Source organism: Streptomyces sp. NPDC002138 (genome assembly GCF_040296485.1).
GTDB lineage: Bacteria > Actinomycetota > Actinomycetes > Streptomycetales > Streptomycetaceae > Streptomyces.
In genome coordinates this window covers 1-57,671 of record NZ_JBEOXE010000022.1, presented here as the reverse complement: position 1 = coordinate 57,671, position 57,671 = coordinate 1, and the positions used below count along the sequence as shown (strand labels likewise).

The 57,671-nt window shown below is 73.6% G+C and carries 45 protein-coding genes and 1 pseudogene (1 of these 46 running past the window's edge); 25 read left to right on the top strand and 21 right to left on the bottom strand.

Annotated elements, in window-relative coordinates; genetic code table 11:
- The 3 genes in view from hmgA to ABT084_RS16695 are tightly spaced (at most 44 nt apart) and all read left to right on the top strand, a layout consistent with a single transcriptional unit that may run on beyond the window.
- Nucleotides 1-1,135: the 3' portion of a homogentisate 1,2-dioxygenase gene (hmgA, locus tag ABT084_RS16705; protein WP_351043804.1), read on the top strand. The gene continues 179 nt to the left of window position 1, outside the view; only the last 1,135 of its 1,314 coding nucleotides appear in the window; its start codon lies beyond the left edge, outside the window; its stop codon occupies nt 1,133-1,135.
- Nucleotides 1,136-1,179: 44 nt separating this feature from the next.
- Nucleotides 1,180-1,929 (top strand): GntR family transcriptional regulator, encoded by a 750-nt coding sequence (locus ABT084_RS16700; RefSeq protein ID WP_351043801.1) that lies wholly within the window; start codon nt 1,180-1,182, stop codon nt 1,927-1,929.
- Between the two features lie 5 nt (nt 1,930-1,934).
- Nucleotides 1,935-3,155 (top strand): type ISP restriction/modification enzyme, encoded by a 1,221-nt coding sequence (locus ABT084_RS16695; protein ID WP_502968953.1) that lies wholly within the window; start codon nt 1,935-1,937, stop codon nt 3,153-3,155.
- Between the two features lie 28 nt (nt 3,156-3,183).
- On the opposite strand, the gene ABT084_RS16690 is transcribed toward ABT084_RS16695, so the two are convergent.
- Complete coding sequence (locus ABT084_RS16690; RefSeq protein WP_351043799.1) at nt 3,184-4,209, bottom strand: SDR family NAD(P)-dependent oxidoreductase; 1,026 nt, start codon at nt 4,207-4,209, stop codon at nt 3,184-3,186.
- Nucleotides 4,210-4,498: 289 nt separating this feature from the next.
- Here ABT084_RS16690 and ABT084_RS16685 point away from each other — a divergent pair, with 289 nt between their 5' ends.
- Nucleotides 4,499-5,782 (top strand): CaiB/BaiF CoA transferase family protein, encoded by a 1,284-nt coding sequence (locus ABT084_RS16685; RefSeq protein ID WP_351043796.1) that lies wholly within the window; start codon nt 4,499-4,501, stop codon nt 5,780-5,782.
- Nucleotides 5,783-5,856: 74 nt separating this feature from the next.
- On the opposite strand, the gene ABT084_RS16680 is transcribed toward ABT084_RS16685, so the two are convergent.
- The gene (locus tag ABT084_RS16680) at nt 5,857-6,126 is read right to left on the bottom strand and encodes a hypothetical protein (RefSeq protein WP_351043793.1); all 270 of its coding nucleotides are present in this window, start codon (nt 6,124-6,126) and stop codon (nt 5,857-5,859) included.
- A gap of 303 nt (nt 6,127-6,429) precedes the next feature.
- On the opposite strand from ABT084_RS16680, the gene ABT084_RS16675 reads away from it, so the two are divergent.
- A complete protein-coding gene (locus ABT084_RS16675; protein ID WP_351043790.1) occupies nt 6,430-8,115 on the top strand; it encodes a serine/threonine-protein kinase in 1,686 nt (561 codons plus the stop codon).
- 10 nt (nt 8,116-8,125) lie between these two features.
- Here the strand turns inward: ABT084_RS16675 and ABT084_RS16670 are convergent, their stop codons facing one another.
- On the bottom strand, nt 8,126-8,929 hold the full coding sequence (locus tag ABT084_RS16670; protein ID WP_351043787.1) for an SGNH/GDSL hydrolase family protein: 804 nt from the start codon (nt 8,927-8,929) through the stop codon (nt 8,126-8,128).
- Between the two features lie 199 nt (nt 8,930-9,128).
- Here ABT084_RS16670 and ABT084_RS16665 point away from each other — a divergent pair, with 199 nt between their 5' ends.
- A complete protein-coding gene (locus ABT084_RS16665) occupies nt 9,129-10,226 on the top strand; it encodes a DUF5925 domain-containing protein (protein WP_351043784.1) in 1,098 nt (365 codons plus the stop codon).
- Nucleotides 10,227-10,302: 76 nt separating this feature from the next.
- On the opposite strand, the gene ABT084_RS16660 is transcribed toward ABT084_RS16665, so the two are convergent.
- Nucleotides 10,303-10,689: a GntR family transcriptional regulator gene (locus ABT084_RS16660; protein ID WP_351043782.1), complete on the bottom strand. Its 387-nt coding sequence runs from the start codon at nt 10,687-10,689 to the stop codon at nt 10,303-10,305.
- Nucleotides 10,690-10,770: 81 nt separating this feature from the next.
- On the opposite strand from ABT084_RS16660, the pseudogene ABT084_RS16655 reads away from it, so the two are divergent.
- The 3 genes and pseudogenes from ABT084_RS16655 to ABT084_RS16645 all read left to right on the top strand — a co-directional run.
- A pseudogene (locus ABT084_RS16655) lies at nt 10,771-11,700 on the top strand (GNAT family N-acetyltransferase); the annotation flags it as partial.
- Between the two features lie 63 nt (nt 11,701-11,763).
- Nucleotides 11,764-12,228: a ribonuclease FAU-1 family protein gene (locus ABT084_RS16650; protein ID WP_351043943.1), complete on the top strand. Its 465-nt coding sequence runs from the start codon at nt 11,764-11,766 to the stop codon at nt 12,226-12,228.
- Between the two features lie 316 nt (nt 12,229-12,544).
- On the top strand, nt 12,545-13,657 hold the full coding sequence (locus tag ABT084_RS16645) for a lytic polysaccharide monooxygenase (RefSeq protein WP_351043779.1): 1,113 nt from the start codon (nt 12,545-12,547) through the stop codon (nt 13,655-13,657).
- A gap of 36 nt (nt 13,658-13,693) precedes the next feature.
- On the opposite strand, the gene ABT084_RS16640 is transcribed toward ABT084_RS16645, so the two are convergent.
- From ABT084_RS16640 to ABT084_RS16630, 3 genes are all read right to left on the bottom strand, one after another.
- Complete coding sequence (locus tag ABT084_RS16640) at nt 13,694-14,554, bottom strand: esterase/lipase family protein (RefSeq protein ID WP_351043776.1); 861 nt, start codon at nt 14,552-14,554, stop codon at nt 13,694-13,696.
- Between the two features lie 167 nt (nt 14,555-14,721).
- Nucleotides 14,722-15,741 (bottom strand): DNA polymerase Y family protein, encoded by a 1,020-nt coding sequence (locus ABT084_RS16635; RefSeq protein ID WP_351043773.1) that lies wholly within the window; start codon nt 15,739-15,741, stop codon nt 14,722-14,724.
- Complete coding sequence (locus ABT084_RS16630; RefSeq protein WP_351043770.1) at nt 15,738-19,343, bottom strand: DNA polymerase III subunit alpha; 3,606 nt, start codon at nt 19,341-19,343, stop codon at nt 15,738-15,740. Before ABT084_RS16630 ends, ABT084_RS16635 begins: the two co-directional genes overlap by 4 nt.
- A gap of 211 nt (nt 19,344-19,554) precedes the next feature.
- Between ABT084_RS16630 and ABT084_RS16625 the strand changes: the two genes are divergently transcribed.
- The 3 genes from ABT084_RS16625 to ABT084_RS16615 are packed head-to-tail and all read left to right on the top strand — an operon-like array spanning nt 19,555 to nt 21,964.
- Nucleotides 19,555-20,658 carry a DUF3533 domain-containing protein gene (locus ABT084_RS16625; RefSeq protein ID WP_351043767.1) on the top strand — a complete coding sequence of 368 codons (1,104 nt, stop codon included), beginning with the start codon at nt 19,555-19,557 and terminating at the stop codon, nt 20,656-20,658.
- Nucleotides 20,655-21,338, top strand: coding sequence for an acetate uptake transporter (locus tag ABT084_RS16620; protein ID WP_351043764.1), 684 nt, complete (start codon nt 20,655-20,657; stop codon nt 21,336-21,338). Before ABT084_RS16625 ends, ABT084_RS16620 begins: the two co-directional genes overlap by 4 nt.
- 47 nt (nt 21,339-21,385) lie before the next feature.
- On the top strand, nt 21,386-21,964 hold the full coding sequence (locus ABT084_RS16615) for a hypothetical protein (protein ID WP_351043761.1): 579 nt from the start codon (nt 21,386-21,388) through the stop codon (nt 21,962-21,964).
- A 21-nt stretch (nt 21,965-21,985) separates the two neighbouring features.
- Here the strand turns inward: ABT084_RS16615 and ABT084_RS16610 are convergent, their stop codons facing one another.
- Nucleotides 21,986-23,638, bottom strand: coding sequence for an amidohydrolase (locus ABT084_RS16610; protein WP_351043758.1), 1,653 nt, complete (start codon nt 23,636-23,638; stop codon nt 21,986-21,988).
- A gap of 50 nt (nt 23,639-23,688) precedes the next feature.
- On the bottom strand, nt 23,689-25,104 hold the full coding sequence (locus ABT084_RS16605; RefSeq protein ID WP_351043756.1) for a purine-cytosine permease family protein: 1,416 nt from the start codon (nt 25,102-25,104) through the stop codon (nt 23,689-23,691).
- A 158-nt stretch (nt 25,105-25,262) separates the two neighbouring features.
- On the opposite strand from ABT084_RS16605, the gene ABT084_RS16600 reads away from it, so the two are divergent.
- Complete coding sequence (locus ABT084_RS16600) at nt 25,263-25,868, top strand: TetR/AcrR family transcriptional regulator (protein ID WP_351043754.1); 606 nt, start codon at nt 25,263-25,265, stop codon at nt 25,866-25,868.
- Between the two features lie 90 nt (nt 25,869-25,958).
- On the opposite strand, the gene adhE is transcribed toward ABT084_RS16600, so the two are convergent.
- Nucleotides 25,959-28,586, bottom strand: coding sequence for a bifunctional acetaldehyde-CoA/alcohol dehydrogenase (gene adhE / locus ABT084_RS16595; RefSeq protein ID WP_351043752.1), 2,628 nt, complete (start codon nt 28,584-28,586; stop codon nt 25,959-25,961).
- Between the two features lie 291 nt (nt 28,587-28,877).
- Between adhE and ABT084_RS16590 the strand changes: the two genes are divergently transcribed.
- From ABT084_RS16590 to ABT084_RS16560, 7 genes are all read left to right on the top strand, one after another.
- Entirely contained in the window at nt 28,878-29,780 is a 903-nt protein-coding gene (locus tag ABT084_RS16590) for an alpha/beta fold hydrolase (protein ID WP_351043749.1), read from the top strand.
- Between the two features lie 188 nt (nt 29,781-29,968).
- Entirely contained in the window at nt 29,969-30,133 is a 165-nt protein-coding gene (locus ABT084_RS16585; protein WP_351043746.1) for an FxSxx-COOH-like cyclophane-containing RiPP peptide, read from the top strand.
- 29 nt (nt 30,134-30,162) lie between these two features.
- A complete protein-coding gene (gene fxsBH, locus ABT084_RS16580; protein ID WP_351043743.1) occupies nt 30,163-32,436 on the top strand; it encodes a radical SAM/SPASM protein FxsBH, inactivated beta-hydroxylase extension form in 2,274 nt (757 codons plus the stop codon).
- Nucleotides 32,433-33,248, top strand: a complete 816-nt coding sequence (locus ABT084_RS16575) for an AAC(3) family N-acetyltransferase (protein WP_351043740.1) — start codon at nt 32,433-32,435, stop codon at nt 33,246-33,248. Before fxsBH ends, ABT084_RS16575 begins: the two co-directional genes overlap by 4 nt.
- Nucleotides 33,249-33,328: 80 nt before the next feature.
- Complete coding sequence (locus ABT084_RS16570) at nt 33,329-34,714, top strand: TIR-like protein FxsC (RefSeq protein WP_351043737.1); 1,386 nt, start codon at nt 33,329-33,331, stop codon at nt 34,712-34,714.
- Nucleotides 34,698-38,666 carry an FxSxx-COOH system tetratricopeptide repeat protein gene (gene fxsT, locus ABT084_RS16565; protein ID WP_351043735.1) on the top strand — a complete coding sequence of 1,323 codons (3,969 nt, stop codon included), beginning with the start codon at nt 34,698-34,700 and terminating at the stop codon, nt 38,664-38,666. Before ABT084_RS16570 ends, fxsT begins: the two co-directional genes overlap by 17 nt.
- Nucleotides 38,667-38,766: 100 nt before the next feature.
- The gene (locus ABT084_RS16560) at nt 38,767-39,663 is read left to right on the top strand and encodes a DUF4231 domain-containing protein (RefSeq protein WP_351043732.1); all 897 of its coding nucleotides are present in this window, start codon (nt 38,767-38,769) and stop codon (nt 39,661-39,663) included.
- A gap of 42 nt (nt 39,664-39,705) precedes the next feature.
- Here the strand turns inward: ABT084_RS16560 and ABT084_RS16555 are convergent, their stop codons facing one another.
- The 4 genes from ABT084_RS16555 to ABT084_RS16540 all read right to left on the bottom strand — a co-directional run bounded on the left by ABT084_RS16555 (nt 39,706) and on the right by ABT084_RS16540 (nt 43,147).
- A complete protein-coding gene (locus ABT084_RS16555; protein ID WP_351043729.1) occupies nt 39,706-40,185 on the bottom strand; it encodes a hypothetical protein in 480 nt (159 codons plus the stop codon).
- 100 nt (nt 40,186-40,285) lie between these two features.
- Nucleotides 40,286-41,212 (bottom strand): S1 family peptidase, encoded by a 927-nt coding sequence (locus tag ABT084_RS16550; protein ID WP_351043727.1) that lies wholly within the window; start codon nt 41,210-41,212, stop codon nt 40,286-40,288.
- Between the two features lie 88 nt (nt 41,213-41,300).
- Nucleotides 41,301-41,654 (bottom strand): hypothetical protein, encoded by a 354-nt coding sequence (locus ABT084_RS16545; RefSeq protein WP_351043973.1) that lies wholly within the window; start codon nt 41,652-41,654, stop codon nt 41,301-41,303.
- Between the two features lie 83 nt (nt 41,655-41,737).
- The gene (locus tag ABT084_RS16540) at nt 41,738-43,147 is read right to left on the bottom strand and encodes a DUF5685 family protein (RefSeq protein ID WP_351043724.1); all 1,410 of its coding nucleotides are present in this window, start codon (nt 43,145-43,147) and stop codon (nt 41,738-41,740) included.
- 282 nt (nt 43,148-43,429) lie between these two features.
- Here ABT084_RS16540 and ABT084_RS16535 point away from each other — a divergent pair, with 282 nt between their 5' ends.
- Nucleotides 43,430-43,888, top strand: a complete 459-nt coding sequence (locus ABT084_RS16535; RefSeq protein WP_351043721.1) for a cell division protein SepF — start codon at nt 43,430-43,432, stop codon at nt 43,886-43,888.
- Between the two features lie 9 nt (nt 43,889-43,897).
- Here the strand turns inward: ABT084_RS16535 and ABT084_RS16530 are convergent, their stop codons facing one another.
- Entirely contained in the window at nt 43,898-45,082 is a 1,185-nt protein-coding gene (locus tag ABT084_RS16530; protein ID WP_351043719.1) for an acyl-CoA dehydrogenase family protein, read from the bottom strand.
- A gap of 739 nt (nt 45,083-45,821) precedes the next feature.
- Entirely contained in the window at nt 45,822-47,447 is a 1,626-nt protein-coding gene (locus ABT084_RS16525) for an MFS transporter (protein WP_351043716.1), read from the bottom strand.
- A gap of 351 nt (nt 47,448-47,798) precedes the next feature.
- Between ABT084_RS16525 and ABT084_RS16520 the strand changes: the two genes are divergently transcribed.
- Together ABT084_RS16520 and ABT084_RS16515 are read left to right on the top strand one after the other, a co-directional pair.
- Nucleotides 47,799-48,926 (top strand): putative hexosyltransferase, encoded by a 1,128-nt coding sequence (locus ABT084_RS16520; RefSeq protein ID WP_351043940.1) that lies wholly within the window; start codon nt 47,799-47,801, stop codon nt 48,924-48,926.
- 270 nt (nt 48,927-49,196) lie between these two features.
- The gene (locus tag ABT084_RS16515; RefSeq protein WP_351043713.1) at nt 49,197-50,279 is read left to right on the top strand and encodes a phosphatase PAP2 family protein; all 1,083 of its coding nucleotides are present in this window, start codon (nt 49,197-49,199) and stop codon (nt 50,277-50,279) included.
- A 531-nt stretch (nt 50,280-50,810) separates the two neighbouring features.
- Here the strand turns inward: ABT084_RS16515 and ABT084_RS16510 are convergent.
- The gene (locus tag ABT084_RS16510; protein WP_351043710.1) at nt 50,811-51,533 is read right to left on the bottom strand and encodes a LysM peptidoglycan-binding domain-containing protein; all 723 of its coding nucleotides are present in this window, start codon (nt 51,531-51,533) and stop codon (nt 50,811-50,813) included.
- Nucleotides 51,534-51,856: 323 nt separating this feature from the next.
- Here ABT084_RS16510 and ABT084_RS16505 point away from each other — a divergent pair, with 323 nt between their 5' ends.
- Nucleotides 51,857-52,672, top strand: a complete 816-nt coding sequence (locus tag ABT084_RS16505; protein WP_502968950.1) for a DUF8842 C-terminal domain-containing protein — start codon at nt 51,857-51,859, stop codon at nt 52,670-52,672.
- A 225-nt stretch (nt 52,673-52,897) separates the two neighbouring features.
- Nucleotides 52,898-53,350 (top strand): hypothetical protein, encoded by a 453-nt coding sequence (locus ABT084_RS16500; RefSeq protein ID WP_351043707.1) that lies wholly within the window; start codon nt 52,898-52,900, stop codon nt 53,348-53,350.
- 19 nt (nt 53,351-53,369) lie between these two features.
- Here ABT084_RS16500 and der read toward each other — a convergent pair whose 3' ends face one another.
- The 4 genes from der to ABT084_RS16480 form a co-directional block, all read right to left on the bottom strand.
- Complete coding sequence (gene der / locus ABT084_RS16495; protein WP_351043704.1) at nt 53,370-54,836, bottom strand: ribosome biogenesis GTPase Der; 1,467 nt, start codon at nt 54,834-54,836, stop codon at nt 53,370-53,372.
- Nucleotides 54,837-54,912: 76 nt separating this feature from the next.
- Entirely contained in the window at nt 54,913-55,602 is a 690-nt protein-coding gene (locus ABT084_RS16490; protein WP_351043701.1) for a lysophospholipid acyltransferase family protein, read from the bottom strand.
- On the bottom strand, nt 55,557-56,264 hold the full coding sequence (gene cmk / locus ABT084_RS16485; RefSeq protein ID WP_351043698.1) for a (d)CMP kinase: 708 nt from the start codon (nt 56,262-56,264) through the stop codon (nt 55,557-55,559). The genes ABT084_RS16490 and cmk overlap by 46 nt, the downstream gene beginning before the upstream one ends.
- 152 nt (nt 56,265-56,416) lie before the next feature.
- Entirely contained in the window at nt 56,417-57,502 is a 1,086-nt protein-coding gene (locus ABT084_RS16480) for a prephenate dehydrogenase (RefSeq protein ID WP_351043695.1), read from the bottom strand.
- Nucleotides 57,503-57,671 lie beyond the last annotated feature (169 nt).

Genomic DNA, 57,671 nt, shown 5'->3' with positions numbered 1-57,671 from the left:
GCACAACCACCGCTCCTGGCTCTACCGCATCCGCCCCTCGGCCGCGCACCCGCCCTTCACCCGCATCGGCAACGGCGCCCTGCGCACCGCCCCCTTCACCGAGTCGGTCCCCGACCCCAACCGGCTGCGGTGGAACCCACTGCCCGCCCCGGCGCCCGGTACCGACTTCGTGGCCGGTCTGTGGACCCTCGGCGGCAACGGCGACGCCACGCAGCGCACCGGCATGGCCATCCACCTCTACGCCGCCGACACCTCCATGACCGACCGGGTCTTCAGCGACTCCGACGGCGAGCTGCTGATCGTCCCGGAGCAGGGCGGTCTGCTGCTGCGCACCGAACTCGGCCTGCTCAGCGCCCGCCCGGGCGAGATCGCCCTGATCCCGCGCGGGATCCGCTTCCGCGTGGAGCTGCTCGACGACACCGCCCGCGGCTATGTCTGCGAGAACTACGGCCGCCCCTTCGAGCTGCCCCACCTCGGCCCGATCGGGGCCAACGGCCTCGCCGCCGCGCGGGACTTCCAGGCCCCGGTGGCGGCGTACGAGGACGACGACCGGCCGGTCGAGGTCGTCAACAAGTTCTGCGGCAACCTCTGGTCCGCCACCTACGACCACTCCCCGCTCGACGTGGTCGCGTGGCACGGTTCGCACGTCCCGTACGTCTACGACCTGCGGCGCTTCAACGTCCTGGGCAGCATCAGCTACGACCACCCCGACCCCTCGATCTTCACCGTCCTGACCGCGCCCTCCGACACCCCGGGCCTGGCGGGCGTCGACTTCGTGGTCTTCGCCCCGCGCTGGCTCGTCGGCGAGGACACGTTCCGGCCGCCCTACTTCCACCGCAACGTCATGAGCGAGTACATGGGCCTGATCGAGGGGGCCTACGACGCCAAGGCGGAGGGGTTCGTCCCCGGCGGCGGCTCCCTGCACAACATGATGTCCGCGCACGGCCCGGACCGGGAGACCTTCGACCGGGCGAGCGCCGCCGAGCTGAAGCCGCAGAAGATCGAGGACGGTCTGGCCTTCATGTTCGAGACCCGCTGGCCGGTCACCGCGACCGCGCAGGCGACGGAAGCCGATCACCTCCAGCGCGGCTACGACGACGTCTGGCAGGGGCTGGAACGGCACTTCCGCGCCTAACATCGCAGCACACCGCCCCTGCCCAGCCGTACGGAGACCCGACCGTGACCGCCTTCGCCCCCGACTCCCTGGTCCTGAACCGGAAACTCCCGCTCTGGTACCAGGTGTCGCAGTCACTGCGCGCCTCGATACTCGGCCGTACCCCGGACGCGACCCTGCGCCTGCCCACCGAGGAGCAGCTCGCCGAGCACTACGGGGTGAGCGTGCTCACCATGCGCCAGGCCCTCAAGGAGCTGGAGCAGGAGGGCCTGATCAGCCGGCACCGGCGGCGCGGCACGTTCATCGAGCCGGGGACGCGGCGCTCGGCGCCGGTGCGGCTGCTGGGCTCGGTCGACGCGATCGTGGCCCAGCAGTCGGGCGAACGTACGACGATCCTCGGCCACGCGCGGACGCCGGTGCCCGGGGAGCTGCTGGAGTACTTCCCCGGGCTCCCGGAGGTGGTGACGTACCGGCGGCTGCGCCACGACGGGGAGAGCGGCGAGCCGACGAACTGGGCCGAGAACGCGGTGCGTCCGGAGCTGGCCGAGGCGGTGGATCTGGCCGATCTGGAGCGGTGGCCGATGACCAAGGTGCTGCGCGACATGGTGGGCGTACGCATCAGCCGGATCACGGACACCGTCGAGGCGCGGCTCGCGGACCCGGCCACCGCGGAGCTGCTCCAGGTGCCGCTGCTCAGCCCGATCCTGCACTACACCGGGGTGACTTACGACGAGGACGGCCGCGTGGTGGACGTGGCGCGGATCCGCTATCGCGGTGACCGTTTCTCCTTCACCGTGACGATGGACGCCCACTGAGCACCCTGGCCGCCCTAGCATCAGGTGCTGTGAGCGAAGAAGTACGTCAACCAGTCGCGCCTCAACCCGTCGCGCCGCTGCTGGACGAGCTGATGCCCTGGTCCGTGGGCGGGCTGCGGCTCGGGCGGGACTGGGTGAGCGCGCCCGATCCCGCCTCGCTGCGGGCCCGCTGGGCGGCGCTCGCAGGGGCCGAGGACCCCGAGCGGGAGCGGCTGTTCCGGCCGAGCCGCTCGCGCGGCCCCGCCGCCGGGGCGGCCGCGCTGCCCGGCCAGCGGTCGGCCACGGGCCGGTTCGGGCGGCAGCCCGGCGCCTGCCCCGACCCCGTACGGGTGTTGTCCGAGCCCTTCGACGAGCAGTGGCTGCTGCCGGACCAGCGGCTGATCGACCTGGCCCGCCCCGAGCTGTGGCGGGTCCTGGACGAGCACCAGCTCTTCCTCCTGGAACCCCCCGGCCTGCCGTCCCCGCTGGTCACGGCGCACCTCCCGGCGGGGCGGCTCGGCCGGATCCGCCCGCTGCACCGCCGCCCCGGGGGCGCCGAGCCGAATCTGGCGCCGGGGCTGCTGCAGCTGCTGGGCGAGCAGTACCGCGGGTGGGTGACCCCCGAGGACGTCCTGTGCTGGATCCTCGCCGCGGGCCGCCCCGGCCCGCGGGGGTACGAGGTCCCGCTCCCGGCCGATCCGGAGCGCTGGCGGGCCGGGCTGGAGCTGGGGCAGCGGCTGCTGACCGTCCAACTGCGCGGGGCGCGCGGCGGTGAGCCGCCCCGGCTGCCGGGCGGGCGCCGCCCGTACGTCCGCTCGGCGGTCGCGGGGTGGCCTACCGCGCTGTCCTACGACGCGGAGGGCGAGAGCCTCCTGCTGGGCGCCGGGAGCATCGCGCCGGTCCCGGCCGGGGCGTGGACGTACGAGGTGAACGGCGTGCGCGTGCTGGAGCGGTGGTTCGCCGCCCGCTGCGCGCACCGGGCGCCGGACGCGGAAGGGCTGGCCGCGCTGGGCCCCGCCGAGTGGCCGCAGGCCTGGACCTCGGAGCTGCTGGCCCTGGTCACCACGCTGGGCCTGCTGGCGGACCTGGCCCCGGACCGGGCCGCCTTCGAGCCGGGACCCGCGCTCCCGGCGCAGCGGCTGCGTGCGGCCGGGGTCCTCCCGCCGCCGCGCTGGGCCCGCCGCCCGGCCTCGGTCCTGAGCCACCAGGAGGAGGGCCCGGAGGGCCAGTTCGCGCTCCCCTTCTGAGGCCGGCGCCGCCCGGAGCCTGCCGGGGCTACCCGATGAGCGCCCCGGGGTCGGCCCCCGTCAGGTCCCGGCTCGCGTCCCACAGCCATGCCGCGACGAGGGGGTCGGCGAGGTGCTCCCACACCGCCTCGCGCCGGGGCTCCCCGCGCAGGCCGAGGACGCGCGGGCCCCACAGCTCGCCGCCGCGCACGGCCGGGTCGAGCACCGCCCGGACCGCGGGCCAGGCGCCGGCGTGCTTGCCCTGGACGAGGAGGGCCGCGGGCGCCGCGCCCAGCCGTGCGCCCGGGGTCCGCACATGGACCGGTGGCCTTGACGGGGTGAGGGAGTCCAGCGCACCGCCGGGATGGGCCACCACGCTCGTCACCGGGCTGCCGGCGGCGCGCAGGCGGCGGTCGAGTTCGAGGCCGAAGTACATCTGCGCCAGCTTGGACCGTCCGTAGGCGCGCTTGGGCCGGTAGTCCTTCCGGGACTGCAGGTCACCCAGCTCGCCCGGACCGCCCAGGCCGTCCGGACCGCCCAGCTCGCCCGGGCCGCCCACGTCCTGCAGGTCGCCCAGGGCGAGCCGCTCGGACTTCGCCGCGAAGCTGCCCATGGTCACCACGCGGGCGGCCGGCGCGGCCGACAGCAGCGGCATCAGCCACCGGGTGAGGGCGAAGTGCCCGAGGTGGTTGGTGCCGAACATCAGCTCGTGGCCGTCGGCGGTCTCCTCGCGCGGCGGGTGGTCGAGCGCGACGCCCGCGTTGTGGACCACCGCGTCGAGGCGGTCGACGTCCAGCGATTCCACCGCCTTCTCGAGCGACGAGAGGTCGGCGAGGTCCAGCCGTACGGCCCGCACCCGCGCCCCGGGGACACGCGCGCGGATCGAGGCCGTGGCGACCTCGGCCTTGGCGGGGTTCCGGCTGCCGAGTACGACGGTGGCTCCGGTCGCCGACAGCTGCTCGGCGACGAAGTACCCGATGCCGGCGTTGCCGCCGGTGACCAGGAAGACGCGGCCATCGGCCCGGGGCAGCCGTCGGACGCTCCAGGGCGGGGTGGTGGTGGACGTGGGTGACATGGCGAGGGGTCCCTTGCTGGTGGAGGCGGCTGCGGCTGTTCCCTCGGACGACTCGGCTCCCAGGACGACCAAGGGGCCCGAGGCGCCCGAATGTCCGCAGCGCCCGAATGTCCGAGGTGCCCACGATCCCCGCGGCCGCCGACACCCCGCCTGTGGGTCACCGACAGCCCCGCCGCACGGCCGACATCCCGCCGACACCGCCATGGCCCGCCGCCGTCCCCGGCCGTGGGCCGGGGGGAAGTACGAGAGGGGGGTGACAGCCCGGGCACCGGGACTGTAGGACCGGACCATGAACTCCGCCCCGCAGCCGCAGCCGCAACCACACGCGCAACCACAACCGCACCCGCACCCGCACCCGCCCTCCGCCGCCCCGCACCCAGCACCCCTCCCCCTCCCCCTGGACGGCGTCACCGTCGTCGCCGTCGAGCAGGCCGTCTCCGCCCCCTTCGCCACCCGGCAGCTCGCCGACCTCGGAGCCCGGGTGATCAAGGTCGAGCGGCCCGACGGCGGGGACTTCGCGCGCGGTTACGACACCGCCGCGCACGGGCTGGCCTCGCATTTCGTGTGGGCCAACCGCGGCAAGGAGTCGATCGCGCTCGACCTCAAGGATCCGCGCGGCCTTGCGGCCCTGCACGGGCTCCTCGCCGACGCGGACGTCTTCGTACAGAACCTCGCCCAGGGCGCCGCGGCCCGCCTCGGGCTGGACGCCGCCGCGCTGTGCGCGCGCTACCCGCGGCTGGTCGCCGTGGACATCTCGGGTTACGGCGCTCAGGGACCGTACGCGCACAAGCGGGCCTACGACATGCTCGTGCAGTGCGAGGCGGCTCTGGTCTCGGTCACCGGCACCCCGGACCAGCCGGTCAAGGCGGGCATCCCGGCCGCCGACATCGCGGCGGCGATGTACGCCTTCTCCGGGGTCCTCGCGGCCCTGCTGCGGCGCGGCGCGACCGGACGCGGGGGCCCGGTCGAGGTCTCGATGCTGGACGCGCTCGCCGAGTGGATGGGCCACCCGCTGCACCTGACGATGCACGGTGGCGAGGAGCCCGCGCGGACCGGTCTGGCGCATGCCGTGATCGCGCCGTACGACGCCTACCCGACGGCGGACGGCGACCGGGTCCTGCTGTCCGTGCAGAACGACCGCGAGTGGCGGCGGCTCGCCGAACAGGTGCTGGAACGGCCGGAGTTGGCCGAGGATCCGGCGTACGCGACGAACTCGGCGCGCACCGCGAACCGCGAGAAGACGGACGCGGTGGTCGCCGAGGTACTGGCCCGCTTCGAGGCGGCCGAGGCACTCGCGCGCCTGGAGGCGGCCGGGATCGCCTGCGCGCGGTTGAACTCGGTGGCCCAGCTGGCCGGACACCCCCAGCTGGCGGCACGGGACCGCTGGCGGGAGATCGGTTCACCAGCGGGTCCGCTGCGGGCGCTGCTGCCGCCGATCGGACTGCCGGGTGGCGCGGAACCGCGGATGGGTGCGGTTCCCGCGCTCGGCGAGCACACCGACGCCTTGCTGCGCGCCCTGGGGATGACGGGCGCGCAGATCACGGCACTGCGCCGGGACGGTGTGATCGCCTGAGGCCGGGGACGGAAGCGATCGGGGACAGGGCGCGGATCCGGCGGCCGCCGCAACGGCCCGGAATCCGGGGGCAGTTACGAGCGGCGGCTGCCGAAGAGCGTGCGACGCAGGCGGCGCAGCGGCGCGAAGAGCGAGACGCGCGCGCTCCGGCTCCGCAGCACGTGCGTGTGGTCGCGCGACGTCAGCTCACGCATCAGCAGCGTCGCCTCGGCGGCATCTCCGTGCGGGACGGCGGGGCCGCCCAGCACCGCGAGGTGACGGTCGAGGCGCGAACTGGTCGCGCTGCTTCCGCAGGTGATGGCAGGCACGCGGGGCGGCCTGCTGCGCATTGCTATCTGTTCCATGTCTCTCCCCACCCGTACGAGGGCACCCGGCCCGGGCAGGGTAACCCTATCGCCCTCGCGTGGCAGTCGGGTATCCCGGTGGTGTGAATTACCCCTGTAGGGAGGGGTAGTTGATGATTACTCAGTGCGATTGACCGTCACTCTCCGAAGTGACCCCGCGTCACGGGGGTGCGGGCGGAGGCGGGAAGGGGCGGCGGGAGGCGGGAGGAAGCGTCACGTCCAGTTATGACGCGACGGGCGTCACACCGCGAACGATCGGCTAACTTGGAGTGATCACCCCGTGACCCGGATGAGGGGGCTCGCGTGAGCGGAGAGCCGAGCGGCGACGAACGCGTGGTCGCGGGACGGTACCGGCTGCTGGGCCCCCTGGGCCGGGGCGGCATGGGCATCGTCTGGCGGGCCCGGGACGAGGTCCTGGGCCGCGAGGTCGCCGTGAAGGAGGTCCGGGCCCCGGCCGGCCTGGACGAGGCCGAGGTCCAGCGGATGTACGCGCGCCTGGAACGCGAGGCCTGGGCCTCCGCCCGGGTCACCCACCGGGGCGTGGTCACCGTGTACGACGTGGTCACCGAGGGCGGGCGGCCCTGGATCGTGATGGAACTGATCCGCGGGCTCTCGCTCGCGGAGGTGCTGGAGGCCGACGGCCCGCTGCCGCCCCAGCGGGCCGCACACATCGGCGAGCAGGTGCTGGCGGCGCTGCGCTCCGCGCACGAGGCGGGCGTGCTGCACCGTGACGTGAAACCCGGCAACGTGCTGATCGCCAACGACGGCCGGGTGCTGCTCAGCGACTTCGGGATCGCCCGGCTGGAGGGCTCCTCGGCCATCACGATGACCGGCGAGGTGATCGGCTCCCCCGAGTACCTGGCGCCGGAGGCCGCCCTGGGCACCGCGCCCGGACCCGGGTCGGACCTGTGGTCGCTGGGGGTGATGCTGTACGCGGCCGTCGAGGGGCGCACCCCCTTCCGGCAGGACTCCCCGGTCGCCACCCTGCAGGCCGTGGTGGAGGAGGAGTTGCCTCCGCCGCGCCGCGCCGGGGCGCTGGAGCCCGTACTGGAGGGGCTGCTGCGCAAGGACCCGGCGCGGCGGCTGAGCGCACCGGAGGCGGCCCGGATGCTGCGGGTGGTGGGCGCGGGCGGGACCGTACGGGCGGAGGGCGGGCCGGTGTCGGGCCCGGACGCGCCGACGGTGGTCGCGCACCACGAGCAGGGGCGGGCGGGCGGCGGAGGCCGGACCGCGGGGCCGTACGGATCGCCCACGCCCCCGCTGTCCGCTCCCCCGGTCCGGGCCCCCTACGGGCCCGCGCCCCGGCCGGGGTACGGGCCGGCCGCGGAATCGCCCCGCACCGGCCGGGCGGGCCTGGTCCTGGCCCTCGGGATCGTGTTCCTGGTGCTGGCCCTGGCCGCTCTGGGCTGGCTGCTGCTCAAGGACCGCACGGGCGGTGCGGCGGACGGCGGTCCGGCGGGCGGACCGGACAGCTCCGCGAGCAGCCCCGCCACCTCCCCCTCGGCCTCCGCTCCGACGCCTTCGGCCAGTGCGTCGGCCAGTCCCTCGCCGAGCGGTTCGGCGACGGCCGCGCAGAACGTCACCGCGTCCGTGCGCGTGGTGCGCGACCACTACTCCGGCTCCTGTCCGCCGCCCGCGGCGGCCGCGCCCGCCTTCACGGCATCCCTGGAGGTGGTCCGTACGCCGGTGGTCGTGGAGTACCGCTGGGTCACACGCAGCGGGGTGAGTTCGGCGCCCGACTGGCAGGCGCTCACCTTCGAGGCGGCCGGGCCCACCGCGCGGGAGCTGTCGTTCACCGAGCTGAGCCACCGCCCGGGCACGACGCTCGACGACGCGATCCGGCTGGAGGTGCGGCGGCCCGTCGCGACCGGTTCGAACTGGGTGGACTTCTCTGTCACCTGCGAGAAGGAGACCCCGTCGGGCGGGGCCTCCTCCCCCGGTCCGTCCGGCGCGCCGAGCCCGTCGTCCAGCCCGGGCCCGACGCCGTGATCCGGGACGGTCAGGCCGCGCTCGCGAAGACCGGCAGGTAGCCGCCGGACTGTCCGGCCGCGGTCGGGTGGTACGACTCGCCGATGTTGGTCCAGTTGAGACTGTGCAGCCACTCGCTGCCGGAGCAGATCTCGTGCCCGGTGAAGGCGCTGGTGACCGAGGCGAAGGTGAAGCCGTGGTTGGCGGCGCGCTTGGCGAGCGCGGCGTTCAGGTAGTCGGCCGCGCCGTCGATCGCGGAGCGCTTGCCCTCGGACAGCCCGGCGATGCAGCTACCGCCGAGCTTGTAGAAGCGGGGGTAACCGAGGATCACCACGTGCGCGTTCGGCGCGCGCGATGCCACGGCGTTGTACACGGAGTCGAGTTGGCCGGGGAGGGCGGAGTCGACGTACGCCTTGGCCTGGTTGACGCGGTTGATGCAGGTGGTCTCGGACTGCAGCACACAGGTCGTCATGACGTCCGAGAAGCCGGCGTCGTTGCCCCCGACGGTGAGGCTGACGAGGTCGGTCCCGGCGTTGAGCGGGGCGAGCTGGTTGGCGGTGACGTCGCCCGTGCGGGCGCCGGAGCAGGCAGTGAAGGAGAAGCTCTGGGGCGCGTGCGCGGCGGCCCAGAGGGCTGGGTAGGCCCGGCTGGTGCGCTTGCAATCGCCGCTGGAACTGTCGTAGTTCCCGGATCCGACGCCGGAGGAGTACGAGTCCCCGAGCGCGACGTAGCCGAAGTCCGCCTGGGCCGCGGAGGCCTGTCCGGCACCGAACAGCGCGGCGCCCGCGGCGAGGAGGAGTGACGAGGTTAATGCGGCAAACCGTGACAATCTCATGTACGGCTCCTTGTGGGGGTTTCCTGTCCGTTCCGTGGTACAAGGAGCAGGGGTCCACTGGAAGTGTTCATGCCAAGAATGTTCGGGGTGGAGTTCCGGCCGGAATCTTCACCACGGGTGCGTTTGAAGAGGGAATTCACGCACCCGTTCCGGCGAAACACGGGTGCACAAGGGCACTTCGTGCCGGATCATGGGCGCCATGCCAGCCAACCCTCAAGACGCGCTGCCGATCCGGCTCAACGTCGACGACAGCGACTCTCCGTCGGACGTCGTCGACGCACTGTTCCTCGGCCGGTTCGCGTCCGGCGAGCAGCCGTACTCGCACAGCGTGTCCATCGAGCGGGTGAAGGCGGGGGCCAGCCTGGTCCCGCCCGCGGCCACCGTGCTGCGCTCGGCCCGCGACTCCGACCGGAGCGCCACGCTCGCCGAGGGCGAGGGGTGGACCATGCTCGTCTCGCGCTGGAGCCGGGGCGCGGACGTCACCGTGACGGCGGTCAGCGACGAGCTGGCCTCCACGGTGCTCGGCGAGGCGACCGAGGGCGTCCAGGACGAGCCCGAACCGCAGCCGGAGAACGTCACGATGGGGTTCTGGTACGTCTCCCCGCGCCGCGGCCCGTACCGGACGACCCGGCAGATCGCGGCCGGCACCTGGCCCGAGGTGCGGCCCAACTACACCGCGCCCGTGGCCGGTGCGCTGGACCGGCTGATGAAGGTGACCCCGGACGATATCGCGGGGCGGCTGCTGCTGCTCCACGGACCGCCCGGGACGGGCAAGACCTCCGCGCTGCGCACGCTCGCCCGCTCCTGGCGCGACTGGTGCCAGGTGGACTGCGTCCTCGACCCCGAACGGCTGTTCAACGACGTCGGCTATCTGATGGACATCGCGATCGGCGAGGACGAGGGCACGGCCAAGGGCCGCTGGCGGCTGCTGCTGCTGGAGGACTGCGACGAGCTGATCCGCGGCGAGGCCCGGCACACCGCCGGGCAGGCGCTGTCCCGGCTGCTGAACCTCACGGACGGCCTGTTGGGCCAGGGCCGCAACGTCCTGGTCGGGGTCACCACCAACGAGGACCTGGAGCGGCTGCATCCCGCCGTGGTCCGGCCCGGGCGCTGCCTGGCCCGGATCGAGGTGGACCGGCTGACGCACCGGGAGGCGGTGGAGTGGCTCGGCACGGACGAAGGGGTGCCGCGCGAAGGTGCCTCCCTGGCCGAGCTGTTCGCGCTCCGGCGGGGCTCGGGGTCGGCGTCCCTGCTGCCGCCCCAGGGGCACGGGGCGGACGCGGGGCTGTACCTCTGAGCCGGGGCGCCGTCAGGTCCGGTCCGGGGTGCCGCCCGTCCGGTCCGGGGCGCCGTCAGTCCGGTCCGGGGCCCCGTCAGCCGCCGTACCGCGCCCGCAGGGCCGCCACGGCCGCGGCTTCGGCCGCCTCGCGCGTCAGGCCCAGCCGGTGGGCGCGCTCCGCGTACGTCTGGGCGGCGGTGGCGGCCTCACGGGCCGCCGTGTCCCCCTCGGCGGCGATGAACGTGCCGTTGCGGCCGCGCGTCTCGATCACCCCGTCCGCCTCCAGCGCCCGGTAGGCCTTGGCGACCGTGTTCGCGGCCAGGCCCAGCTCCTCCGCCAGCCCGCGCACCGTCGGCAGTTTGAAACCGGCCGGGAGCCGCCCCGAGCGCGCCTGCCCGGAGATCTGGGCGCGCAGTTGTTCGTAGGGGGCGGCCGCACCGGCCGAGCCGTCAAGGGCGAGCTTCAGGTTCGTCGAGGTCACGGGCCCGATTGTCGCCCATCCGGCGGGCGTCGGCGGGAAATTCGGGAGCGGCCCGGGCGGCGCCGCCCGTAGCGTCGCCGTATGACCGTTCTAATTCGTGACCTCCGCCCCGGTGACGTGGCGGATGCCGAGGCCGTCGTCCGTGTCCGCCGTGCCGCGCTTCCCTACATGATCACCACCGCCGAGGGCGTCGCCTTCGAGCTCTCCTCCGCCCACCCCGCCCGGCGCTACCGCCTGCTGGTCGCCGAGACCCCCGACGGCACGGTGGTGGGCAGCGCCCAGGTGGGCATCGCCCACGACAGCACCGAGCCGGGCCAGGCCTTCCTGAACGCGTACGTCGACCCCGCGCACCAGGGCCTCGGCGCGGGCGGCCCCCTCGTGCGCGCGGCGGAGCGGCACCTCGCGGACCAGGGCGCCGTCGAGGTGTTCGCGTGGGTCCTGGACGGGCCCGCCCACCGGGCCTTCGCGGAGCGGCGCGGCTACCGCCCCAGCCGCTCGGCCCACTTCCTGCGCCTGGACCTGACCACCGCCGCCCTGCCGGAGCTGCCCGCCGCCCTGCCCGCCGGGGTCGAGCTGCGGCCGGTCAGTGCCTTCGCGGCCGATCCGCGGCCGCTGTTCGAGGCGGACGCGGAGGCCTCGTCCGACGAACCGGGCGACGTACGGACGGACATGGACGACTACGACGACTGGCTGGCGCACGTGTGGGGCAACCCGGCCCTGGACCGGGAGCTGAGCACGGTCGTCCTCGTCGACGGCGAGGTGGCGGCCTTCACCGCCGCCCAGACCGACGGCGCCACCCGCTACGCCTCGGCGATGACCGGGACCCGGCGCGCCTTCCGCGGCCGTGGCCTGGCCCGCCTCGCCAAGACCGCCTCCCTGCGCCGGGCGCGGGCGGCGGGCTATACGGAGGCGTTCACGGGCAACGACAGCGGGAACACCGCGATGCTCGCCATCAACAAGGGCTTCGGGTACGAGATCTGCGCCTCCGAGGTCCGGTACGCGAAGCGACTGCCCGCACCCCCGGAAGGACAGCCGGGGGCGGAGAAGGAGGCGGCCGCACCGGGGACGCTCACCGTGACCCTGGTCAAGGGCGGTGCGACCAAGATCCGCTACCCGGCCGGCCTGCTCGCCGACACCGGCACGCGGATCTCCGTACGCGCCCCCTGGGCGGCCCCGGGCGTCCGGGACTTCGGCTTCGTGCGCTTCGAGCCGGGCGACGTGTTCACCGAGCACTTCTGGCGGGACCGCTGGTACGCGGTCAAGGAGGTCCGCGGCGCCGCGGGCGTCCTCAAGGGCTGGTACTGCGACATCACCCGGCCCGCGGTGGTCCGGGACGGGGAGGTCGTGGTGGAGGACCTCGACCTCGACCTGTGGGTCTCGGCGGACGGGTCGGACGTCATCCGCCTGGACGAGGACGAGTTCGCGGACAGCGGCCTCGCGGAACGCGATCCGGCGGCCGCGACCCAGGCGCTCCGCGCCCTCGACGCCCTGGAACACCAGGCCCGCTCGACCACGGGCCTGGCCGCCCTGCTGGCCTGACCCGCACGGCCCGTCCACCGGCCCGCCGCCCCGTCGCTTCCGCCTCGGGGGAGCACCATCGACGGTCTCGGCCCCATCGAGGACGAGGGCGAAGAAGAGACCGGAGTTCCTGAGGGGGTTCTTACCGGTGCCTTAAGCGGGCCCTAAGGATTGGCGCCTGGGGGCTCAAGGGCTCGGAACGGGGGGTTCCGATGGCTAGCTTGGGCGGGCCAGGGAGGGCCGGAGGCGGCGTCGTCATCCCGTGAGGGGACGGCGCCGCACTGCCCGCAGCATCCGGCCCGTACGCCCGTACGCCCCGCCCAGAGGAGTTCCACCCATGTCCGCACCCCGCCCCAACGCCGCCCCGCGCACCGCCGCCCGGATCGCCGCCCGTGCCGCCGCCCTGGGCCTCGCCCCGCTCGCGGTGGCCGCGTACGCCGCCGCGCCGGCCGCCGCGCACGGCTCGATGACGGACCCGGTCAGCCGGGTGGCCGCGTGCTACGCGGAGGGGCCGGAGTCGCCCGAGTCGGCGGCGTGCAAGGCGGCCGTCTCGGCGAGCGGCGCACAGGCGTTCTACGACTGGAACGCGGTGAACATCGCCAACGCGGCGGGCCAGAGCAGGACGCTGATCCCGGACGGGCAGCTGTGCTCGGCGGGCAACGGCAAGTACAAGGGACTGGACCTGCCCCGCGCCGACTGGCCGGCCAGCCCGATGACGGCCGGCGCGCACACCTTCCGCTACAAGGGCACCGCCCCGCACAAGGGGTCCTTCGAGCTGTACGTCACGAAGGACTCGTACGACCCGACGAAGCCGCTGAGGTGGTCCGACCTGGAGGCCGCTCCGTTCGTCAAGGTCAGCGACCCGGCCATGCAGAACGGGGACTACGTCTTCTCCGGCACCGTCCCGAAGAAGACCGGCCGCCACCTCATCTACAGCGTGTGGCAGCGCTCGGACAGCCCGGAGGCCTTCTACACCTGCTCCGACGTCGTCTTCGGCAAGGACAACGGCAGCAGCGGCAGCGGCAGCGGCAGCGGCAGCGGTAGCAGCAGCGGCATCGGCACCAAGCCCGCGGGCACCGGGCCGTCGACGGCCGCGTCCGCCCCCGCCGCGGGGGCCGGCGCCACCGGGCCGAAGGCGCCCACGGACCAGCAGATCGCGGACGGGGCGGGCAAGTCCACGGTCGAGCACAGCGGCCACGGGGACAACGACCCGAAGACCAACGGCTCCTCGGCCGCCCCGGTCTCGGCGGACAGCCCCGCGCAGAGCCCCGCCGGGAGCCCGGCCGGGAGCCCGGCCGGGAGCCCCGCGGGCGGCAACCTCGCCCAGACCGGCGGCGACGGCGCCACCCCGATGATCGCGATCGCCGGGGCGGCCACCCTCGCCGTGGGCGCGGCCGTGCTCTTCGGGGTGGCCCGTCGCCGGGCCACCACCGGTCGTCACGGCCGCTGACGCCTCACCTCTCCGCCGTGGCGGACCGCCCGCGCGTCACGCGAAGACCGACGCGCAGGTGGTCCGCTGCGCGTGCTGCGGGTCCAGCGCGTTGGCCGCCTCGTGCCAGGCGATCCGGTCGGTCAGGCCGATCGCGACGTGCTCGGAGAGGTCGAGCGCGCACAGGTCCTGGAGCAGGACGTTGTGTACGTTCGCCCCGTCGAGGAACTGGCTGCGGTACGGGGTGACCACTTCGTCGTACCGGGTCGCGATGACGGTGTAGTGCACCCCGGGGACGGTGTCCCCGCCCGCGTTCAGCTTGGTGACGAAGGGCGAGCCCGCGACCTGGTCGGCCAGCCCCGGGGTCGCCGAGTTGATCAGGTCCCCGGCTCCGGGGAAGTAGGGCAGCAGCTGGGTGAGCCCGAGCAGGGTGGTGCCGTGGTTGTCGGGGGCGAGCCCGACCAGCGCGTTGACCTTGGCCGCGCCGCCGAGGAACTTCAGGTAGTAGTTCGGCATCATGCCGCCCTGCGAGTGCCCGACGATGTCGGTCTTCGCGGCGCCGGTGGAGGCGAGCACCTTGTCGACGAAGACGTCGAGCTGACCGGCGGACTTGTCGATGGGGCCGATTCCGTTGAAGAGCGGGACGTTCGGCAGCTGGCCGTAGTCGAGGGAGTAGACGCAGTACCCGCGGTTGACGAGGTACGGGGCGAACCCGAGCCAGTTGTCGACGGAGTTGCCGAAGGTGCCGTGGACCAGCACCACGGGCCGCGGGTGCTCGGCGGACGGCTTGCAGGACCAGTTGTTCCATCCGCTGTGGGGGGCGGTGGCCGCTTGCGCGGACCCGGTGGGTACCAGGGTGGCGGCGGCGAGGGCGAGGACGGCCAGCGGGCGGAGCAGGCGTCGTCTCCAGGGCAGCATCGTGTGATCTCCTTGCGGGTCAAGGGGAATGAGGGTGGGGGAGTCCCGTGATCCGGATCACATGGGGGCGCTGCTGCCGCCAAATTACGGGCGAGTAGCAAGACTTGGAAGTTACGCGTCAGTAAAGACTGCGTGTCGTGCGGCGAACGGGTTCATTTTCTTCGCCGTTACGCGGCCAGGCTGCCCCGGGCGATGGCCGCCGGGCCGAACCGGGCCCGGATCCGGTCCGTGACCGCCTCCAGCCGGCGGGCCTTCTCGTCCTCGGGGTCGAAGGTCAGCTGACGGGCGGCCCGGTCGGCCGGGGTCAGGTCCTCGGCGCGCAGGGAGAGCGCGCGGACCCGGGCCCGCTGGAGCCCCAGGGCCGCGTGGACGGCGTAGGCCGTGGCGGTCAGGGTGGCCGAGTGGGCGGTGGGTTCGGGCAGCACCCGGGTGCGGGTCAGGGTCGTCCGGTCCGCGCAGCGCACGGTGAGGGAGAGGGCGCGGCAGACCTGGTCCCCGGCGCGCAGCCGGGCACCGAGCTCCTCGGCGAGGGAGAGCAGGGCGCGGCGGTGGCGTACGGGATCCAGCTCGTCCCGGTCGAAGGGGCGCTCGGCGGCCAGTGACCGCGCGGCCGCGCCGGGCAGCACCGGGGTCCGGTCGATGCCGTGGGCCCGCTCGTGCACCTCGCGCCCGGCCCGGGGCCCCAGGATCCGCCGCAGGGTCGCGGGCGGGGCGGCGGCGACCCGGCCGACCGTGTCGAGGCCGTAGGAGCAGAGCACCCGGGCCGCCTTGGGCCCCACTCCGGCCAGGGCCACGACGGGGCGGGCGGCCAGGAACTCCCGTACGGCGGCGGGCTCGTCCGGGACCAGCAGGGTGCGCCCGGGTCCGGCCTCGCGGGCCGCCATCGTGGCCAGCATCGGATTGCCGGCGGCGCCGATGGCGCACTCGGCCCCGTACAGGGCGAGGGCGCGCACCCGGATCACCGCGGCCAGGTCCGCCGCGTCCCGCCCGAAGTACCGCAGCGCGCCCCGGACATCGGCGAGCGCCCCGTCGGGCGGCAGCGGCTGGACCACCGGGGTGAGGGCGCCGAGCAGGGCGAGCAGACCCGCGTGGGCGTCCGCGCCGAGCGGGGCGCCGTCGGCCCGGCGAAAGCGCAGGCACAGCACCGCCGCCCCACCGGCCGGGGCCGCGCCCCGCGCCGCGGTCATCCCGCGCTCCCCGGGCTGGAGTGCCAGAGCTTGCGGCCCGTGGCGGGACCGGTGCCCGGGGGCTGGAGGTCGGCCCAGGGGTTCAGCTCGTACCCCGTCGCCAGGTGGATCCGGCGGCCCGGGTCGGGCGGTACGGCACCTTCGGCGGCGGGTCCGGCGGGCCGGGCAGGCTCCCCCGGTCCGGCCGGCTCTCCCGGCGCCGCCGGCTCCGCCAGCCGGGCCGCGACCGCCTCCAGCCCGCCCGTGGCCCGCAGTTCGGCCAGCTCGGCCAGGTTCCAGGCGGCCGCGCCGACCACGCTCAGGCTCTGCGGGCCGCGCCGCTGGACCACTCCGCGCACCAGCAGCAGGAACGAGTGGAAGACGGTGTGCGCGCACGCCGCGTGGCTGTCGTCGAAGAAGGCGAGGTCGACCAGACCGCTGCCGTCGTCGAGGGTGGTGAAGATGACCCGCCTGCCGGAGCGGATCGGCGGGGTCTGGGTGGCCGCCTTGGCGCCCGCGACCAGGACGGTCTGCCCGTGGGCGGCCGTGCGCAGGGCGCGGGCCGGGATGACCCCCAGCTCGGCCAGGAAGGCGTGGTGGTCCGCCATCAGGTGGCGGGAGGCGTCCATGCCGAGGACGCCGAGCTCGGCGCTGAGCCGTTCGGCGTCGTCCAGGTCGGGCAGCCCGACGGAGGCAGTGGACCGCCCGCCGTCCAGCGGCAGTTGATCCCCACGCGCCCCCACCGCCCGCTGCGCGCCGTGCAGTTCGGACAGGTGCAGCAGCAGGTCGCGCCGGTTGGCGCCGAAGGCGTCCAACGCGCCGACCTGCGCGAGCCGTTCGGCCACCGGTCGGCCCGGGTGGGCCCGGTCCCAGAAGTCGCGCAGGGAGCTGTAGGGCTGCCCGGCCTCGATCCGGGCGGACTCGGCCTCGCTGATGCCGTGGACATCGGAGAGCGCGAGCCGCAGCCCCCAGCGCGCACCGGGAGCGCGACCCGCCGCCGGACCCGGATGACCCCGACCCGAACCCGATCCCGGCCCCGATCCCGCATCGGACACCAGTTCGATGCGGTGGGCGACCGCCGACCGGTTCACGTCCAGCGGCAGCACCGGCACCCCGCGCCGCCGCGCGTCCGCGAGCAGCAGCCGCTTGGGGTACATGCCGGGGTCGTGGGTGAGCAGCCCGGCGTAGAAGGCGGCCGGGTGGTGCGCCTTGAGCCAGGCGGACTGGTAGGTCGGCACCGCGAAGGCCACCGCGTGCGCCTTGCAGAAGCCGTACGAGCCGAAGGCCGCGACGATCTCCCACGTACGGGCGATCACCTCGGGCGCGTAGCCGTGCCCGGCGGCCCGGGCCGCGAACCAGACCCTGATGCGGGCCTGCGAATCCGGATCGGAGAGCCCGCGCCGCACCCGGTCGGCCTCGTCCCGCCCGCAGCGGGTCATGATGTCGACGATCTCGATGATCTGTTCGTGGAAGACGACGACCCCGTAGGTCTCGCGCAGCGGCCCCGCCAGGTCCTCGTGCGGGAAGCGGACGGGCGCCCGCCCGTGCCGGGCCTCGATGAAGGGGCGCACCATGTCGGCGGCGACCGGGCCCGGCCGGAAGAGCGAGATGTCCACGACCAGGTCGTGGAAGGTGGCGGGCTGGAGCCGCCCGACCAGGTCGCGCTGGCCGGGCGATTCGATCTGGAAGCAGCCCAGCGTCTCGGCGGAGCGGATCAGTTCGTACGTCGCCCCGTCGCCCGGCGGCACCTGCGCCGGGTCGTCCAGGTCCAGCTCCTCCCCCGTGCCGCGCCGGATCTCGGCGACGGCGTGCGCCATCGCCGACTGCATCCGCACCCCGAGCACGTCGAGCTTGAGCAGCCCGAGGTCCTCCACGTCGTCCTTGTCGAACTGGGACATGGGGAAACCCTCGCCGCTGGTGGGCACCACCGGCGTACGGGCGAGCAGCGAGGCGTCGGAGAGCAGCACCCCGCACGGGTGCATGGCGACCCCGCGCGGCAGCGCGTCCAGCGCCTCGACCAGCTCCCAGAGCCGCGCGTGCACCTCGCCGCGCTCCTGCCGCTCGCGCACGTCGCGCAGCTCGGGCAGTTCGGCGAGGGCGGCGCGGGCGTCGCGGGCCCGGATGTGCGGGAAGGCCTTGGCGAGCCGGTCCGTCTCGGCGGGGTCCAGCGACAGGGCGGCGCCGACGTCACGGATGGCGTGGCGGACCCGGTAGGTCTCGGGCATGGCGACGGTGGCGACCCGCTCGGTGCCGAAGCGGCCGATGATCGCGCGGTAGACCTCCAGGCGGCGCGCGGACTCCACGTCGATGTCGATGTCGGGCAGCACCCGGCGGCGTTTGGACAGGAAGCGTTCCATCAGCAGCCCGTGCTCGACCGGGTCGGCGTGCGCGATGCCGATCAGGTGGTTGACCAGGGAGCCCGCGCCGGAGCCGCGCGCGGCCACCCGGATGCCCAGGTCCCGTACGTCGTCGACGACTTGAGCGACCGTCAGGAAGTACGAGGCGAAGCCGTGGTAGGCGATGATGTCCAGCTCGTGGTGCATCCGGTCCCAGTACGCCGGGTCGTCCGCGTGCCCGCGCAGCACCATGCCCGCCGCGCAGCGCGAGGCGAGCACCCGCTGGGCGGTGCGGTGGGCGGCGCCGACGAGCCGGGACTCGGGGAAGTGCACCTCGCCGATGCCGAGGTCGTCCGCGGGGTCGACCACGCAGGCCTCGGCCGTGGCGAGGGTCTCGGCCAGCAGGCGGCGGGCGCCGGAGGGGCCCAGGCCGGCCGCCGTCGCGACGCGGTCGGCGGCCGCGGCCATGGCGGCGGGGTCCTTGAGCCAGCGCTCCCCGCTGTCGAGGCCGCGCCGGGGGTCGACGGGGACGAGCCTGCGAGCCGCGTCCAGGACATCGGCGACCCGGCCCTGACCCTGGTCGGCGTACCGCACGGCATTGCTCAGCACGGCCCGCACGCCCTGGTCGGCGGCGAAGCCGACGGTGCGGGCGGCCAGGCGCAGCGAGCCGGGGCCGGTGCCCGCCCGGGCGCCGGTCCGGCCGTGGTCGACGGCCTCCAGGCACAGGGCGTCGCCGTAGACCTCGCGCCAGGGGGCGAGCAGCCGGGCGGCCCGGTCGGGGCGGCCCGCGGCGAGCGCCCTGCCCACCTCGGAGTCGGGCCCGAGCAGCACGTACACACCGCTCGCGCCGCGCAGGGCGTCCCAGGGCAGCAGTGGGGAGCCGCCGCCGGGCCGGGCGTGGGCGGCGGTGACCATCCGGCACAGCTCGGCCCAGCCCGCGGCTCCGTCCCGGGCGAGGAAGAGGGCGCGGGTGGCGGATTCGTCGATGAAGGCGCCGCCTTTGACGGGGGTGCGGAGCCGGTGCGAGGCCTCACCGCGCGCGACGGCGGACGCGGAAGCGGCGAGGGGGGCCGGGGCCACCGCCAGGCCGACGCCGAACAGGGGCCGGATCCCGGCCTTCTCACACGCCTTCAGGAACCGCACCGCACCTGCGAGGGTGTCGCGGTCGGTGAGCGCGAGGGCGTCCATGCCCCGCTCCGCGGCGCGCTCCGCCAGCCGCTCCGGATGCGAGGCGCCATAGCGCGCGGAGAACCCCGAAACGGTGTGCAGATGCGTAAAGCCAGGCATCCGCGGCCTCCTGCTGATCTCGATGCGCCCGACACTCCTTCACCCTCCCCCGTCTCCACCATAGAGCAATTCGAATGCCCGTGCGAAACACGTGTTCGACCGCACGGGTGACCGGGTCCGGCTGGTGGGGCACCTGCCCGGCGCCCGTCCGGATCATCCGTTCGGCCCACCCCTGCTGCGCCCGGCCCCCACCCGGCCGAGCGTGAGAGGCATGAACCGGCCCACCGACACCGCAGCAGGTCCCCCGAACGGCGCCCCCGCCCCCACCGGCGGCTTCCTCGCCGAGGTCAAGGACGCCGTGACCACCCGGGCAGCCCTGCTGGTCCTGGGGGTGCTGGCGCTCCAGCTCGCCTTCATCACCTCGTACATCGGCGCTTTCCACCACCCCGAGCCGAGCGAGATCCCGCTGGCGGTGACCACCCCCGTCGACCGGCTCACCGAGCAGTCCGTACGGCAGCTCGGCACGCTGCCCGGCAAGCCGCTGGACCCCCGCGCGGTCAAGGACGAGGCCACGGCGCTGCGCCAGATCAAGAACCGGGACGTGGACGGCGCCCTGATCGTCGACCCCGCGGGCAAGACCGACCGGCTGCTCGTCGCGGGCGGCGCCGGGGCCTCGCTCTCCCAGGCCCTCGAAGAGGTCGTCGGCCTGGCCGAGAAGGCCCAGGGCCGCGCGGTCCAGGTCACCGACGTGGCCCCCGCCGCCGCGGGCGACGGGCGCGGCCTCAGCTCCTTCTACCTCGTCGTCGGCTGGTGCGTGGGCGGCTACCTGTGCGCCGCGATCCTCGCGATCAGCGCCGGGGCCCGGCCCGCCAACTCCGCCCGCGCCGTCATCCGGCTCGGCGCGCTCCTGCTGTACGCCGTCGCCGCCGGACTGCTCGGCGCGGTGATCGCGGGCCCGGTCCTGGACGCACTGCCCGGCAGCATCCCCGCCCTGTGGGGCCTGGGCACGCTGGTCGTCTTCGCCGTCGGCGCGATCACGCTGGCCTTCCAGGGGCTTGCGGGCGTCATCGGCATCGGCCTGGCGATCCTGCTGGTGGTCGTCTTCGGCAACCCGAGCGCGGGCGGCGCCTATCCGTACCCGCTGCTGCCGCCGTTCTGGAGGGCCATCGGGCCCGCCCTGCCACCGGGGGCGGGCACCTACGCCGCCCGCTCCATCGCGTACTTCAAGGGCAACGACACCGCCCCCTCGATGCTGATCCTGGCGGCCTGGGCCGTGCTCGGCTCCGCGGTGACCCTGGCCTGCGCGGTCTTCCACAAGGGGCGTCCGGGCCCGGCCGTGGGCAGCGGGCTGCCCGACGAGGAGGCCACCCGGTGAACCACCCGACGGACGATCCGGCCGGCCGCTCCGCATGGAACCGGCAGGGGCCGGTGGCCCAGTCCGCCTCCGTCAAGCGGATGGAACCCAGCGCGCAGGCGCAGCTGGGCGCGCTCGGCCTCACCGGCTTCATCGTGGTCACCACCATCGCCACCGGCATCGACGCGGGCGTCTTCCCCGAGAAGCTCGGCCATTCCGTGCTGCCGCTGGTCGGTTTCTTCATCGGCGGGCTCGCCCAGCTGCTGGCCGGGCTCTTCCAGGCGCAGCGCGGTGACACCTGGCACGCCACCGTCTTCGGCGGCTTCGGTCTCTTCTGGATGGCCAAGGCCTGCCTGCTCCAGTGGGTGCTGCCCGCCACCGATCCGGAGCTGCGCGGGGACGTCAGCGGGCTGTTCACCCTGCCCTGGGTGTTCGTGGTGTTCGTCCTGTGGCTGGGCAGCTGGCGGATCCACCTGGTGCTGCTGTCGACCTTCACCTGCGTGCTCGTGGTCTTCGTCGCGATGACGGTCAACGGGTTCACCGGCGAGGTGCTCTGGAACCGGATCACCGGCTGGGCGGGCCTGCTGGCCGCGCTGGGGGCCCTGTACCTGCTCGCCGGGCAGATCCTCGCGAGCACCTGGGGCCGCCCGGTGCTGCCGATGGGCCGCTTCCTGGCCCCCGAGGAGCATCCCGAGGCATGAGCCGGGGCCCGAAGCCCCGTGCGGACGGTGTCGTACTCTCCGCTGTCATGGACATGAATCAAGCCGCGCAGGCCGGAAGCGCCCCGCCGCGCACCGCCCGGTTCGAGTACACCCCGGCCGAGGCGGACTACGACAAGGCCCTGCGGCGGTACACCCTCGGCACCTGGCCGGGACGCACCCGCTTCATGCTGCTTCCCGTCCTGCTCGGAGCCGCGGCGGGGCTCGTGCGGGTCATGCTGTGGGACCTCGGGGAGGCCGGGCTCATCGCCGTCGGCGTGACCGCCGTCCTCGCCACGCTCGGCATTCGCCACTGGACCCGCCGGTCCCGGATGCGCGGCCTGTACGAGGCCGACGCGGCCCGCGGCGCCTGCCGCACCACCCTCACCGAGGACGGCCTGACCACCGTCGCGGTGACCGCCTCCGCCGACCCGGCCGGGGCGGACGACGAGGACGACGAGGACGGCTCCGGCTGGCGCGGCTATCCCTGGTGGTTCGAGACCCCCGAGCTGTTCGTCCTCACGGGAAGCCTCGAGCACTTCTTCGTGCTGCCCAAGCGCGGAGCGGCCTCCCCCGAGGACGTCGACCGGGCCCGCGCCCTGTTCACGGAGCACCTGCGGCGGATCTGAGGCCTCCCGGGCCCGCCGGGGCTAACCGTGGCGGTGGACGACCTCCCCCGCCACCACCACCGTCTCGGCGACCGTGCCCGGGATCAGCTCCGCCGGGACGGCCAGGATGTCCCGGGACAGGACCACGAAGTCCGCCGCCTTGCCCGCCGTCAGCGAACCCCGGTCCGCTTCGAGGAAGTTCGCGTACGCCGACCCCATCGTGTAGCCGTGCACCGCCGTCGCCACGTCCACCGTCTCCCCCGGCTGCCACGGCTCGCCCCCGCCCAGGGGGCGGCGGGTCACCGCCGTGTAGATGCCGATCATCGGGTCCATCTCCGCGACGTTCCAGTCGCTGGAGAAGGCCAGCACCGCGCCCGCCTCGTGCAGGCTCCGCATCGGCCATGCCTTGTGCCAGCGTTCCTCGCCCACGTTCTCCGCCCAGTCCTGCCCCGGCCCCGCGATCTCCGGCGCGCAGTGGCGCGGCTGCATGCACGCCACCACGCCCAGGGCGGCGAAGCGCGGTACGTCCGCCGGGTCCAGGCACTCCACGTGCACCACCTGGTGACGGGCGTCGCGCGGGCCGTTGACCTCCCGCGCGCGTGCGACCGCGTCCAGGACGGTGCGGATCCCCCGGTCGCCGGTGGCGTGCACGAAGCACTGGAAGCCGCGCGCGTCCAGCCCCGCGAGCAGCTCCGCGAACTCCTCGGCCGGGTAGAAGGTCTCGCCGCGGTGCGCGCCGCAGCCGGTGTACGGCTCCAGCAGTGCGGCGGTCCGCGGCTCCACCACGTCGTCGATGTACAGCTTCAGCGGACCCACCCGCAGCCTGTCCCCCGCGTACACGCGGGCCGTCGCCGCGAAGAGGTCGAGGTCCTCCTCCGTCGTGCCGCGCGGATGGAAGAGCGCGGCGACGATCCGGGAGCGCAACCGCCCCTCGGCGCGGGCGCGTTCGTACAGCTCCAGGTCGTCCAGGGAGTTCTGGGGTTCGACGACGGTGGTGATGCCGTACCCGATCGCGTCGTCCAGGCTCTTGGCGAGCCGCCCGTACTGCCGGTCCACCGAGGCCCACGGCACGCCCAGGTCGCGCAGCGCGCGGTGGCCGTCCCGGGACAGCCCCTTGACGGCGAAGTCCGTGACGAATCCGGTGGGTTCACCGGTCCCGGGGTCCACGGCGGCCGTGCCGAAGGGGAGGTCCGTACGCGTGCGCGTCACCCCGAGCCGGCGCAGCGCGGCGGTGTTCAGCCAGGCCGTGTGGACGTCGTAGGAGAGCACGATCGCCGGCAGGTCCCCGGTGGCCGGGTCCAGGTCGGCGGCGGTGGGCATCCGGCCGCCCGGGATCGCGGAGTAGTCGAAGGCCTCGGCCTCGATCCACGCGGCGTCGGGGTGGGCCTCCCGCCACTCCCCGATCCGGTCGAGGATGCCTTCCAGGGTGCGCACTCCGGCCAGCTGTACGCAGGCGTCGTCGGAGCCGAGGCGGACGTGGTTGTGCGCGTCGATGAAGCCGGGGAGCACCAGCTTGCCGCCCGCGTCGATCCGTTCGGTGCGGGGCCCGGCCCACTCCTCGGCGTCGGCGTCCGAGCCGACCCAGGCGATCCGGCCGTCGTACACGGCGAGGGCCTCGGCCTCGGGCAGGTCCGGGTCCACGGTGTGGATCCGGGCTCCGGTGAGCAGCAGGTCGGCGGGGACGGGACGGGACATGGCGCGGTGCTCCTGTGCGGAGGGGGCGGGGACGGGGAGGGGAGGACGGGTCAGGCGGCCGGGGCGTACGCGGGCACCCGGCGCACCAGCGCCCAGTAGGCGAGCCCGGAGACGACCGAGCCGAGCAGGGTGAGGTCGGCGCCGCCGAGCGGGGCGACCAGCGGGCCGGTCCACAGCTCCGAGTCGCAGGTCAGGGCGGCGAAGGCCATTCCGGTGAGCAGCGCGGCCAGGCCGGCCGGGTGGTAGCCGCGGCGGTACCAGTAGGCGCCCGCGCTCCCGGCGTGCAGGGCGTCGGCGTCGTAGTGGCAGCGGCGCATGAGCATGTCGGCGAGGAACACCCCGCCCCAGGGGGCGAACACGATGATCAGGAGGGAGAGGAAGGAGAGCAGCGAGGTGGTGAAGTCGGTGAGGAAGAGCGCGGCGAGCGATCCGGCGGCCGTGACGGCGGCGCTGATGACGATGGCCCGGGCGCGGCTCCACGGGATGCCGAGGACCTGGAGGTTGAGGCTCGACGAGTAGAGCGTGATGATCGAGTTGGTGACGGAGCCGCCGAGGACGAGGGCCAGGAACAGCGGCTTGAACCAGCCCGGCAGCAGGCCCTCGGTCCCCGCGACGGCGTCGGTCATGTCGGTCTGGGTGGCGGCGGCGACGCCCGCGACGCCGAGCGCGACGGAGGAGACGATCCCGCCGAGCGCGCCCGTCCAGGTGATCGACCTCAGCGAGGTGGTCCGGGGCAGGTAGCGGGTGTAGTCGGCGGGCATCGGCAGGTACGAGAAGGGGCCGGCCAGCATCACGACGAAGGCCAGGCTCCAGCCGGACAGGCCGGGGGCGGCGGCGGCCGGGGCCGTGGTCTCGGCGCCCGGCAGGACGAAGAGGAGCAGCGCGCCGAAACCGGCCGCGAGGACGTAGGCCATCCAGCGTTCGGCGAACTGCACGGTGGCGTGGCCCCACATCGCGACGGCGAAGGTGAGCGCGAGGGTGATGCCGAGCGCCAGGGCGCGGACCGCGGCGCCGCCGCCCAGGCCCACCTCGGCGAAGAAGACCTCCAGCGCCAGGGTGCCGACGACCGTGTTGACGATGGTGTAGCCGATGCTCACCACCCAGTTGAGGACGCCCGCCGGCCAGTTGCCGCGGTGGCCGAAGGCGGCCCGGGAGATGACGAGGGTGGCGGTGCCGGTGCGGATGCCGCTGAGGCCGGCGGCGCTGACCGCGAAGAAGGACAGGGCGCTCAGCACGACGACGGCGGTGGCCTGCCAGAAGGAGAGCCCGAAGGCGACGGCCAGCGCGCCGTTGATCACGTAGGTGAAGGTGAGGTTCGAGCCGAACCAGAGCCAGAAGAGGTCCTTGGCCCCGCCGTGGCGTTCGGCGTCCGGGATGGGGTCGATGCCGTGGGTCTCGACCCGGAAGACCTCGTCCACATCGTCCGCCGCCGCCCGGGGCCGTGTCGTCCGTTCCCGCTGTGCCATCCGCCGTACCCCTGACTTTCCGGCCGCCGAACCTTGAACGCCGTTCTAGGTTCTTGAATGGCATTCAAGATGCGTCGACGACCGCCACCGCGTCAAGACCCTGTCCACGGCGGCCGGGATAGGCTCGGGACCAGCGATGACCAGGAGGGCGGCACGGGGTGGCGGGAGCGACGCGGCGGCGTGACGGGCGGATCACCCAGGAGCGGATGCTGGAAGAGGCCATGGCGGCGATCGCCGAGGGCGGGCTGGCCACGCTGACGATGTCCGCGCTGGCCGAGCGCCTGGGCACCAGCGGCGGCCACATCCTGTACTACTTCGGCAGCAAGGACCGGCTGCTGCTCGAGGCGGTGCGCTGGAGCGAGGAGCGGCTGGCCGCCGAGCGCACCGGACTGCTGGGCCGCCGGGTGACCGCGCACCGCAAGCTCGCGCTGTTCGTGGAGCTGTACCTGCCGAGCGGTCCGCGCGACCCGCGCTGGACGCTGTGGATCGAGCTGTGGGCGCGTACGGCCGCCAGCGAGCCGCTGCGGGCGGCGCAGCAGGAGATCGACGACGGCTGGCAGCGCGACCTGGAGCGGCTGCTCGCCAAGGGCGTGGAGCAGGGCCGCTTCGCCGCCTCCCTGGACGTACCCGGGCGGGCCTCGGAGCTGCTGGCCCTGCTGGACGGGCTGAGCACCCGGGTGGTGCTGGGCCAGCGCGGCGCGGACCGGGCCGAGGCCCTGGAGCGGGCCCGCTCGGCCGCGGCCCTGCTGGTCCCGCCGGGCTGAGGACCGTACGCCCCGGGGTCCGCGGAAGGCCGTACGCGCGGAAGAGCCCGCCCGGGCCGTGGCGCCGGGCGGGCTCTTCCCGAGGCGGGACTACTCCCGCCCGGCCGGGGCCGGGGCGCGCTCGGGGGTGCCGTAGTACGCCTGGCGCATCAGCCGCTTCATGTCGTCGATCATCGGCATCCGCGGGTTGGCGGGGGCGCACTGGTCGGCGTAGGCGTTCATGGCCTGGGTCGGCAGGGCCGCCAGGAAGGCCTGCTCGTCGACGCCCTCCTCGGCGAAGGAGGCCGGGATGCCGCACTTGGCGCGCAGTTCCTCGACGGCCCGGGCGTAGGACTCGACGCCCTCGGCCGGGGTGGCGGCCGGCAGGCCCAGCATCCGCGCGATCTCCTGGAAGCGCTCCGGGGCGCGGTAGACCTCGGCCTTCGGCCACGGGGTGGCCTTGTGGGTGACCGTGCCGTTGTGCCGGATCACGTGCGGCAGGAGCAGGGCGTTGGTGCGGCCGTGGGCGACGTGGAAGGTGTTGCCCAGGGTGTGCGCCATGGCGTGGACCATGCCGAGGAAGGCGTTGGCGAAGGCCATGCCCGCCACCGTGGAGGCGTTGTGCATCTTCTCGCGGGCCTCGGGGTCGTGGGGACCGTCGGCCACGCAGCGTTCGAGGTTCTGGAAGATGAGCCGGATGGCCTGGAGGCACAGGCCGTCGGTGTAGTCGTTGGCGTAGGCGGAGACGTAGGCCTCGGTGGCGTGCGTCAGGGCGTCGAAGCCGGAGTCGGCGGTCACCGTGGGCGGCAGGCCCATCGACAGCACCGGGTCGACGATGGCGACGTCCGGGGTCAGCGCGTAGTCGGCGAGCGGGTACTTCTGGGCCGCGGCCGGGTCGGAGATGACGGCGAAGGGGGTGACCTCGGAGCCGGTGCCGGAGGTGGTCGGGATGGCGACCATCCTGGCCTTCTCGCCGAGCGGGGGGAACGTGTAGGCGCGCTTGCGGACGTCGAAGAACTTCTCCTTCGTGTCGGCGAATTCGACCTCGGGGTGCTCGTACATCAGCCACATGATCTTCGCGGCGTCCATCGGCGAACCGCCGCCGAGGCCGATGATCGTGTCGGGCCGGAAGTCGCGCATCAGCGCGGCGCCCGCCCGGACGGTCGACAGCTCCGGGTTGGGCTCGACGCTGTCGATGACCTGGATGGCGACGGACCTTTCGCGGGCCTGGAGGATGTCGGTGACCTTCTGCACGAAGCCCAGGGCGACCATCGTCTTGTCGGTGACGATCGAGACGCGGCCGATGCCGTCCATCTCACCCAGGTAGCGCAGGGAGTTGCGCTCGAAGTAGATCTTCGGCGGGACCTTGAACCACTGCATGTTGGTGTTGCGCCGTCCGATCCGCTTGACGTTGATCAGGTTGACCGCGGTGACGTTGTCCGACACCGAGTTGTGGCCGTAGGAGCCGCAGCCGAGGGTCAGGGAGGGCAGGAAGGCGTTGTAGACGTCACCTATCCCGCCGAAGGTCGAGGGGGAGTTGGCGATGACGCGGACCGCCTTGACCTTCCTGCCGAACTCCTCGACGAGGGCCTCGTCCTCGGCGTGGATGGCGGCGCTGTGGCCCAGCCCGTGGAACTCGACCATCGCGGCGGCGAGTTCGAGACCGTGCTCGGTGTCGCAGGCCTCCAGGGCGGCCAGCACCGGGGAGAGCTTCTCTCGGGTCAGCGGCTCGCCCTCGCCCACCTCGGCGCACTCGGCGAGCAGGAGGGAGGTCTCCTCGGGGACCTCGAACCCGGCCTGTTCGGCGATCCACCGGGGGGACTTGCCGACGACCGCGGGGTTCAGCCTGGCGCCGGAGACGTCGGCGGCGTAGGCGGTCGTACCGAAGACGAACTGCTCCAGCTTCGTCTTCTCGGCGGCCGTGACCACGTGGGCGCCGAGGCGCCGGAACTCGGCCAGTCCCTCCTCGTAGATCTCCCGGTCGAGGATCACGGCCTGCTCGGAGGCGCAGATCATGCCGTTGTCGAAGGCCTTGGAGAGCACGATGTCGTGGACCGCGCGGGCCAGTTCGGCGCTCTTGTGGACGTACGCCGGGACGTTGCCCGCGCCGACGCCCAGGGCGGGCTTGCCGCAGGAGTAGGCGGCCTTGACCATCGCGTTCCCGCCGGTGGCGAGGATGGTGGAGACGCCCGGGTGGTTCATGAGGGCGCCGGTGGCCTCCATGGAGGGTTCGGTGACCCACTGGACGCAGTCCTCCGGGGCGCCCGCCGCGACGGCGGCGTCCCGCACGATGCGGGCGGCCTCGGCGGAGCAGTGCTGCGCGGAGGGGTGGAAGGCGAAGATGATCGGGTTGCGGGTCTTGAGCGCGATCAGCGCCTTGAAGACCGTGGTCGAGGTCGGGTTGGTGACCGGGGTCATCGCGCAGACGACACCGACGGGTTCGGCGATCTCGGTGATGCCGTTCAGCTCGTCGCGGCGGATGACACCGGCGGTCTTCAGTCCGCGCATCGAGTGGACGACGTGCTCGCAGGCGAAGAGGTTCTTGACGGCCTTGTCCTCGAAGACACCGCGGCCGGTCTCCTCGACCGCCATCCGGGCCAGCTCTCCATGGCTGCCGAGGGCCGCCAGGGAGGCCCTCTTGACCACGTGGTCGACCTGTTCCTGATCGAAACCCTCGAACTGGTCGAGCGCCGTGAGCGCTCCCTGGACGAGCGCGTCCACCATCTCGTTGGCCTGCATGGCAGGAACTCCTTCATTGCGACCCGCTTTCCTGATGCCTCAATTCGACACCCAAAAGCGGAAGCCACCGCGCCGAAAAAGCCCTCTGGCGGGGGGCCGAAGGTCCGTTCACCTCCGTTCACGCCCCCTACGCCTGGCATCTGACCTGCGGATATGCCAGAGGACCAAAGACCCTCGCGCGCTTGTGAAAACTTTCACAAGAATTTCGGAGAGAGTGCGCCCTACCGCGCTCCTCCCCCAGCGAGCACAATCACCGGGACGGCTTCGCCGTCGACCGTGAAGGAGGGACGCGTGCACAATCGGGTGCGCACCGCGGACGGACGGCATCTGATGGTGGAGCGCTTCGGCGACCCCCGCGGCAGACCCGTCTTCCTGCTGCACGGAACCCCGGGCAGCAGACTGGGCCCGGCCCCCCGGGGCATGGTCCTCTACCAGCGCCGGATGCAGGTCATCGCCTACGACCGCCCCGGCTACGGGGACTCCGACCGGCTGCGCGGCCGCTCGGTCGCCGACGCCGTCCAGGACGTGGCCACCATCGCCGACGCCCTGGGCCTGGAGAAGTTCGCCGTCGCCGGCCGCTCCGGCGGCGCCCCGCACGCGCTGGCCTGCGCGGCGCTGCTGCCCGAGCGGGTCACCCGGACGGCCGCCCTGGTCGGCCTCGCCCCCTGGGACGCGGACGGCCTCGACTGGTTCGACGGCATGACCGCCTCGAACGTCCGCGAATACACCACCGCGTCGGTGGACCCCGAGGAGCTGGCCGCCCGGCTGACCCCGCGGGCCGCGGCCATCGGCAAGGACCCGGGGCGGCTGCTGGACGAGCTGCGCATCGAACTCACCGACAACGACCGGATGATCGTCGCGGACGCGGGGCTGCGCTCGATGCTGCTGCGCAACTTCCGCGAGGGGCTGCGCAATTCGGCCGACGGCTGGATCGACGACGCCCTCGCCCTGTGCAGTCCCTGGGGGTTCGAACCCGCCGACATCCGCTGCCCCGTGATGATCTGGCACGGGGAACAGGACGTCTTCTCCCCGGTCGGCCACTCGCGCTGGCTGGCCGAGCGGATCCCCGGCGCCACCGCGACCATCGACCCGGGGGCCGCCCACTTCGCGGCCCTGCGCGCCCTGCCGGAGATCCTCACCTGGCTGCTGCGCGATCTCCCCGGCCCGCCGGAGCAGCACCAGCGGCCGGCCTGACGGCGAACGGGAGGGGGCCTGCGCGGGGCGGGAAAAGGAATTGCGTCACTCTTTCTATAGAACGCTTGACCTGGCGTCATGTCTCGGTTGCCAATAGGACGTGGACGAGTAAAGTCCACGCATGACACGAGCGTGATGCTCTTGTCAATCCCCCGCCCATTTCACATGGCCCCCTCAAGGACGGTGTCGTGAACACTTCCGCAACCCCCCCGACCAGCCCGGTCAAGGCCCGCCGGGTCCCGCTCGCCCAGATCGACGCCCGCAGCGCGTCGTCCGCCGCCACGCTCGGACGAGTGCTGCGAGCGGAATCCGGTCGCACGGCTCAGGCACCGATCTTCAACTCTGCGCTCTGACCCGGAAGTAGGCGCTCTAGACTGGTGGAATGACCGGCCTGATCGCTTTTCGCGAGATCGTCCTCAAGGTTCACAGCAGATGCGATCTTGCTTGTGATCATTGCTATGTCTATGAACACGCAGATCAGAGCTGGCGAGCCCGGCCGAAAGTGATCTCCCCCGAGGTCATTTCGCATACCGCGTCGCGGCTCGCCGAACATGCCCGTGATCATGCACTCCCCTCCGTCACGGTGATTCTTCACGGAGGGGAACCCTTGCTGGCGGGGCCGGACCGCCTGCGGCTGGTGTGCGAGGAATTCACCCGGGCCCTCGCCGGAACCGCCGCGCTGGACCTGCGCATTCACACCAATGGCCTCCAGCTCGGCCGCCGCTACCTCGACCTCTTCGCCGAATTCGGCGTCCGGGTCGGCATCTCCCTCGACGGCGACCGCGTCGCCAACGACCGCCACCGCCGCTTCGCCGACGGCCGCTCCAGCCACCCGCTCGTCCTCGCCGCCGTGGCGCTGCTCCGCTCGGAGCCCTACCGCCATCTGTACCAGGGCCTGCTCTGCACGGTGGACGTGGCCAACGACCCGGTCTCCGTGGTCGACGCGCTGGTCGCCCTCGAACCCCCGCGCGTGGACTTCCTGCTCCCGCACGCCACCTGGGAGGCGCCCCCGCCGCGCCCCGACGGCGCGCCCGACGCCTACGCCCGCTGGCTGCTGCGCGTCTTCGACCACTGGGACCGGCTGGGCCGGCCCGTCCCCGTACGCATCTTCGAATCGCTGGCCAGCACCCAGCGCGGCGGCCCCAGTCTGACCGAGGCCCTGGGCCTGGCCCCGACCGATCTGGTGGTCGTGGAGACGGACGGGACGCTGGAGCAGGTCGACTCCCTCAAGAGCGCCTACGAGGGCGCCGCCGCCACCGGTTTCGACGTCTTCTCCCACACGCTCGACGAGGTCGCGGCCCATCCGGGGGTCCGCGCCCGGCAGCTCGGGCTGGCGGGTGTCAGCGAGGAATGCCGCCGCTGCCCCGTCGTACGTTCGTGCGGGGGCGGGCTCTACACCCACCGGTACCGCGCCGCGAACGGCTTCGCGAACCCCTCGGTCTACTGCGCCGACCTGCGGGAACTGGTCGACGGGGTCGAGGGCCGCACCGCCGCCGAGGCGACCGCCGCCGAGCTGGCCGACCCGGCCGAACTGGCGGCCTCCCAGCACCAGTTGACCCGGGTGCTGCTCGCCCGGCTGCACGCGGAGCTGACCGAGTTCGCCCCGCGCGCGGGCGGCGGGGCCGCCTGGGCGCGGGCCTGGGAGCTGCTGGGGGCGGTGGAGGGCGCGGGCGGGGCGGGCGCGGACGCGCTGGACGCCGTACTGGCGCACCCCTACACCCGGACCTGGGTGCTGGCGGCCCTGGACGCGGCCCAGGAGGGGCGTCCCGACGGGCCGGAGGCCGCGCTGCGGCTGGCCGCGCTGGGCGCCGCCGCCGTGCTGCGGGGCGGCCTGGAGCTGCCCGCCGAGGTGGCCTACCGGGACGGCGAGGTGTACCTGCCGACGCTGGGGCTGCTGCGGCTCGGGGAGCCGGGCACGGACGGCCGGGCCTCGCTGCGGGCGACGGAGGACGGCTACGCGGCCCACGACGGCCGCTCCGGGCACCGCTTCGGCCCGACCGCGGGGGACGCGCGCTGGCAGCCCGTACGGACCTGGTCCCCGGGGCCCGGGGACCCGACGGTGGCGCTGGACGACCTCGACCCGTACCGCACCTGCTTCGCCCGCCCGCCGCGGCTGCGGCTGGGCGCCGGGGAGACCGAGGAGTGGCGGGAGCGGCTCGGCGCGGCCTGGGCGCTGCTGCACCGGGCGGTGCCGGAGTTCGCGCGGGCGGCGGCCGCGGGGCTGACCACCCTGACCCCGCTGGCGGGCGGCCCGCGGGCGGTCGGCTGGGGCGAGGCGGGCCGCCACGGCCCCGGGGCGCTGGGCCTGCCGTACGCGGCCGGGGTCGGGGAGACCGCCCTGGCGCTGCTCACCGGGCGGCGCAGGGCCCGGCTGCGGGCGCTGACCGAGGTGGCCGACCTGTACGCGCTGGACGGGGCCTGGGAGCACCCCTCGCCCTGGCGGGAGCGGCCGGTCCCGGTGTCCCGGCTGCTGGCGGACGTCCACGAGCGGGTCGCGGTGGAGGCGTACCGGCGGGCCACGGAGCCGGGCCGTCCGGCGGGCACGGACCGGATCCACCGGGCCCTGGACCGGCTGGCCGGGGCGGCCGAGCTGACCAGCACCGGCAAGCGCCTGGTCGAGGAACTGCGCTGGGAAGTCAAGGCGGTCGACGCGTGAGCGGCCGCGCGACCGCGGCCCCGACCGACCCCTCGCGTACGTCCGCGCTCGCCGCCGGGCTGCGCCGGCTCGGGGTGCGCCCCGGGGCCCGGCTCCTGGTGCACGCCTCCCTGGCCGGCACCGGCCTGCGCGCCGAGCGGCTGCGGGACGCCCTGACGGAGGTGCTCGGCCCCCGGGGGACCCTGGTGGTGCCCGCCTTCACCCCCGCCAACTCCCGCACCTCCAGCGCGCACCTGACCCGGACGGCGGGCATGAGCGAGGCGCAGGTGACCGCCTTCCGGGAGCGGATGCCGGCCTTCGACGCGGCGAGCACCCCGAGCGAGGGCATGGGCGTCTTCGCGGAGACGGTGCGCACCGCGCCGGGGGCCCGGCGCAGCGGCCATCCGCAGACCTCTTTCGCGGCGCTGGGCGGGGACGCCGGGCGGCTGTCCGCCGGTCACCCCCTGACCTGCCATTTAGGGGAGGAGTCCCCGCTGGGAGCGCTGTGCCGGGAGAGGGGCCAGGTACTCATGATCAATGTGGGATTTTCCGTCTGTACCGCTTTCCATCTCGCGGAGTATCGAATTCCGAAGCCCCCCTTGCGCATGTACGCGTGTGTGGTGAAGGTGAACCTTCCGGGGCGACGGCAGGGGGAGGAGTGGACGGCATACGAGGACGTCGCGCTCGACGACAGTGATTTCCCGGAGATCGGCCGCGCTTTCCCCCCGTCCGAGCTGCGTGAAGGCCGGATCGGAGGAGCCGGGGCCATGCTCTTCGGGATTCCCGAGGCCGTCGGCCACGCCGTTCACTGGATGACCGAAAACAGACGCTGATTGACTGAACCATGAGGCGATGTGGCGAAGCAGCTCCGGAATGATGTTTCTTCGCTTCACATCTTCGGGACGGGGGTCGTGTGCCCGCATCAGTGCAGCCGTACTTTTTTCTCAGTTATGCGCATACGCCGAGGTTCGGGGCCGGGGGGCCCGACCCGGACATGTGGGTGGAGCGGCTTTTCCGTGACCTCTCCGGCCACGTCATGGCCCTCACGGACCTGCCCGCCGGATCCGACGCCGGCTTCATGGACCGGGAGATACGCAGCGGCGAGGGCTGGTCGGAGCGGCTCGGCACGGCGCTGGCCAGCTGCCGGGTCTTCGTCCCGCTCTTCTCGCCGCGGTACTTCGCCAGCGAGATGTGCGGAAAGGAATGGTTCGCCTTCGCACACCGCACCATCCAGCGAACCGCCGTCAGCGGCGAGCCCGCCGAGGCCATCGTGCCCGCGTTATGGGTACCCGTACCGCCCGCGCAACTGCCCGGCCCCGCCGAGCGGCTCCAGTTCAACCACAACACCTTCGGCGAGCGCTACGTCACGGACGGGCTGTACGGCCTGATCAAACTGCGCGGGTACGCCGAACAGTACGAACGGGCCGTCTACGAGCTGGCCAAACGCATCGTGCGGGTCGCCGAATCGGTGCGCCTGGACATCAGCCGGCCCATGGACTACCGGGTGGTGCCCAGCGCGTTCGGCAGTCCGGGGGCCGCGGGCGGCCCCGGAAACTCGCCCCGCAGCCTGCACATCACCGTGGCCGCCGCCACCCGGCACGACCTCCCGGAGGGCCGCAGCCCCGAGTACTACGGCGACACCGCGCTGGACTGGAACCCGTACCATCCGGCCGCCCAGCGGCCCGTGGCCCACGTCGCCGAGGACCTGGTGCGCTCCCTCAACTACCAGACCACGCTCGGCTCCTTCGACGACGAGGCGGGTCACTTCGACACCAAGCAGCCGCCGACCCGCCCCGAGATCCTGATCGTCGACCGCTGGGCCGTCGCCGACGACCTGCGCCGCCAGCGCCTGGCCGCCTTCGACCAGGACCCGCGGCCCTGGGTGAGCGTGGTCGTGCCGTGGAACCGCTACGACCATCAGAGCCGGGCCAGGGAAACCGAGTTGACCGATCAGCTCGAGGAGACCATGCCGGTGAAGATGAGCCAGGGCCGGATCGCCTGCCGGGCCGCGGCGAACGGGGTGGCCAACATGGAGACCCTCGGCCAGATCCTGCCGCAGGTGGTCGAGGCGGCCGCGCAGCAGTTCCTCAGACACGCACAGGTCTATCCGCCCGCGGGCGGCACGCACACCGAACGGCGGCGACTGCTCGGGCCGATGGGGATGAACGAGCCACCGGCGCTGCCGCCCGCGCCGTTCCCGCCCGACACCGAAGGACACCACGCCCGGCCCACCGGGCGGCAGTTGGACGTCGACGGACCGACCAACCAAGCGGGGGACGCGGATGACAGCCAGTCGTGACGGACGGATCGTCACCTTCTACTCGTACAAGGGCGGCACCGGCCGCACCATGGCGCTGGCCAACACCGCCTGGATCCTCGCCGCCAACGGCAAGCGGGTCCTCGCGGTGGACTGGGACCTGGAGGCCCCGGGCCTGCACCGCTTCTTCCACCCGTTCCTGGACCCCTCCACCCTCGGGGCCACCACCGGGATCATCGACCTGATCAGCGAGTACGCGTGGGCCGCGACCAGCCCGGCGCAGCGCTCGGACGACTGGCACAAGGACTACGCGCGGATCCAGCCGCACGCCGTCTCCCTCACCCCCGAGACCCTCGGCTGGGAGTTCCCGGACGGCGGCACCCTCGACTTCGTCTCCGCGGGCCGGCAGAACCGCGAGTACTCCGCCACCGTCTCCACCTTCGACTGGGACAACTTCTACGACCGCCTCGGCGGCGGCCACTTCTTCGACGCGTTACGCGACGACATGAAGCGGAACTACGACTACGTCCTGATCGACAGCCGGACCGGGCTGAGCGACATCGCCGACATCTGCACGGTCCACCTGCCGGACGTCCTGGTCGACTGCTTCACCCTCTCCGACCAGTCCATCGACGGCGCGGCCTCCGTCGCCCGGCAGATCGACGAGCGGTTCAACGACCGCGGCATCAAGATCTATCCGGTGCCGATGCGCATCGACGAGGGCGAGAAGGAGAAGGCCGACGCGGGCCGCGCGCTGGCCAGGATCAAGTTCGACCGCTTCCCCAGCGGGCTCGGCGGCGACGAACTCACCGCCTACTGGGGTGCGGTGGAGATCCCCTACCGGCCCTACTACGCCTACGAGGAGACCCTGGCCACCTTCGGCGACGAGGCCGGGCTCACCAATTCCCTGCTCTCCGCCTTCGAACGGCTCACCGCCGTGGTCACCGAGGGCGAGGTCACCTCCATGCCCGCCATCGGCGAGGAGGTCCGGCTGCGGATCCGCGACGCCTTCACCCGGCGCCGCCCCGCGCTGCCCGCCGACCTCTTCCTGTCCTACGTCGCCGAGAACCGGATGTGGGCGGACTGGATCGAGTCGGTGCTCACCCGGGCCGGCTTCCGGGTCGTGCCCAAGGACGTCTCCGCCGAACGCCCGCCCACCGCCACGCCCGGGGACACCCTCGGCGGCGCGGGCCTGAGCATCGACACCGCCGCCCGGACCGTGGTGCTGCTCTCCAGCGCCTACCTCAAGTCGGCCCGGGCCGTGGACGTCTGGGAGCGGGCGGCCGCCGAGGACCCGACCGGCGGGCGGCGCCAGCTGGTGCCGCTGCGCGTGGGCGACGTACGCCTGAGCACCCCGTACATCGACCGCAATCCGGTGGACCTCTTCCGCCTCGACGAGATGCACGCCACCACCGCCCTGCTGCGCGCGGTGGAGCGGCCGATGGCCCTCAACGACGGGACCGGCAGCGCCACGGCGCCCGGGCCGCGCTTCCCCGGGACCGTTCCGAAGATCTGGAACGCGCCGCCCCGCAACCCCGGCTTCACCGGGCGCTCGATCGTGCTGGAGCGGATGCGCGACCAGCTCGGCGGGGGCATGGCCGTGGTGCTGCCGCAGCCGCAGACGCTGTACGGGCTCGGCGGGGTCGGCAAGACCCAGGTCGCGCTGGAATACGTCCACCGGTTCATGGCGGACTACGACCTGGTCTGGTGGATCTCCTCCGAGCAGACCGACGACGTGGTCGCGGCCCTCGCGGAGCTGGCCGTCCGGCTGGGCGCGCAGACCGGCGAGGACATGTCGGCTGCCTCGCAGGAGGCGATCGACCTGCTGCGGCGCGGGGTGCCCACCTCGCGCTGGCTGCTCGTCTTCGACAACGCGGACGATCCCGAGACGCTCAAGCGGTTCTTCCCGCCGAGCGGCCCCGGGCACGTGCTGGTCACCTCCCGCAACCAGAGCTGGTCGCAGTACGGGGACGCGCTGCCGGTGGACGTCTTCCTGCGCGAGGAGTCCATCGAGCACCTCCAGCGGCGGGCCCCCGGGCTCACCAAGGACGACGCCGAGCAGGTCGCGATCGCGGTCGGTGACCTGCCGCTCGCGGTCGAGCAGGCCGGTGCCTGGATCGCGGAGACCGCGACGCCGGTCTCCGCGTACCTGGAGCAGCTCGCCCAGCAGGCGGCCCGGGTGCTGGCCCTCAACCAGCCGCCCGGCTACCCGGAGCCGGTCGCGGCCACCTGGAACGTCTCCATAGAACGGCTGCAGAGCCGCTCCCCCGCCGCCGTGCGGCTGCTCCAGCTCTGCGCGTTCTTCGCACCGGAGCCGATCTCGGCGAACCTCCTCTACAGCAAGGAGATGATCGACGCCCTCAAGCCGTACGACTCCTCGCTCCAGGAGAAGCTGGTACTGGGCCGGGTGATCCGGGAGATCGGCCGCTTCGCGATGGCCAAGGTCGACCAGGTCAGCAACAGCATCCAGGTGCACCGCCTGGTCCAGGCCGTGATCCGGGCGCAGTTGACCGAGGAGGAGCAGCGCGAGGCCCGGCACGCGGTGCACCGGATCCTGGCGGGCGCCCGGCCGGACGACGACGAGCCGATAGACAACCCGGAGACCTGGCCGCGGTTCAACACCATCTGGCCGCACCTGACACCGTCCGAGGCCCGGTTCTGCAAGGAGCCGGAGACCCGGCGCCTGCTCATCGACCGCGTCCGCTACCTGTGGAAGCGCGGTGACTTCAAGGCGGCGTTCCAGCTCGGCGAGGAGCTGCGCGAGACCTGGAAGGACACTCTCGGCAACGACGACCTCCAGTACCTCTACCTGCGCTTCCACCTCTCCAACATCCTTCGCTCGCAAGGGCGGTTCGTGGAGGCCAAGGAGCTGGACGAGGTCACGCTGGAGCGCCAGCGCACGGCGCTCGGCCCGTCGCACCCGCACACCTACATGACCACCAGCGGCCTGGCGATGGACCTGGGCACCCTCGGCCGGTACGGCGAGGCGATGGAGCTGGCGACGGCCGCCCACGAGGGCTTCAGCCAGATCTTCCACGAGTCGCACCCCCGGACCCTGGCGGCCGCCAACAACCTGGCGCTGAACCTGCGCATGGTCGGGCAGTACGCCCGGGCCCGCGAGATCGACCAGGAGGTCTTCGACCGGCGCACCGAGGTGCTCGGCCCGGACCACCCGTACACCCTGTCCTCCGCCCAGAGCCTGGCCCGCGACCTGCGGGAGGTGGGCCGCTACGACGACTCGGTGCAGCTGCTGAGCCGGACGTACGAGATCTACAAGCGGCAGCTGGGCCGCGCCTTCCCGGGCACCCTCGCCGCCGCCAAGTCCCTCGCCGTCTCGCTGCGCCGCGCGGGCGAGCTGGAGGACGCGCGGCGGCTGACCACCGCCACCCGCAACCGCTACCGGGCCAAGTACACCTCGGTCAACCCGGACCTGCTGGCCTGCGAACTCAACCTGGCCGCCGACATGTTCGCGATCGGCGACGCGACGGGGGCCCGGGACCTGGCGCAGGAGGTCGTCGACGAGTACATGAAGGTGCCGGGCGAGCGGCACCCGTACACCCTGGCCGCGCTCAACAACCTCGCGGTGTTCCACTGGGGTTCGGGCGCCGCGGAGACGGCCGAGACCATGCTCCGCCAGGTGATCCGGCACATGCGCGAGGTCCTCGGCGACAACCACCCGCACACCATCTTCGCCAACCTGAACCTGGCGAACACCCTGGCCGATCTGGGCGATCCGGAGGGCGCGCTGGAGCTGGAGCGGATGGCGGTGATGCGGCTGCGCGAGGCGCTCGGCGCGCACCACCCCGAAACCCTGGCGAGCGCCTCCAACATGGCGGTCAGCCTCGACTCGATGGGCCGCAAGGAGGAAGCCACGCGGGTCCGCACGGAGGCGGTGAACGAGCTGACCAGGCTCCTGGGCGAGGAACACGGCCTGACCCGCTACGCACGCGACGAGCGCCGGGTCCACCGCGACCTGGAGCCGCTGGCGGTGTGACCGCCCGCGGGCGGGGCGGCCGCCGGGGACCGGGCAGGTCCCGGCGGCCGCCCCGCGCACCACTGGACAGCAGACTGGGGGGTTCGCTGTGACGGACAGCATGACCTTTCGAAACGAAGACCTGCCGGCCCTTTTCCACCACACCGACCAGGCGGCGATCTCGCGGCAGCGGGAGTCCACGCAGGCCACCCGCGCCCAGTTGCTGCTCCTCGTCGCGGCCGCGGCCGCCGGCGCGCTGCCGTCCTCGGCCCGGATCGGGTCGCTGCACCTGTTCGGGATGCTGAGCGCGCTGGCGTACGCGGGGGTGCTCGGCGTGGGCGTGCGCGCCACCCGGCGCCGGGCCCGCCCGCAGTGGCAGCTCAACCGCAGCGCGGCGGAGTTCATCAAGTCGCTGGCCTGGCGGTACGCCGTCCACGGGGCGCCGTTCGGCAGTGACGTGCCGGATGCGGCGCAGGTGTACGGGACCCGGCTGGAGGCGGGTCTGGACGAGCTGCGCAAGATGGGCTGGGAGGATCCGCGCACGGCCGGGATGGTGCCGGAGGGCGGGGAGATCACCGGGGCCATGCACCGGCTGCGGGGGCTCGGCTACCAGGTGCGGCGCGAGACGTACGTACGGGACCGGTTGATCGAACAGCGCAAGTGGTACCAGCGCAAGACGGAGGTGTCGCGGCGGGCCACGGCCGTGTGGTCGTGGTCGATCGTGCTGCTGACCTGTGTGGCCCTGCTGTTCGCGCTGCTGGGAGCCTTCGGGTCGGGGCCCGGGACGAAGCTGACGGGGCTGCTGAGCGCCGCCGCGGCGGCCGGGATCGCCTGGAACGAGGTGCGCCGCCACCATCCGCTGATCGAGGCGCACACGCTGATCGAGCAGGACCTGTCCGCGATGATGGTGGTGATGCAGACGACGATCACGGAGTCGCAGTGGCCCTCCGCGGTCTACGAGACGGAGCGGTACGTCTCTCCGCAGCACACGGACTGGCTGGCGCGCCACAGCAGTTGAGGCCCCAGGCACCGTCCGGCGGGCGTCGTACGACCGCGTCAGTCAGTCCCGTACGACGCCCGCGCGCCACAGGACGGTGACCGGCTTGCCCAATGCGCGCGCGTAGGCGACGATCTCGCCCGTGCCGCCGTGTCCACGGGCGGGCCGGCCGTCCCAGACGGCGACCAGCCGGTCGCAGCTGTCGGCGATGAAGGTGCCCGCCGCGTAGTACGCCTCGTCCGTGGAGCGGGCGAAGTCCAGCCGGATCTCCTGGGTGGCCAGCCGCCGCAGCCGGTGGTAGCCGGCGAGGGGCGCGCCGTCGGCGAAGGTGGCCTCGTAGTCGGCGCTGGGGATCACCACGGTGAGGTCGGCCCCGCACTGCAGGGCGATGTCGGCGAAGAGCTGGTCGGCCCCTTCGGCGAGGCTGGAGAGCGCCTCCAGCGGGCCGTCGTGGCCGTCGAGCACGGCCCGCAGCCCGTCCTCGACGTGGGCGAGCACCTCGCGCGGAAGGGACCGGTGGCCGGTCACCCCGATGCGTTTCATACACAAGCCTCCCCCGTGGATGCCCGGACACCCTGGACATCCTCCCAGAAGGCGGGGGGACGTCCAGGGTGCGAACGGGGGCGCGCGGTGCGGGACTTGATCAGTAGACGCTGACCCCGTAGGCCGCGAGGGCCTCGGTCACCGGCTGGAAGAAGGTCGTGCCGCCGCTGGAGCAGTTGCCGCTGCCGCCGGAGGTCAGGCCGATCGCACGGGTGCCGGAGTAGAGCGGGCCGCCGCTGTCGCCGGGCTCGGCGCAGACGTTGGTGCGGATCAGGCCGGAGACGATGTCGCCGCCGCCGTAGTTGACGGTGGCGTTGAGGGCCTGCACCGTGCCGCTGTGGATGCCGGTGGTGGAGCCGCGGCGGGTCACCGACATGCCGACGGTGGCATTGGCCGCGCTGGTGATGTCCTGGCTGCCGACGGTGCCGGCGTGGGCCAGCGAGGCGTTGTCGTAGCGGACCAGGCCGTAGTCGTTGCCGGGGAAGCTGGATCCGACGGTCGCGCCGATCGTGGTGGTGTGCGAGGTGCTCGTCCACCAGGTGCCCGCGCCGTCGGTGCAGTGTCCGGCGGTGAGCATGTAGTAGGTGCTCCCGCTGCGGACGTTGAAGCCGAGCGAGCAGCGCCAGCTGTTGGTGTAGATCGGGTCGCCGCCCGAGATCAGCTTGCTGAGTCTGCCCGGCGTGCGCTCGACGCGCAGGGCGCCGGCGTCCTTTCCGGCCTCGCGCTTGATTCTGGCGAGGTCGGCGCCCGAGACGGTGGAGTCCGCGGTCAGCACGAGGGTGCCGGTGGCGGGATCGGTGTACCAGGCGGTGCCGGCGACGTCGGCGCGCTGGACCGAGGCGCCGACGGCGGCGAGCCGGTCGGCGCTGAGCCCGCCGGTGTCGGAGCCGGAGCTGGCCGCGGCGGGCACGGTGAACGCGGCGACGGCGGCGAGGCCGGCCGCGAGGACCGCGAGCCGCGTGCGGGTGCGCGCACGGCCGCGGGCCGGAGTGGGGGCGGGGGTGTGGGGGATGTGCTTGAAGCTCATTACTCGTCCTCCCGGAGGGAATCGAGGCGCGGCGGACACATGGGCCTGGCCGTGCACCTGACAAGCACTGACCGGGAGTGTGGTGGCGTCAGATAGCGGTAGCAAGGGCGGATTTCAGCCTCCTCCCGCCCGCCGCGACGTCGAACTCGTCCACGGCGGCCCGGAGGGTGTGCGGGGCGCCCTGGAGCGCGAAGGCCGGCTCGCCGCCGCCCGGGAGCCCGGACGCCGGGCCGTAGGGGGTGGCCTCCGCCACGGTGAGGGCGGCTTCGGCCTCCGCCTCCCGCCACCGCCCCGGAACGGCCGGAATTCGACCCTCCGTGTATTCGGCGGGCCAGAGCGTGCCGACGCGGGCCGGGGGGCCGTAGGGGGCGGACACCGTGTCCACCCGGTGGGCGTGCCGATGCTTCCAGGCGATGGGAGCGTCCACCGCGTCAGGGACCATGCGGTCACATTTCCACACCGGCACCGCGCACACGGCCCACCGACAGCGCAAGGTACGCCGTACGGACCTGCGCTGACGCCGTATCAGCAGCCGCAGTCGCACCCGCCACAGTCACAGCAGTCGCACCCGTCGCAGCAACCGCCGTCACCGCAGCACCCGCAGTCACACCCGCCGCAGTCACAGCAGTCACAGTCGCAGTCGTCGCACCAGGGCTGCTTCTTCTCCCGCGACCAGGGCCCCTCGTGCTCGGCGCAGCAGAGCTGGCAGGTGCAGAAGAGACCGATGGAGACCGCGCAGCCCGCCAGCAGGCCTCGGCGCGGCTTCCGTGACGGCGGACCGCCGAAGCCGCCGCCACCCGGGCCGCCGGGACCTCCCGGGCCCATCGGCGGGGGCGCCACGGGTCCGCCGGGCGCGGTCGGGCCGTACGGATTGCTGCCGTACGGGTTGCCGCCGTGGGGGGTGTTGCCGTACGGGTTGCCGCCGTGGGGGGTGTTGCCGTACGGGTGGGCGGCGTACGGGTTGGCGCCGTGCGGAGCCCCGTTCGCCCCGTCCCGGGCGGGCGGCGGCGCGCCGAACCCCTGGCCCTGCCCGTGGCCGTGCCCCTGACCGGCGGAGGCGGCGCCCGCGTGCCCGCAGGAGCCGGTGCCGAAGGCCCGGTCCACCGAGGTCCGCAGCTCGTGGACGAGCAGCCGGTGCGCGAGCCCCGCGTCAACGAATTCGACCTCCCGCAGGGCCAGCCGTATCCCGTGCAGCGCGTCGTCGCACAGCCGCCGGGCCTCGGTGAGCGAGGTCCCGGTGGCCGTCAGCGGGTTCCAGGCCCCCGCGGCGGCGTCCGCGGCCTGGTCCTCCACCGCGTCCAGCAGGTGCGCGAGGCGCCCGAAGTACCGGCCCGCCTCAGCGAGCGCGGGGGCGTTGCCTGGCCGCCCGGCCAAGGTCGCGGTATGGGCGAAGGCGGCGGCCGTGGCGGTCTCGGTCGGCTCGGTCACCCGCAGCACCGGGGTGCCGATGCCGGCCAGTGCCTCGATGCCGCCCTGCCGGTCCACGGCGTCGACGAGCACCGTGGTGTCGAAGCCGAGGGAGGCGCCGGTGCGGGCCCCGGCGCGGTCCCAGCGCCGGGCCACGGTGCGCGCGGCGGCGGCCAGCGGAGCGCGCGCCAACAGGCCGTCGCGGTCGGCCACGTGGTCCCGTACCTTCGCCGAGGCGAGCACCAGGGAGACGGCGGCGGCGAGCCGCGCGCCCTCGCCGTTGGCCACCGGGGCGGTGCGCATCCCGCGCAGCGGGCAGGGGCCCGCCGTGCGCCGTGCGGCCGGGGCCGGTCCCGACTGAGCATCCGTCAGAACGGAGACGAGCAGCCCGTCATAGTTCGTGACAATGCGGGCGAACTGACCATGGTCCCCGCGAAGTGCCAGGCACAACCCGCAGAGATGGGCCATCCACTCCGCCTTGAACCGGTCTCCGAGCCGGTGCGTGCAAGGTCTGACGATGCCGAACAAGTGGTTCCCCCGTGTGTCAAGCGCGTGCGTGCGGGGCATCGTATCGAGCCCGGCCCTTCACCCGTACGTCCCCTGCGGTCACCTGAACGGATGCAGCGGTCGTATTTTCACTCAGTCAGCAGTGGGTAGACGCTGGGAACCTTGGCCCGCACCGGATGTTGTGCACCAGTACCGTCACGAAACCCCTGCGCGGCGACTATCCACTTGGCGCGTTGTCAGCATCATGGTCGACCATAGGGACGCGGAGAGAAGACAGACAGACCCCGGTGAAAGGAGGCGTCCATGGGTTCGGTACGCAAGGCGAGTGCCTGGCTGGGTCTCGTTGAGGACAGCAGCGACGAGCGGTACTACGACGACGAGTACGCGGAGGCCGCGGCGCAGAGCAACCACACGGGCGGTGTCGAGCGCGAGCAGTGGGTCACGGACCCGCGGATCAAGGTGGCGTCCGAGTCGGCCGTCGAGCAGGGCCGGCGGATCGCCACGGTGACCCCCGACGGCTTCCGCGACGCACGGGGCATCGGCGAGCTGTTCCGCGAGGGCGTGCCCGTGATCGTGAACCTGTCGTCGATGGACCCGGGCGACGCGAAGCGCGTGGTCGACTTCGCGGCCGGGCTGACCTTCGGCCTGCGCGGCTCGATCGAGCGGGTGGCGACCAGGGTCTTCCTGCTGACCCCGGCCGACACCCAGATCGTCAGCGGCGAGCCCGGCGGACGCACGCGCGACTTCTTCAACCAGAGCTGAGCAGGGCGCTCACCGGAAGGCGTCGAGCCCGGTGAGTGCCTTGCCCAGGACCAACTGGTGCATCTCGACGGTCCCCTCGTAGGTGAGGACCGACTCCAGGTTGGTGGCGTGCCGCATGACGGGGTACTCGAGGGAGATCCCGTTCGCGCCGAGGATGGTCCGCGCGGTGCGGCAGATCTCGATCGCCTCGCGGACGTTGTTGAGCTTGCCGAAGCTGATCTGCTCCGGCCGCAGGGTGCCCGCGTCCATGCGGCGGCCCAGGTGGTGGGCGAGCAGGATGCCCTTGTGCAGTTCCAGGGCCATGTCCGCGAGCTTGGCCTGCGTGAGCTGGAAGCCGCCGATCGGCCTCCCGAACTGCTCGCGCGTCTTCGCGTAGCCGAGCGCGGACTCGAAGCTGGCGCGCGCCGCGCCCATGGAGCCCCAGACGATCCCGTACCGCGCGTGGCTGAGGCAGCCCAGCGGTCCCTTGAGCCCGGTGACGCCCGGCAGCACCGCGTCCGCGGGCAGCCGTACGTCGTCCAGGACCAGCTCGCTGGTGACCGAGGCGCGCAGCGACCACTTGTGCTTGATCTCGGGAGCGGAGAATCCGGCGCTGTCGGTGGGCACCGCGAAGCCGCGGATCCCGTCGTCGGTCTGCGCCCAGACGACGGCGACGGCGGCCACCGAGCCGTTCGTGATCCACATCTTGCGGCCGTTCAGCACCCAGTCGGTGCCGTCGCGCTTGGCGTGGGTGCGCATGGCGCCGGGGTCGGAGCCGACGTCGGGCTCGGTCAGCCCGAAGCAGCCGATGAGCTCACCGGCGGCCATGCCGGGCAGCCAGCGCTGCTTCTGCTCCTCGGAGCCGTACTTCCAGATCGCGTACATGGCGAGCGAGCCCTGTACGGAGACCAGCGAGCGGATCCCGGAGTCGGCGGCCTCCAGCTCGAGGCAGGCCAGCCCGTACTGGACGGCGCTGGCGCCCGCGCAGCCGTACCCGGTCAGGGACATCCCGAGCGCCCCGATCGCGCCGAGTTCCCGGGCCAGCTCCCGGATCCCGGGCAGCTCGCCGTTCTCGTACCAGTCGGCGATGTGGGGCAGCACGCGGTCGGCGGCCCAGTCCCGGACGGTGTCGCGCACCGCGAGGTCCTCGGGGCTGAGCAGCTCGTCGAGCCCGAGGGGGTCGGTGGGGACGAAGGGCGTTTTCGACGCGGACACGGAGGGCCTCCCGGCGGACCTGAGACGAAACCTAGCGCCGCAAGTTTGTCCCCACGGGGCCCTGCGGTCCACCCCCCACCTCCGGCGGTGCGGCGGTGCGGCGGCCCGGGGTAACGGGCTGGACCGACGTCCTCAAACGCCGGACGGGCTGGGGTGGCGTCCTCAAACGCCGGACGGGCTGGAGTAGCCGCCCCCGAGGCACCGGGCGGGACTGGTCGGCAGTCAGTGACAGCTACGGTCGGCCGCGGCGGCACACGGCGGGTCGCTACCCCCTTCCAGCCCCGCCGGCGTTTGAGGCGCCGGGCCCCGGGGCCGCCCCAGCCCCGCCAGCGCTTGCCACGCAGGACCACCCCCAGCCCCGCCAGCGCTTGAGGCGCAGGGCCCTCCCAGCCTCGCCGGCGTTTGAGGCGCGGGGCCACCACCCCCAGCCCCGCCGGCGTTTGAGGCGCGGGGGCCGGGGCGGAGCCTCGGGGAACGGGGGAAGGGTGGGGAGGGGCAGGCCCCGCGCAGCGGAACCCGGCCCCTGGCGACGGGAAGGCCGCCGGGCACGAGGTCGGGGTCAGGCCACCGGGGCCGGGGCCGGGCCAGGATCAGGCCACCGGACCCGGGGCCAGGGTCAGGCCACCGGACCCGGGGCCAGGGTCAAGCCACCGGACCCAGGGCCAGGGTCAAGCCACCGGACCCAGGGCCGGGGTCAAGCCACCGGGCCCGGGGCAGGCGTGGATGCGCTCGGGCGGGGTCAGGATGCGTGGTGGGAGGCGGCGCTCGGGGACGGGTCGGGAGCGGGGGGAGTCTGGTGCGGGAGCCAGGGGGCTTCCTCGGCCGGCTCCGACGGGGCCATGTCGCGCGGGAGCCTCAGGGCCATCGCCGCCCCGGCGAACAGGAGCACCGCACTCACCCCCAGCGTCACGTGCAGCCCGTGCACGAAGGAGTGCCGCGCGGCGGAGTAGAGCGACTCCCCCGCGGGACCGCCAAGGCTCCGCGCGATCTGATAGGCCTCCCCGAGCGAATTCGCCGCCCGCCCGGAATCCGCCGCCGAAACCCCCGGCACCTCCCGCAACCCGGGAATGTAGGCGGCGTTCATGACACTGCCGAGCAGCGCGATGCCCATCCCCGCCCCCAGCTGGTAGGACGTCTCGCCGATCGCCGCCGCACCCCCCGCCTTGCCGGCCGGAGCCTCGCTCAGCATGGACTCGTACGCGGCGAAGAGCGTCGTCTGCAGCCCGAAGCCGAGCACCACGAAGCCGCCGGTGAGCAGCCAGGGCCGGTCGTCGACGCCCATCAGCGTCAGCAGCAGCACGGCGCAGGCGGTGAGCGTGAACCCCAGCGAGACCATCGCGCGCGGCCCGACCCGCTGGAGGGTGTACGAGCCGGTGGCCCCCGCCGCCATCGCCGCGAAGGTGAGCGGCAGCAGCCGCAGACCGGTCTCCAGCGGGGTCAGGTGCAGCACCAGCTGGAGGTACTGGACGGCGATCAGCTCCAGCCCGACCAGCGCCAGCATGGCGAGCACGATGCAGCCCACGGAGGTGGAGAAGGCGACCCGGGAGAAGAGACCGATGTCGACGAGGGGGTACCTGCGCCGCTTCTGACGGCGTACGAAGAGCACCAGCAGCGCCGCCCCGATCAGCAGCGGCACCACCGCCCCGGCCTCGAGCAGGGTCCGGTCGGCGCCCGCGCGCTTGATCCCGAGCACCGACCCGAGCACGCCCCCGGCGGCCATCAGCGCGCCGAGTACGTCCCAGGGCCCGTCGTTCGCCCCTTCGGACTCGGGCAGCAGCCACCGCCCCAGCGGCAGGATCAGCGCCATCAGCGGGATGTTGATCAGGAAGACGGAACCCCACCAGAAGTGCTGGACGAGGAAGCCGCCGATGACCGGGCCACTGGCCGCGCCGACGGCGGCGACCGCGGTCCATATGCCGATCGCCAGGGCCCGCTCGCGCCGGTCGGGGAAGACCGTGCGCAGGATCGACAGGGTGGCGGGCATGATCATCGCACCGCCGACGCCGAGCAGCGCGCGGGCGGCGATGAGCAGCTGCGCGTGGTCCGCGAGGGCGGCTATCGCGGAGGCGATGCCGAAGAGCCCGTAGCCGAGCAGCAGGATCCGGCGACGGCCGACCCGGTCACCGAGGGTGCCGAAGAGGATCAGCAGCGAGGCGCAGACCAGGGGGTAGGCGTCGACGATCCAGAGCAGTTCGATCGAGCCGGGGCGCAGGTCCTCGGTCACCGAGGGGACGGCGACGTGCAGGATCGTCGCGTCGAGCGCGACGAGGAGCAGGCTGACGCAGAGGACGGCCAGTACGGCCCAGCGGTTGGCGCCGCCCGAGAGCGCGCCGAGCCGCTGCCGGAGGGTGTTCGTCCCCGACATGCATCTACCTCCCAGGTGAGCTCCTCGCCTCGGCGGACCAGCGTCCGACGGCCGCGGGTGGCGGCGTCCCACGGGGTCCGGCATCGACGCGCGAGTGAACGGACAGCGTACGCGAGTTCGAGCCACCGCCGACGTGGCCAAGCTCTCATCCCGGTCACGTTCGCACGGCGGCGTACGTCCTCGCCCGGCGGCCGCCCCGGTCCGTCCCGGCGGGGCGCCCAGCCTGGTCAAGGGCCGTATCCCCCCGACCGGCCCCGGATAATCGACCCTGTGAACGACCACGCCCCGCCCGCCCCGCCCGCCCCGCCGTACCCCGGGAACCGGCCTCCCCGCCGCTTCCCGGGTCCCGCCCTGCGCCGCTTCCCGAGCCCCGCCCTGCGCCGGGCCGCGCCCGCCCTCGCCGCCTTCGCCGCGGTCCGGGCGCTCGGGCTGGTCGCGCTGTGGGCGTGGGGACGGGCGGCGGGCAGCAGCGCGCACACGCTGCTCTCCGCCCGCTGGGACTCCCTCTGGTACGCGCGGGTCGCGGCCGGGGGGTACGGGTACGAGGTGGTGGCCGCGAACGGCGACGTCCACTCGAACCTGGCCTTCTTCCCGCTGCTGCCGTGGCTGGAGCGGGCGGTGGCGGCGCCGACCGGGCTGGCGTACGGGGACGCGGGCCTGGTGGTGGCGTGGACCGCGTCCCTGGCCGCGGCCTGGGGGATCTTCGCGGTCGCGGACCTGCTGTACGGGCGCCGGGCCGGGGTCCTGGCCGTGGCGCTCTGGGCCGCGCTGCCGGTCGGGATCGTGCAGTCCATGGCGTACAGCGAGGCCCTCTTCACGGCGCTGGCGGCGTGGGCGCTGTACGGGGTGCTGCGCGGCCACTGGCTGTGGGCGGGCGCGCTGGCCGCGGCGGCCGGGCTGACCCGGCCGGTCGGTGCCGCGGTGGTCGCGGCGGTCTGGGTGGCGGCCGCGGCGGCCTGGCGGCGCGGTGAGCGCTCGTGGCGGACGGCGGCCGGGGTGGCGCTGGCCCCGCTGGGGGCGGCGGCGTACGTCCTGTGGGTCGGCGCGCGCACGGGGGGCGGGCTCTTCGGGTACCTGGACGTGCAGGCCGGCTGGGGCAACGGCTTCGACGGGGGCTGGGCCTTCGCCCGGTTCGTCGCGGGCCGGCTGGGCTCGGCCGCGCTGCCCGGGGTCCTGGCCGGGCTGGGGCTGATCGCGGGGGTCGCGCTGGTGCTGTGGCTGTGCGTGCTGTGCGTACGGCAGCGGCAGCCCTTGGCGCTGCTGGTCTACGGCGGGATCGTGGTGGCCCTGGCACTGTGTGCCTCCGGGTACTTCGGGTCGAAGCCGCGGCTGCTGCTGCCCGCCTTCCCCCTGCTGCTGCCGGTGGCGGTGGCCCTGGCCCGCCGGCGCAGCGGCCGGGCGGCGGCGGGGCTGGGGGCGCTGGCCCTCGCTTCGGCGGTCTACGGCGCCTGGTGGCTGAACGGATCGGGGCCTCCGTAGCGGGGCGGCGGCCATAACGAGGGAGCCGTAACGGAAGGGGGAATTCCGAACCATGTTTGTGCAAAAGAATTCAACCCGCACCCATAAAGCCCCGATAAACGTGTCACCGTATTCAGGACACATGTGGACCACGCCTCGGCAGCCAAACCAGCGGACATTGCCGGATTCCGGGAAATAAAGACCCGAACGAGACCAACTCCACATCACATGGTCATCACAAAGCCCGGGATTCGACCGGGCGGCCCATCGGCGCGCGGTAACGTCGATTGGGTGCGTACCGACCAAATTTTCACCCGTCTGGAGCGGGTCTTCGCCCGCCTCGACCGGGAACCCGAACGACCGGCTCATCTGCAAGTGCCGCAGATGAGCCGGCACCGTGTCGTGCTCTTCGGCGCGACGCTCGTGTTCTACCTGGCGATCGTGATCGGGGTACTGACCACTTCGTGGCTGGTGCGGCTCGACTGGCAGCTCATGTTCTTCCGGCCGTACGAGCAGTGGCCGCAGGTGCACGCCTTCCTCGACTACCTCGTGGTGCTGGGCCAGCGCGGCCCCACCTCGATGATGGTGATGGCGTGGCTCGGCTGGCGCTGCTGGCGCCAGCACACCCTGCGCCCGCTGATCACCCTCGGCGTGGCGCTGCTCGCGCTCAACGTGACCGTGGGCTCCGTGAAGCTCGGTCTCGGCCGCCTCGGCCCGCACTACGCGACGCAGATCGGCTCCGCCGAGATGTTCGGCGGCGGCGATATATTTCCTTCCGGCCACACCGCCAACGCCGTCGTGACCTGGGGGATCCTGGCCTACCTGGCCTCCACCGGAGTCACCCGGCGGGTGCTGTCGACGGCTTCCGCGATCGTCGCGCTCAGCGTCGGCGCCACCACCGTCTACCTCGGTACGCACTGGGTCAGCGATGTGCTGCTCGGCTGGGCCGCCGGGCTGCTGGTGCTGCTCGCCCTGCCGTGGTTCGAGCCGTTCATCGCGCGGGCCGAGGCCTTCATCATGGAGCAGCGCGTCGCCTGGCGGCTGCGCCGGGAGAGCGGTCGGGGCGCCGTGCCCGTGTCCGTCGCGCCGCTGTCCGCCCACGCCAAGGTGTTCGCCCAGCGTGCGGCCGAGGCCGTCGTCGTGGGCGAGGAGCCGGCTCCGGTGGCCGCGGGTGCCGCTGCCGCTGGCGCGGCCGGGCACGGCACCGCCACGGTCACGGCCGCCCGGACGGCCGCGCCGCACGTGGCCGCCCGGCCGCACATCATCCGCTCGGAGCGGACGCCGGTCACGCCGGTCGGCAGCCGTCGGCCGCCGCACAACGAGCGTGACCGCGGCGGGCGCAATCCGGCGACCCGCCCGGTGACGGGCGGCTGAGGCCGCGCTCGGGCGGGGGACGGTACGCACAGCCTCCGCCCGCCGCACCCGCTCCACAGGCGCTCGACCCGACTGCCGCGAGCCGGACCATCGTCCGGACCGCGGCAGTCGTGCGTCAGCCGTACGCCCGGGTGTTCGTCCAAACCGGGTCACGCTTGTGTCACGGATTGCCGACAGTCGTTCCGGCCGCCGAGTTCCGCCGGGCAATTGTTTACGGGCCCGCGAGACGCCCGCCGCGGGCTCTCATTCCAATTCCCGCCCGAAACCCGGCAATTCCCCGCCGCCCCGATGCGACGCCCCCTCACCTTTTCTCCCCGGCCGGGCAGTCGACCGCCCCCGGGTACGAATCCCCAGCCAGGCCGAGCTCGCCTCCGGCAGGCCCCCAATCGCCGGCCCAGGCCGAGCTCGCCTCCGGCGGGCCCTCAAACGCCGGGCAGGCTGACGTGCCCGCCCGCAGCCGCACCACCCCCAGCCCCGCCGGCGTTTGAGGCGCCGCCGGAGGCGAGCTCCGCCCACCCGGCGGCCGAGGGGTCAGCGTGCAGGCACCCGCGGCACCGCCGGGACCGCGCTCGGCGCCGGAGCCGGGACCGGGGCAGGGGCTGGGGCTGGGGCTGGGGCTGGGGCTGGGGCTGGGGCTGGGACCACGCTCGGGGCCGGGGCAGGGGCCGGGGGCGGGAGGGTGAGGAGGGTGCCCACCGGGAGGGTGGAGGGGTCGGGGCCGAGCAGGGCGCGGTTCGCCTCGTACAGCGCCCGCCACCCACCCCGCACCCGATGCCTCCGCGCGACCGAGTCCAGCGTGTCCCCGCCCCGCACCACATGCATCCGCCCCGCCAGCCCGTACCGCTTCGCGCAGACCGGCCACGCCTCCCACCCCTGCGTCCCCAGGACGTCCTCCGCCACCCGGATCTGCTGGTCCCGCACCGCCAGGTCCGCGCGCGGCGCGTAGCCGAGGCCCCCGTGCTCCTCCCACGTCGGCTGCCAGAACTGCAGCCCGCCGTAGAAGCCGTTGCCGGTGTTGACGTTCCAGCGCCCCCCGCTCTCGCAGTCCGCGACGCAGTCCCACGGCCACTGACCACCCGGCCCGCAGTCCCCCGGCCCGGTGCCGATCACCCCCGGCGCGCCGACGGCCGAGGCCCCGGCGGGCCCGGGCGCGGGCGGTGGCGGGGCCGAGGCGTAACCGCGCGACGCCACCGACGGTACGAACACCAGCGCGGCAGCCACCAGCACGGCCGCCCGGATCCGGAGTGTGGGCATCGCGTCACGCTACGCACCCCGGCGGCCCGCCCCGCCCCGCCACGCGGCGCACTCCCGGCCGCCACCCGGAAGGCCGATCCGCCGACCCCGCCGAAGCGTGCATTCCACGCCGCCAACTGACCACAAATGAAAAAGAGTTGGCACGAATACAAAGCCGCGGTCAGTCCATTCACTCGTCCGGGGGTCAGGTTCGATTCCGTTCCCTCATCCGGCGTGACCCCGGCCACCGCTCCCCCGTTGATCCCGGCGAGCCGGGAACCGCCCGGCCCCGCACGCCGAGACGGAACGGCCCTCCGGTCCGTCGTAGTCCGAGGAGTCACTCCGTGCCGCGCATGCTCGAGGTCAGTGATGACGTACGCGCCGAGATCGGCGACGAAGAAGCCAACCGGCTGCTCGCCGGTGACCAGGCCCCGAGCAGTTACGACTGCACCTCGTGCCGCACCCCGGGAGACTCGGAGCGCGAGCAGACCAGCACCGTGCTCTTCGTCGGCGAGGAGACGGCCGTCCTCGCCTTCGCGCACGCCCTGTGCATCCCCTCCCAGGTGGTCAACGTCTCGGAGGCCCAGCTCCAGGGCGCCGTCCGCAGCATCACCGGCACCGACCCGGCCGCCGAGGGGTCCGCGGACACCTTCGCCGACCCGGAGGTCCCCCAGTCCGTACCGGGCGGCCAGGCCGTGCTCGGCATCACCAGCGGGCTGGTCCTGATCGGCGGCGAGCTGCACCCGGCCCTGGTCGTCGAGCCGACCGCGCCGATCGCCCGCCCCGGCACCGACGGCCCCGGCGACGACTTCCTGCCGCTCCTCATCGAGCAGGGCTTCATCCCGGTCACCGACACCTCCACCCTGCCCTCGCAGCTGAGCGGCTGGTCGGTGCTGCTCGCCGCGGGCCTGCTGCACGCCGTGCTCCAGCCCGGAATCGACGGCGGCGCCCCCACCTCCTGGTGGCAGGCCCACAAGGCGCTCTCCGTCACCGACGGCTGGCGCAACGCCGTCAACAAGACCCAGCGCGTCCTCGTCTACGCCGCCCCCGTCGGCTCCATCGGCCAGCAGCCCCGCGAGGACCTGCTGCGCGACGCGCTCGACAAGGCGGCGGCCGGCGGCAAGCTCGTGGCGGCCTCGATGCCGCTCGCGGGCACCTGAGCCCCGCCCCACCCCCACCGGACTGCCGTCGTCCGGTCCCGGCCCCGTCCGGGCCGGGACCGCGCGGCGGCGTGCGCCGGGGGTGCGCGGTCCGTCCCGCACACCCCCGGCGATCTGCGATTTCTCCCCGGCGCCCCGCATCCGCAGGGCGCCGGTTTCGTTGGCAGATACGTGCATTCATACGATCCCCCCCGCGCCCCGTCCCATTCGAGCCCCATCCCCCCGATGCGCCCCGCATGGACACGGGAGGGGGCGCACGCCGCGCCGCACACCGTCTCGCCCACCCCGATCTTCGACGCCCTGTACTCGGAGTACCTGCGCTCCTTCCGGGCCCTGCCGGGCGACCGCAGCGGCGAGGAGGACCTCGGGTTCACGGCCTTCGGGGCCGGCTCCACCGGGCACGGCGCCGCGCTGGCCACCACCGGCTACCCCGGCTCGTACAGCAGCGGCCAGACCAGCACCAGCGGCTGGAACGGCTCCGCGTGGCAGACCGACCCGTGGCAGCCCTCGTACGCCCCCCAGCCCGCGTACGTCCCCCAGCCGTCCTACGCCGCCCAGGGCGCCCAGGGCTACGCGACGGCGGGCAGCGTCCCCGGATACGCCAACGGGCGGCAGCACCAGACCGGGATGCAGCACATCCCGGCGGCCCTGCCGCCCGCTCCGCGCCGGGGCTACTGACCCCCGGCGGACCTTCCGGTCAGCTCTTGCCCTTGCTCTTGTTGAAGCCGCGCTTCTCGCGCACCCGCACGGAGATGTGGATCGGGGTGCCCTCGAAGCCGAACTCCTCGCGCAGCCGGCGCTCGATGAAGCGCCGGTAGCCGTGCTCGAGGAAGCCGGAGGCGAAGAGGACGAACCGCGGCGGCTTGGTGCCCGCCTGGGTGCCGAACAGGATGCGGGGCTGCTTGCCGCCGCGCACCGGGTGCGGGTGGGAGGCGACGATCTCGCCGAGGAAGGCGTTCAGCCGGCCCGTCGGGACGCGCGTCTCCCAGCCCGCGAGGGCGGTCTCGATCGCCGGGACCAGCTTGTCCATGTGGCGGCCGGTGAGGGCGGAGACGTTGACGCGGGGGGCCCAGGCCACCTGCTGCATCTCGGTCTCGATCTCGCGCTCGAGGTAGTAGCGGCGCTCCTCGTCCAGCTCGTCCCACTTGTTGTAGGCGATGACGATGGCGCGCCCGGCCTCGACGGCCATGGTGATGATCCGCTGGTCCTGGACGCTGATGTTCTCGGTGGTGTCGATCAGGATGACCGCGACCTCCGCCTTCTCCACGGCGGCCGCCGTGCGCAGGGAGGCGTAGTAGTCGGCGCCCTGCTGGAGGTGGACCTTCTTGCGGATGCCCGCGGTGTCCACGAACTTCCAGGTGATGCCGCCGAGGACGATCAGCTCGTCGACCGGGTCGCGGGTGGTGCCGGCCAGCTCGTTGACGACGACCCGGTCCTCCTTCGCGACCTTGTTCAGGAGCGAGGACTTGCCGACGTTCGGGCGGCCGATGAGCGCGATCCGGCGCGGGCCGCCGGGGGCCGCGGCGCCGAAGGTCTGCGGCGGGGCCTCGGGCAGCGCCTCCAGGACCGCGTCGAGCATGTCGCCCGTACCGCGGCCGTGCAGCGAGGAGACCGGGTGCGGCATGCCGAGGCCGAGCGACCACAGCGAGGACGCGTCGGCTTCGCCGCTCTGGCCGTCCACCTTGTTGGCGCAGAGCACGACGGGCTTGCCCGCCTTGCGCAGCAGCCGCACGACGGCCTCGTCGGTGTCGGTGGCACCGACCTTGGCGTCCACGACGAAGACGACCGCGTCGGCGGTCTCGATCGCGTACTCGGCCTGGGCGGCGACGGACGCGTCGATGCCGAGGACGTCCTGCTCCCAGCCACCGGTGTCCATCACCTTGAACCGGCGGCCGGCCCATTCGGCGTCGTACGAGACGCGGTCGCGGGTGACGCCCGGCTTGTCCTCGACCACCGCTTCGCGGCGGCCGATGATGCGGTTCACCAGGGTCGACTTGCCGACATTCGGGCGGCCGACGACGGCGAGGACGGGGAGCGGGCCGGCGCCCGCCTCCTCGATCGCGCCTTCGACGTCCTCGATGTCGAAGCCTTCTTCCGCGGCGAGCTCCATGAACTCCGCGTACTCGGCATCTCCGAGTGCTCCGTGGTCGTGCTGGTCGTTCATGAAGTCCGTTCCTCGTCGTTCGTGGTGATCGGTGGCACCCGCAGCGTGCGGATCCACTACTGAGTTCAAGTCTCGCCTAGCGGCCGGTCAGCCGCTTGGCGTCGGCCAGGTGGCGGGTCAGCCGGTCCTGGATGCGTACGGTGGCCTCGTCGAGCGCCGTGCGGGTCCGGCGGCCACTGCCGTCGCCCGCGTCGAAGGCGTCGCCGAAGACGACGTCGACACGGCCGCGGAAGGGCGGCAGTCCCTTGACCAGCCTGCCACGGCTCTCGGTGCTGCCGAGCACCGCGACGGGCACTATGGGCGCTCCGGCGCGGACCGCGAAGTAGGCGAGGCCCGCGCGCAGCGAGGCGAAATCGCCCTCGCCGCGGGTGCCCTCGGGGAAGATTCCGAGCACTCCGCCGTCGTCGAGGACGCCCAGGGCGCGGGTGACGGCCGTCCGGTCGGTGCCGGAGCGGTCGACCTTGACCTGTCCGATGCCGTCCAGGAAGGGACCGAGCGGGCCGATGAACGCTTCCTGCTTGATCAGGAAGTGCACGGGCCGCGGCGCGGTGCCCATGACCATGGGTCCGTCGACGTTGTGGGAGTGGTTGACGGCCAGGATGAGCGGCCCGGAGGCCGGTACCTTCCACGCGCCGAGCACCCGGGGCCTCCAGAGCCCGTACATGAGCCCGATCCCGATCCGCCGGCCGACCGCCGCACCCTTGAGGGAGGGCGTTTCGCTCACTGGCCGCCCGCCCTCTTGTCCTCCACGAGGGTCACGACGCACTCGATGACCTGGTCGAGGGTGAGATCCGTGGTGTCGACCTCGACGGCGTCCCCGGCCTTGGCCAGCGGGGAGGTCTTGCGGCCGGAGTCGGCCGCGTCGCGCTTGATCAGCGCCGCCTTCGTGGCCGCGAGGTCCTGGGCCTGCGCGCCCTTCAGCTCGCCGCTGCGGCGGGCGGCGCGCGCCTCGGCCGAAGCGGTGAGGAAGACCTTGAGGTCGGCGTCGGGCAGGACGGTGGTGCCGATGTCCCGGCCCTCGACGACGATGCCGTCGGCCTCGTCGGCCGCTTCGGCGGCGATGGCGCGCTGCAGGCCGGTGATCAGGGTGCGCACCTCGGGGACCGCGCTGACCGCGCTGACCTTGGAGGTGACCTCCTGGGTGCGGATCGGCCCGGCGGCGTCGAGGCCGTCCACGCTGATGGTGGGCGCGGTGGGGTCCGTACCGGAGACGATGACGGGCTTGCCCGCCGCGAGCGCGATGGCCTGCGGGTCGTCGAGGTCGATCCCGTTGGTGATCATCCACCAGGTGATGGCCCGGTACTGCGCACCGGTGTCCAGGTACCGCAGCCCGAGCTTGGCGGCGACGGCCTTGGAAGTGCTGGACTTGCCCGTGCCGGACGGACCGTCGATGGCGACGATCACGGCGGACTGAGCGGCGGTTTCCACGGGGCGAGCACCTTCCTGGTTGCGCGTACGTGTCCGGGCGCGCGAAAACGCCCCTCCTTAAGGTTACCGACTCGCCGGGGCCCCTGACGCCGGTCGGTGCGGGGGCCACCGGGAGGGCCGCCGGGAGGGCCGCCGCGACCCGGCCGGGAGGCCTACTGGCGCAGGGCCCAGCCCCGCTCCCGCAGCTCCGCGGTGAGGCCCGCGGCGGCCCTGGGCTCCACGCTGAGCTGGACCAGACCCGCCTGCTGCCCGTTGGCGTGCTCGATGCGTACGTCCTCGATGTTGACCCCGGCCCGCCCGGCGTCCGCGAAGATGCGGGCCAGCTCGCCCGGCTGGTCGCTGATCAGCACGGTCACGGTCTCGTACACGGTCGGCGCGGAGCCGTGCTTGCCCGGCACCCGCACCCGGCCCGCGTTCCCGCGCCGCAGCACGTCCTCGATGCCGTCCGCGCCGCCGCGCCGCTTCTCCTCGTCCGCCGACTGCAGGCCGCGCAGTGCCTGCACGGTCTCCTCCAGGTCGGCGGCGATCCCGGTGAGCACGTCGGCGACCGGACCGGGGTTGGCGGAGAGGATCTCCACCCACATCCGCGGATCGGAGGCGGCGATCCGGGTGACGTCGCGGATGCCCTGCCCGCACAGCCGTACGGCGCTCTCGTCGGCCTCCTCCAGCCGGGCCGCGACCATGCTGGAGACGAGCTGCGGAGTGTGCGAGACCAGCGCGACCGCCCGGTCGTGCGCGTCGGCGTCCATCACGACGGGCACGGCCCGGCACAGCGCGACCAGCTCCAGCGCCAGGTTCAGCACCTCGTGGTCGGTGTCGCGGGTCGGGGTCAGCACCCAGGGCCGCCCCTCGAACAGGTCGGCCGTACCGGCGAGCGGTCCGGAGCGCTCCTTGCCGGCCATGGGGTGCGTGCCGATGTACGCCGTGAGGTCCGCGCCCAGGGCCTCCAGCTCGCGCCGCGGCCCGCCCTTGACGCTCGCCACGTCCACGTAGGCCCGGCCCAGGCCGCGCCGGATCGCGTCGGCCAGGGTCGCGGCCACGTGCGCGGGCGGTACGGCGACGATCACGAGGTCGACCCTGCCCTCGGCGGGCTCGTCCGTACCGGCCCCGAAGGAGGCGGCCGTACGGGCCTGGGCCGGATCGTGGTCGGTGAGGTGGACGGTGATCCCGCGGGCGGTGAGGGCGAGGGCCGCGGAGGTGCCGATCAGTCCGGTTCCGATGACGACGGCGGTTCTCACTGGGGGCTCCTCGGGTGGATCACGCTCGGGGCGGGCACTGCGCCGCGCGGGTCCAGCGTAGCCAGGCCGGACGTGCCGGGGCCCGGCGGTCCGTCCCGCGGGGGGGGGGGCGGGGGCCGGGTACGCGGCGGGCGGGGTCGGGGAGGTAGAGGGGGGGGCTCAGGTGCTC

What these genes read in the sequence shown, in the direction of transcription:
- ABT084_RS16560 (WP_351043732.1), top strand. Translation starts at nt 38,767, where the DNA reads ATGACCTTTCGAAACGAAGACCTGCCGGCCCTTTTCCACCACACCGAC.
- ABT084_RS16635 (WP_351043773.1), bottom strand. Translation starts at nt 15,741, where the DNA reads ATGACCGCGGCGCGGGGCGCGGCCCCGGCCGGTGGGGCGGCGGTGCTG.
- ABT084_RS16630 (WP_351043770.1), bottom strand. Translation starts at nt 19,343, where the DNA reads ATGCCTGGCTTTACGCATCTGCACACCGTTTCGGGGTTCTCCGCGCGC.
- der (WP_351043704.1), bottom strand. Translation starts at nt 54,836, where the DNA reads ATGAACGACCAGCACGACCACGGAGCACTCGGAGATGCCGAGTACGCG.
- ABT084_RS16690 (WP_351043799.1), bottom strand. Translation starts at nt 4,209, where the DNA reads ATGTCACCCACGTCCACCACCACCCCGCCCTGGAGCGTCCGACGGCTG.
- ABT084_RS16510 (WP_351043710.1), bottom strand. Translation starts at nt 51,533, where the DNA reads ATGCCCACACTCCGGATCCGGGCGGCCGTGCTGGTGGCTGCCGCGCTG.
- fxsT (WP_351043735.1), top strand. Translation starts at nt 34,698, where the DNA reads ATGACAGCCAGTCGTGACGGACGGATCGTCACCTTCTACTCGTACAAG.
- ABT084_RS16550 (WP_351043727.1), bottom strand. Translation starts at nt 41,212, where the DNA reads ATGAGCTTCAAGCACATCCCCCACACCCCCGCCCCCACTCCGGCCCGC.
- ABT084_RS16500 (WP_351043707.1), top strand. Translation starts at nt 52,898, where the DNA reads ATGCGCCCCGCATGGACACGGGAGGGGGCGCACGCCGCGCCGCACACC.
- ABT084_RS16670 (WP_351043787.1), bottom strand. Translation starts at nt 8,929, where the DNA reads ATGAGATTGTCACGGTTTGCCGCATTAACCTCGTCACTCCTCCTCGCC.
- ABT084_RS16545 (WP_351043973.1), bottom strand. Translation starts at nt 41,654, where the DNA reads ATGGTCCCTGACGCGGTGGACGCTCCCATCGCCTGGAAGCATCGGCAC.
- ABT084_RS16685 (WP_351043796.1), top strand. Translation starts at nt 4,499, where the DNA reads ATGAACTCCGCCCCGCAGCCGCAGCCGCAACCACACGCGCAACCACAA.
- adhE (WP_351043752.1), bottom strand. Translation starts at nt 28,586, where the DNA reads ATGCAGGCCAACGAGATGGTGGACGCGCTCGTCCAGGGAGCGCTCACG.
- fxsBH (WP_351043743.1), top strand. Translation starts at nt 30,163, where the DNA reads ATGACCGGCCTGATCGCTTTTCGCGAGATCGTCCTCAAGGTTCACAGC.
- ABT084_RS16605 (WP_351043756.1), bottom strand. Translation starts at nt 25,104, where the DNA reads ATGGCACAGCGGGAACGGACGACACGGCCCCGGGCGGCGGCGGACGAT.
- ABT084_RS16625 (WP_351043767.1), top strand. Translation starts at nt 19,555, where the DNA reads ATGAACCGGCCCACCGACACCGCAGCAGGTCCCCCGAACGGCGCCCCC.
- ABT084_RS16665 (WP_351043784.1), top strand. Translation starts at nt 9,129, where the DNA reads ATGCCAGCCAACCCTCAAGACGCGCTGCCGATCCGGCTCAACGTCGAC.
- ABT084_RS16645 (WP_351043779.1), top strand. Translation starts at nt 12,545, where the DNA reads ATGTCCGCACCCCGCCCCAACGCCGCCCCGCGCACCGCCGCCCGGATC.
- ABT084_RS16610 (WP_351043758.1), bottom strand. Translation starts at nt 23,638, where the DNA reads ATGTCCCGTCCCGTCCCCGCCGACCTGCTGCTCACCGGAGCCCGGATC.
- ABT084_RS16535 (WP_351043721.1), top strand. Translation starts at nt 43,430, where the DNA reads ATGGGTTCGGTACGCAAGGCGAGTGCCTGGCTGGGTCTCGTTGAGGAC.
- ABT084_RS16525 (WP_351043716.1), bottom strand. Translation starts at nt 47,447, where the DNA reads ATGTCGGGGACGAACACCCTCCGGCAGCGGCTCGGCGCGCTCTCGGGC.
- ABT084_RS16640 (WP_351043776.1), bottom strand. Translation starts at nt 14,554, where the DNA reads ATGCTGCCCTGGAGACGACGCCTGCTCCGCCCGCTGGCCGTCCTCGCC.
- ABT084_RS16555 (WP_351043729.1), bottom strand. Translation starts at nt 40,185, where the DNA reads ATGAAACGCATCGGGGTGACCGGCCACCGGTCCCTTCCGCGCGAGGTG.
- ABT084_RS16680 (WP_351043793.1), bottom strand. Translation starts at nt 6,126, where the DNA reads ATGGAACAGATAGCAATGCGCAGCAGGCCGCCCCGCGTGCCTGCCATC.
- ABT084_RS16615 (WP_351043761.1), top strand. Translation starts at nt 21,386, where the DNA reads ATGGACATGAATCAAGCCGCGCAGGCCGGAAGCGCCCCGCCGCGCACC.